The following is a 41397-nucleotide window of genomic DNA, read 5'->3' on the forward strand; positions in this document are numbered from 1 at the left end:
CGGACACGGGCATCCAACCACCCGACCCGAAACGCCACTAGCGTCACCGACCCGACCCCGCGACAGCTTGCTCGTTACCGACCCGCGCTCCTAGCCACGAGCGGTCGCCGTCGGTGCCGGCACGCACCCAGAGCCGGCTGTACTTCAAGTCGCCCCGGTGGCCGATCATCACCGGCAGGTCGCCCCAATCCTCGACTTTCACCTCGCAGCCGTCGGCTCGCAGCCACTGCCTTGACGCGGTGAGATAGGTCTGCGCCGGCTCCGTCGACGTCGCGTCCCCCTGCGTACAAACCCTTCACGCTGCGGCCTCTGCCGCTCGCTCAACAGCACCGCCGGATGCACCGCCACCCTCGCCAGGGCCACACGGGCGGGCCGAAGACGTACGCCGACGATCAGGCGAAGGCGGTCGGCATGGCTGCTCTCGCCGCGCGTTCACACCTCTGCCCCGGCCCGGGCCGTCACGGAGCCTCGTTATCAACTCGGAACACTACATGCTGTGATCATCAACGGGACGAGCGTGCTGGTCCGAGGATTGCGTTACCCGACCGCGTCTTGAATCCTCGACCGAAGGTGACGGCGACTCAATCCGTGACCCACAATGAGGTTTCCGGGCCCCACGCCCGATCACGCAGACGCTAAGCTTCGGCCCACGGTACATCGCGACTCGCAGGTTCATCTCTAAGTCGCCATCTACCAAATGCATTTTCAAGCTGTCACCGGACTGGCGTGACCGCTAAGCCACGGCCTTGGAGTCACAACTTGAGCATAAGAAAAGTCCATCGTTGGCGCCAGCGCCGCCAAAAAGTTGCTCGTCTAACGACGGTCGTCCTGATCGCCGCCGCTCTTCCTGTGCTGGATGGCAGACCGGCTCTGGCAGCGAACGACGTTGTAGTGTCAAGCATGTCTGTCCTTCCGGCGCGGCCAATTTACGGTGGGGTGCAATACGTCGGCGCGAACCCCAAACTTGCTGTCACGCTCAGCCGGCTGGGTGGCATCATAAAGCCGTACACGACCATCGAACTGTGGGAAGTCGGCACATCCGAGGCAGTAATCTGGCAGGCCGGAACGGGAGATCTAGCTCGATACGTGCCAGACGGGGTTCTGATTGACGGAAAGACTTACCGGTGGCGGGCCCGCGGACGCGACGCCCAATATTCCACCGTGCCTTACGGCCCATGGTCCGCATGGTCCACGATTACCGCCGACACGGTCGCCCCGACGCCACCGACGATCGCGTCCTTGGCGTACCCGCAGGATCAAACCGTCGCCAGCGGCGGAGTCGGCGAGTTTACGATCACCAGCACCGGCATCGAGAAGGAGGCTGCCGAACTCTGCTACAGTTTCGACGCGGGAACGGCTCAATGCTCTTCGGGTGGCCTCCTCGCCGACGGCCGACGGAGCACGACCGCCTCCATTACCCCTGCCGAAGGTTGGCACTCGTTGGCGGCCTGGACGGTCGACTACGCCGGTAACGTCGCCGAATCGGCCACGTACGAATTCGGTCTGACCACCACCAACGAGAAGACTCTCGGGCCGGATTACGAGACGATCCCGTCGCTGCCGATCCCTCCGTCGGTGCCTGATCCGACGCCGACCGGGGATCCGACCGCCCTGCCCACTGTCGGCGGCACCCTGAAACTCCCGAATGGCAACCCGGCTGTCGGCTTCGTGGTCAACATCTACCCGGTCGCCGAGGGCGAGTCCGCGCCGATCGCCGAAGCGACGACCGGCAACGACGGCTCCTGGTCGGTGACGCTGACGAACCTCTCACCAGCGCTCCAAGCTGAAGCCATCGCGAACGACGGTGTCCTCAACGTCGACGCCGTCGCGCTCGGTCAACAGAACGACGGGACGCGCGACTTCGCCGGTGTGATGAGCCTCCAAACCGGGGTCGCTGCCGCCGGCACCCTGACCGAAGCGGCAGTGCTAGCACGCCAGTCGCCGCGGTTCTCTGCACCTCTCGTGCCGATCCTGACTGAGCCCGAGCTCCAGCCGACACCAACTGCGGCGGAGTACGCCAACAGCTTCGCTGGGCAGGAAATCCGTAACCCCACGTCTGTCACCACGGAAGACACGGCGTTCGATTTCCACAAGTTTCTTCCCGCGACCAGCCCCTCACGGGATCCGCAGAACCCCAACATCATCGGCTCCACGAACTACGCGAACACCGTCGTCCAGCCATTTTCTGGCGGCTTTGGGGTACAGGCCGACGGCAGGATGGCCGCTGCGGCCAGTTGTTCGTCGATGACCACACGGACCGACACCATCTCCACGAATTACGCCTACACCACGGTCGGCGAGCACCATGCCTACTGGGACGTCACGGGCAAGGCGACCTACGGTGTGACAGCCAACAGCGACCTGACGGTGGGCCTCAGCTACAACTCTGGCAGTTCCTGGGGCGCATCCGGCACCGCACACGTCGGCAACAACTGGGGCTACACCGCCAACTCTGGCGCCCGAGGTCCGTACTATTCCAGGGAACTCGATGTGCCGATGCAGTACAAGCGCTACCGGATCTACTACTGCAACAGCAACACGCGCCAGTGGAAGTACGCCTACGACACTATCAAGCCGATCAAGGTTTATGTGCCCAACGGTTGGTACGCCTCAAGGGCTGGAGCCAACCTGATCTCGATGGACGGCTACTACAAGTGGGCTGCGGCACCGTACCGGTATAAAATCACTCGCAACATGGGATACAGCCAGACGTCGGGCAAGACGCGTGGGTTTGGCGCGGCGGCGAGCCTCTTCGGCTTCGGCGTCACCGCCACTACCAGTCGGTCGACGAGCCGGCAACAAGATTACGACGCCGGGAGTAAGACCGGCCCCGCGCACGATATCTTCATGCAACAGTGCATGACCTGCGGGCCAAAGGGTTTCTACAGCTATTAGGAGTATTGCTGTGAGCGGTCAGCTCAAGAAACGGCGTGCGCTGATCGCTTCGCTTATCGTGATGGTGGGGGCGGCCATCGCCGTCCCCATCATCCTGAAGGCAAGCGACAACGCTCGGTCCGGCAACCTGATCACACATTCAGACCTCACTAGCGCAACTTTGTACGCCCGCACCCCGCTCGTTGGCGACGCGGTGATGTTCGGCATCGACATGCTCGACATCGCGCCGGGAAAAACCATCACCATTCTGGGGGTTGAACTCCGTAGAGCTACGCCAGGAATAGAGCTCAGGGGCGCGCGGGTCTACGAAATAGAAGACTTCGACAAGACCGTTCTCCTGGGTTGGCAGACCCAGAATGGGGACGCCGAAGACCCCCACCGTCGACCCTCCACCGACCTGGTCGGGACCACCCTCACCGGTCCACGGAACAACGCAAGGTTCATCATGTTCGAATTCGCTGTCTGCGCCCCGGGTGAGCTGGCGATCGACGAGCTTGAGATTAGGTACAAGAACAAAGAGAACGTGTACCGTCAGCGAATGAAAGTTAGATTCGAGGTTAGAGGCGCTCAACGCGGAACCTCGTGCCCATAGCGGTATCGCCGAGGCCCAACGGCTAAGTGATCGAAGGACCCGCAGGACATAGAGGTGCAGGGGCGGGCGTGACCCTGCCGACAATTCTTCCTGTGTCCAGACGGGAGTGTCGAAGGGTCGCGCCCGAACGCCTCTCAGCGCCCGTCACCCGCTTCCGCGTTGCCCACGGGCACCGCGTCGGCACAGGGCAGGTCGACGGTCACCTCCAGGCCACCGCCGGGCTGCGCGATGACCCGTACCGTGCCGCCGTGGGCGTTGCAGACCGCCCGGACGATGGACAGCCCCAGGCCGGACCCGCGGGCACCGGTGCGTTCCCGTCCGCCGCGCCGGAACGGCTCGAACAGTCCCGGCACGTCGGCCTGGTCCACCTCGAACCCGGTGTTGCCGACCACCAGCCACGAGCGGTCGCCGTCGGTGCCGGTACGCACCCAGAGCCGACCGTGCAGGTGGTTGTAGCGGACCGCGTTCTCGATGAGGTTGCCGGCCAGCCGGTCGAGCAGTCCCGGGTCGCCGACCACCGGCGCGGACTCCAGCGATGTCTGCACCCGCAAGCCGATCCGGTCCACCTCACGACGCATCGCCGACAACGCGTTGGCGGTGCCGGCGGCCAGATCACATTCGGTACGCCGACCGAGTCGCCGCCCGGCCTGCGCCTCGCTGCGGGCCAGCACCAGCAGCGCGTCCACCAGCCCGTTCGCCCGCTCCGAGGCGTCGCGGACCACGGTGGCCATCCGGCGGTACTCGGCGGCGTCCGCATCGTCGTCGCTGAGCGTCACGTCGATCTCGGTGCGCATCACGGCGAGCGGAGTCCGCAGCTCGTGCGAGGCGTTGGCCACGAAGCGTTTCTGCGCCTCGAACGCGGACGCGATCCGGTCCAGCATCGCGTCGAACGTCTTGGCCAGCTCGGCCACCTCGTCGTCGGCGCCCGAGTAGCCGATCCGCTGGTCCAGGGTCGCCTCACCGAGCCGCTGCGCGGTCGCCGTGACCTGATGCAGGGGGCGCAGCGCCCGCCCGGCCACCGCGTACGCGCCAGCCACCCCGACCACGCTGATCGCGAGCAGCGCGACCAGGCCCTTGGCCAGCAGCTCCCCGGAGGCGGCATCGACGAGCTGCCGCTGCCACTGCGCGGCGTCCATCTGCCGGCCGTCGGAGAGCAGCACGATCGTGCCGGGCACCAGCTCGTCGGTGGGTCGCAGCGCGTCGCGGACCAGCAGCCAGGCCAGCAGCACCAGGATCGCTCCCGCGCCGATCAGCAGCACGCCGTTGAGCAGAGTCAGCCGCAGCCGCAGCGTCGGACGCAGGCGGCGGCTCACGCGCCGACCTCGGCCGTCCGGTAGCCGGCGCCGACCACCGTCTCGATCAGCGGCGGGTCACCGAGCTTCTTGCGCAGCGTCATGACGGTGACCCGGACGATGGTGGTGAACGGGTCGGTGTTCGCGTCCCAGACCCGTTCCAGCAACTCCTCGGAGGAGACCACCGCGCCGCGCGCCTTGAGCAGCTCGCTGAGCACCCCGAACTCCTTGTTGGTGAGGTCGACGGGCACTCCGGCGCGGGTGGCCACCCGGCGGGCCGGGTCGAGCACCAGGTCGGCCAGTTCGAGCACCGGCGGCGCCGCCGGAGTGGCCCGCCGGCCCAGCGCCTGCACCCGGGCCACCAACTCGTCGAAGGCGAACGGCTTGGGCAGGTAGTCGTCCGCGCCGAGCTGCAACCCCTCCACCCGGTCGGCGACCGTGCCGCTGGCGGTCAGCATCAACACCCGGGTCAGCGCGCCGGAGGCGGCCAGGTCGGCGCAGATCTGGTCGCCGTGCACACCCGGCAGGTCACGGTCGAGCACCACCACGTCGTACCGGGTGACGAACGCCGCCTCGTGGCCGGCGTCGCCGTCGTACGCCACGTCGACCGCCATCCCCCGCTTGCGCAACCCGCGCGCGATCGCGTCGGCGAGGTTGCGCTCGTCCTCCACCACCAGTACCCGCATCCCGGCCTCCTCGCTGCTGACCACCGACAACCTAGTGCCGGCCGGCAACCATCGTCCCTCGCCGTCCGCGCCGGTCGGCGTTGCGGACCAGCTCGGCGTACGCGATGCTGCCCGCACCGAGCGACGGACGGACCCGGCATGAGCAGCACGGCACCACCCACCCGGCGGGACATCGCCTACCGGGGCTTCCACCTCCCGGCGGACTCGACGGCCGGCACCGTCGACGAGCGGGGCGGGTGGACGTCGCCGCCGGTGCGGGTCGGCTTCGAGGTCGCCGAGGTGGTGCCGTCGTGGACCGCCGACACCCCGGACGGCTGCTGGATCGAGGTCGAGCTGCGCGGCTGGCACGGCGACACGCCCAGCACCGACTGGTACCTGCTGGCCCGCTGGTCGGCCGACGACCGCACGGTACGGCGCACCTCGGTGCCCGGCCAGCGCGGCGGTGACGCCCGGGTGGACACCGACACCCTGACCGTGACGGGAGCGACGGTCACCGGCTGGCAGGCACGGGTGACCCCGCGCCGGCCGGAGGGCAGCCCGACCGGCCCGGTGCTGCGCAGCATCGGCGCGGTCGCCACCGGGCGCACACCCGTCGGGCAGGGGTACGAGCCGGTGCCCGCCTCGACCGCCGCTCGGGGTCGGGTGCTGGACGTGCCCCGCTACTCACAGCGGCTGTACGCCGGACAGCACGCGCAGTGGGGTGGCGGCGGCGACTCCTGGTGCAGCCCCACCTGCACCTCGATGGTGCTCGCCTACTGGGGTGCCGCGCCGCCGCCCGAGCGGTACGCCTGGGTGCAGCCGCCCGGCCCGCGTCCGGTGGTGGTGCACGCCGCCCGGCACTGCTACGACCACGCCTACGCCGGGACCGGCAACTGGCCGTTCAACACCGCCTACGCGGGTCTGCACGGGGTGGACGCGTTCGTCACCCGGCTGCGGTCGCTGACCGAGGCGGAGGCGTTCGTCGCCGCCGGCATCCCCCTGATCGTCTCCGCGGCGTTCCGGGCCGACGACGTGCCGGGGCTCGCCTACGACACCCGAGGGCACCTCATGGTGCTGGTCGGCTTCACCGTCGACGGCGACCCGGTGCTCAACGACCCGTACGCGCCGGACGACGACTCGGTACGGCGGACGGTGCCCCGGCAGCGGTTCGCGGCGGTGTGGCAACGCGGCAGCGGTGGCCTGGCGTACGTGCTGCGGCCCACGTCGGTGCCACTGCCCCTGCCGCCCGAGCAGGCCAACTGGTGATCAGTCGGGGGTGCGCAGCAGCCGGTACGAGCCGTCGACGCGCTGGCAGAGCAGAACGCCCACGCTCGCCTGGCAGCTCCCGGCGACGCCGGGCAGCACGTCCAGCGGGCGCGCCTTCCCGGCGCTGACATCGAGCCGCGCGACGTACAGTCCCCCGTCCGGATGCCGGCGCACACCGACCAGCGGGTTGCCGAAGCCGGACTGGGCCAGCTCCCAGCCGCCCAGCTCGGCCACCTCCCGCCCGGTCGCCGGATCGAGCACGACGAGCTGCTCCAGTCGCGTGCCGGAGCTGTTCGCCACGCTGGCGACCAACCGGTCGCCGTACGAGAACACCCACGACCAGCGGTCGCTGTACCAGCGCGGTTCGCCGGTGGCGGGGTCCACCGCCCACAGCCCGACACCGCCGAGGTGCAGACACAGCACCGGGCCGCAGTCGAACGCGAACTCGGCCTGCCGGGCGGGGACGCTCCACCGCCTCTCCAGCCGGTCCAGTCCGTACGCGGTGATCGTGGCCGGGCTCCCCGTGATGGTCACCAGCAGGTCGTTCACCACCTGCGTGATCTGGGGCCCGCCGCCGGAGTCGCCCAGGTCGGCAGTGGCCAGTGCCGCACCGGTGGTGGCGTCGCGTACCTCGATCCGACCGCCCGCCCGCGTGAGCACCATGCGGTCCGCCCCTCGCCCCCGGTGCCGGAAGCTGACGGCGGCGTCCGCCGACACCTGCCAGCGCACGGTGCCGCAGCAGGGATCGACCGCGCGTAGGCCGATCGGGTCGTCTCCGCTGCTGGACTGCAGCAACAGATTGCCGTCCGCCAGCTCGACGGGGCTGCCCGGCTGCTGCCACCGGTACGCCCCGGTCTCCCGGTCGAACGCCAGGGACAGCGAGCCTTGACCGGGCATGTCGCTCTCGTAGACGGTGACCAGCAGCGCCCCGCCCACCGACGCGATTCCCCAGGACCGGCCCTCCACCGGCACCGGGGTCTGCCACACCCGCTCGCCGCCCGGCATCCGGTAGACGGTCAGGGTCCGCTGTGTCGGCCGGGCGGGGACCGGGTCGAGGACCACGAACACGCCGTCGGCGAGCAGCGTCTCGGCGGCGATCTGCGCCGGCAGCGTCACCACGTCCCGCCGGGGTGTCGGTGCCGCGGCGGCGAGGGTGGCCAGCACGAGCAGGAGGACCAGCGCGCACCGCAGCGGTCGGCCGTTCGCCCGGGGTGGGCGGGGCAGCGGGGCCGGCTCCGAGGTGTGCCGCAGCTCGCCCAGGTCGATGACCGGGCCGGTCATTCCGGCAACCGCCACAACGCGGTCGACCCGTCGAGGCGCTGGCAGAGCAGGATCGGCAGGGACGCCTGGCAGTTGCCCACGACATCCGGAAGCACGTCGATGATGCGCGACCGGCCGGCCACCAGGTCCAGTTCGGCGACGACCAGCCGCCCGTCGCGCACCGGACGCACGCCGACCAACGGGTCGTCCGGTCGGAGCGTCGGCACCAGGTTCCACTGGCCCAGCTCGGCCCGCGCCTGCCCGGTCGCCGCATCCCGCGCCGCGTACCGCTGGTTGGGCCCGGCCACCAGCATCCGGCCGCGCCGGACGTCGGTCAGCGTGTCCAGGCCCGGGTCCGACCAGCGCACCGCGCCGCTGGCCGGATCGAGAACCTGGAGGCCGCCGGTCTGCTGCAACGCGCAGAGCAGACCCGCGCAACCGATCACATAGGACACCAGCGGCACGTCGGCCGCCCAGCGTGGCGACAGGTCGGGCAGCCCGTAGCCGAGCAGCCGGGTCCCGCCGGGTGGGACGAGCAGCAGCAGGTCGTCGACGACCTGCACCCGTTGGAACGCCGACCGGTCGCCGGGCAGCGTGTCCACGCTGCGCAGCAGGTCGCCGCTGCCGGCGTCGTGCACCTGCACCTCGCCGGTGGGCTGCACGAGCACGAACCGGTCGACGCGGCCGTCGTGCACCTGGTAGGCGGCGTTGCTGGGCGGCGGGATCGGCACCGACCACAACACCCGTCCGGTGTCCGGCTCGACCCGGCTCAGCACGGCCGGCTCATCGGTCGTGTCGTCGATCAGCAGCGGCCCGCCGTCCGCCGTCGGCTGCGAACGGCCGTAGTGCTGCCAGCGCTGCCGACCCGTCTCGGCGGCGAAGGCGGTGGTCTGGAACACACCGTTGGCGGCGCTGATCCCCAGCACCAGCACCAGTCCTCGCTCGACCCGGACGCCGAGGTAGTCGCCGGTGCGGGGCAGGGGTGCCTGCCACCGCCGCCGCACGCCACCGTCCGCCGTCGGCGGGGCGTACGCGGTCAGGTAGCGGTCACCGGTGGCGGTCGGCGGATCGACGACGAAGACGCCGTCCTCGGCGAGGTACGCCGCGGCGGCCCGCGCGGCCGGCACCGGACTCACCATGCGCCCGGGCACCGGCGCGGCACCGGCCAACACGACAGCGGCCAGCAGCAGTACGGCCACGCTGCGCGCCGGGCGGCCGACGGCACGCGGCGGGCGGGGCGCCGGCGCCATCGAGGCGTCATCGCCGTGGACCTCGCCCAGCTCGATGATCGACACCGACCGTCCGTCCTTCCGTCACCCGTCGCGGCCGGCGAACGGGTCGCCCCGGCAAAACCGACCGCGGGCACACCGGCCCGGCAAATCCGACGCATCACCGCCTGTACGATGGCGCGTCGTGGCTGTGCCGGTGGTAGACCCCTCGCTGAATCCCGTAACCGACGCCGACCCGGTCGAGGTCGAGCCGACACGGCGACCTCGACGTCGACCCGGCCGCGCCGACCTCGTGGCCCTCGGAGCCTATGTGGTGCTGGGCGTGTTCGTCTGCCTCAACTACTGGGGTGACGTGACCGGCCGGGTCTCCTCGCACCTGCCCACCGACCACAGCTGGTTCGAGTGGTTGTTCGCGCACGGCGCGTACTCCGTTCGGCACCTGGAGAACCCGCTGTTCACAGCCCGGCAGAACGCCCCGGACGGGGTGAACATGATGGCGAACACCTCGCTTCTCGGGGTGACCCTGCCGTTGGCGCCGCTGACCATGCTGCTCGGCCCCCAGGTGATGTACGCGCTCTACCTGGGCGGGGCCCTCGCCGCGACCGCCGGCACCGCGTACTGGATGCTCTCCCGTCACCTGGTGCGCTCCCGGGCGGCGGCCTTCGTCGGCGGCGCGTTCCTCGGCTTCGCGCCGGGCATCATCCACCATGCCAACGGCCAACCCAACTTCGTGTCCAACTTCCTGCTGCCGCTGATCGTGGTGCGGGTGCTGCGCCTCGGCGAGCCGGGCCGGTGGCGGCGCAACGGGCTGGTGCTCGGGGCGCTGGTGGCGTACCAGATCTTCATCAATGAGGAGATGCTGCTGCTCACCGCGCTGGCCTGCCTCGTCGTGGTGCTGGCGTACGCCGTGCAGCGGCCGGCCGCCACGCGGGCCGCCGCCGGCACGTTCCTGGCCGGGCTCGGCGTCGCCGGTGGGCTGGCGCTGCTGCTCGCCGCGTATCCGATCTGGTTCCAGTTCAACGGCCCGCAGTCCTACCGCGGCCTACAGGGCGGCGTCTTCCACAACTGGGGTGAGGACCTCGTCGCGTTCGTCACCTTCGCCCGGGACACCTGGGCCGGCGACCCGGCGGTGGAGCAGACCATCGGGTTGACCGAGCAGAACACCTGGTTCGGTTGGCCGCTGGTGCTGCTCTCGGTGGTCGCGCTGGTGCTGCTCGTCCGCCGCTCGCTACCGGCCCGGATCGCCGCGGTGCTGATCGTGGTCTTCACGGTCGCCTCGATCGGGCCCCGGGTGCGGTTCGACGGCGTGGAGACCGGGGTGCGCGGCCCGTGGTCGTACGTGCCGGACGACCTGCCGCTGGTCGAGATGATGATGCCGACCCGCCTGACGCTGGTGGTCGCCGCGGCGGTCGGCGTACTGCTCGCGCTGACCTGGGACGCCGCGTCCCGTCAGGGCTCCCCGGCCGCCGACCGGCCGCCGGTGCCGGCCCAGCGCACCGGCGAACCGTCCGTCGCGTCCCGTCGGCGGTGGCTGCGCCCGGTGGGGTACGCGGCGGTCACCCTCGCCGTGCTGCCGCTCTTCCCCCGGCCACTGCCCGCCCAGCAGATCGAACCGCCGCCGCACTTCATCACCGCCGGCGGCTGGCGGCCGTACGTGCCGGCGGGCCGGACCCTGGTGCCGGTGCCGATCCCGAGCAACGTGCACGGCCTGCCCACGCTGCGCTGGAGCGCGCTGACCGGGCAGGAGTTCCCCGTCCCGGGCGGCTACTTCATCGGCCCGAACGAGTTGGGCGAGGGGGTCTTCGGCGCGCCGAACCGGCCGACCAGCAGCCTCATCTACTCCACCATGGACGCGGGCACCGTCCCGGCGCTCACCGACGAGAACCGCCGCCAGGCCGTGGAGGACCTGCGCTTCTGGCGGGCGTCGGTGGTGGTGCTCGGGGCGCACCCGCGCGAGGCGGTGCTGCGGGAGCTGGTCACCGCCCTGATCGGGCCGCCGCAGCGGGTCGACGACGTCTGGGTCTGGGACGTCCGCACCCTGGTGGGTTGATCAGCCCGCCAGGCTTCGGACGTCCCACATCCACCCGCCGTCGACCGGACGGCCCGGTCCGAGCAGGTCGTCGACGGTCCGGCGGACCGGGTCGCCGTTGGTCAGGTTGCCGAGCACCACGACGGCGGCCCGCCAGTGCCGGAGATCCTCCACGGCCTGGCGGCGGTCGACGTCGCTGAGCACCGGCACCACGCCGGTGTCGGCCACCCGGCGCAGCAGCACCGACGTGGGCCGGTCCGGTGCTCCCCAGCGGGCCGTCGGATCGTCCGGGCCACTCGGTCCGATGAAGTACCCACCCGGCGCCGGGAACGCGAGCCCGGTGCGGGCGGACCAGAGCATCACCGGGCTCCGCGCCGCGCCGGTGACCGGGGGTACGGCGACCACCGTCCGGCCGGGCGGCACCAGGGGACGCCACCCGCCGTCGGCGACGAACCCCGGTACCGGCGCGACCGGCACCACCCGGATCGGTGTCGGGACAAGCGGCAGCAGGGCGGCGGCCACCGCACCGGCCCACAGCAGCCGTACCGGCAGACCCGGCACGGCCGGCAGCCGGCGCGCCGCCCGGACCCGGTCCAGGGAGAGCGCCACCAGCATCCCCAGCACCGGCACGCACACCAGCGCGAACCGGGCCGGCACCGCGAGGTCGAGCAGCGGCAGCCCGGCGACCAGCCGGTACGGCCCCGGAACGCCGGTGGCGGTGCCGTCGACCCGCAGCTCGGTGCCGAGCGAGAGCACCGCGAACACCAGGCCGCAGCCGGCCAGCGCGCGCACCAGCGGCCGGCGCCACAGCCAGATCACGATCACCACGGCGAGCACCAGCAGCCCCGGGCCGAAGAACGAGTTCTCCTCGGTCGGGTTCGGCGAGAGCAGGCCCGGCAGCCAGTCGTCGCCGAGCACGGTCTGCCGGGCCGAGGCGGTGAACGACGCCGCGTCCAGTTGGAAGCCGTGCGCCGCGAAGGCCATCCCCGCGTAGTGCTGCGGGCCGCGGAACTGGAACCACAGCGGGTACGCCAGCAGCACCGCCGCCACCCCGGCCGCCACCGTGAGGCGGCCGAGCAGGGCCGGTGCGATCCGGCGGGCGGCCACCCGGTCGGCGAGCGCGAAGCCCAGCGCGAACACCCCGGCGGCGAGTGCCAGGAAGACCAGCGTCTCCTCACCGATGAAGACCTGCCAGACGACCAGGAGTCCGAGGCCGACGCCGGGCCGCCACGGGGACCGTTCGGCATCGGCGGGCCGGAACACCAGGGCGAGGATCGCCGGCACCAGGAACTGGGCGGCCATGTGCAGGTGCGCGCCCGCCTGAGCGATCATGCCGGGGGCGAAGCCGCAGATCAGGCCACCGATCGCCGCCGCGGACCGGGCGCCGACCAGCCGGCGGCGCAGCAGCGCGTACCAGGCCGACGCGGTGCCGGCGAGGCAGCTGACGACCGCCACGCAGAACGCCACCTGTGAACCGAACAGCAGCGTGACCGGGGTCAGCGGCACACCCAGGCCGAGCACCGAGGTGTTCGCCATCAGGTTGACCCCGTCCGGCGCGTTCAACGCCGTGCTGTGCAGCGGGTTCTCCCCCTCGACGACGGCGTGCGCCGCATGGGCCAGCATCCACTCGAAGAGGACCTGGTCGCCGGCCTGGTGGAACAGCCGCCACGGATGCCCCCACTGCGCGCTGGTCAGCAGGACGGCCAGGGCCAGATAGCCGGCCACCACCAGCGCGTCCGGCAGCCAGGTCGGCCGGGACCGCCGCACCGGCGCCGGCGCGACCGGTGCCGGGGACGCCGTCCCGGTGGTCATCAGACCGAGCGGTCGGTCAGCGTCCGGACGTCCCACACCCAGACGTCCAGTTCCTGGCGGCCGGGGCCGACCAGGTCCTCGACGGTACGCCGCAACGGCTCGGCGTTCTGCTGGCGGAGCGGCAGCACCAGGATCGCCGCCCGCCAGTGGCGCAGCTCGTCGGCGAACCGGCGGCGCTGCCGGTCGTCGAGTTCCGGGGTACGGCCGGTGGTGGCCACCTCCTCCAGCAGCTCACCGACACCGCTGGGCCGTCCGCCGAACCGACCCGGGTCACCGGTGTTGCCGTTGCGGGGTGCGAGGAAGTAACCGCCCGGGATCTTGAAGTCGAGGTTGGTGGTGGCAGCCCAGCGCATGCCGTGCGTGTTGCCCATGCTGGGCACCGGAATCGGCACCAGTGTCTGGTCCGGGCCCACGTACGCCCGCCACCGGTCGGCGGTGATGAAGTCCGGCACCGGCGGCCGGGAGACCATCCGCAGCGGCATCGGGGCGATCGGCAGCAGCGCGAACGCCAGACCGGCGGCGGTGAGCATCCGGACCGTGCGGCGGTCGGCGGGGCGCAGCGCCCACGCCCGTTCGACGGCGAACGCGAGCAGCAGACCGATCACCACGCTGGTGATCAGGCCGAACCGGGTCGGCACGACCGCGTCCAGCAGCGGCAGGTGGACCAGCAACTGCCACGGGCCGGCGATCAGCTCCCGGTCCCACCAGGAGACCCGCTCGCCCAGGGAGAGCACGGCGAAGAGCACGCCGGTGGCCGCGAGAGCCCGTACGACCAGCTCCCGGCGCAGCCACACCACGATGGCGATGGCGAGCAGCGACAGGCTCCAGCCGAAGAAGGCGTTCTCCTCCGAGTAGTTCGGCGCCAGGTTGATGTTGGCCCGCTGGTTGCCGCCGAGGGTGGGAGAGCCCGGCGCGAAGAAGGCGGCGATGTCGTTGCCGTAGTCCCGCACCGCGTCGCTGAGCCCGTGGTACGCCATCGGCCCGGCGAACTGCACGTACAGCGGGTACGCCAGCAGCGCCCCGGCCAGCAGCGTGCAGACCGCCAGGCCGGCGCCCAGCGGTCGCCACGCGGCCGACCAGCGGGCGGGCTCCTGGACGAGCACCGCGATCAGGAACACACCGCAGGCCAGGGCCGTGAAGAGCAGGATCTCCTCGTTGATGAACGCCTGCGCGGTGACCAGCAGAGCGAGCAGCGCGCCGTCACGCACCGGCCGAACCGACCGGGTCAGCACCAGCACCCGCCACACGATGAACGGCAACAGGAACTGGCTGATGATGTTCGGATGCCAACTGGCGTGCGACAGCATCGCCGGGGAGAACCCGCAGAACCAGCCGCCGACCGCCGCCGCGAGCGGGGTACGCACCAGGTGCCGGGAGAGCATGAGGTACCAGGCCATGGCGGTGCCGGCCAGACCGAGCGTCACCAGCACCACGAAGGACACCGCCGGCCCGAAGAGCAGCGTCACCGGCACCATCGGGATGCCCAGCGCCAGCACGGCCGTGTTGGCCATCAGGTTGACGCCGTCGGGGTAGTTGAACTGTTCGGTGTAGAACGGGTACTCGCCGTGCAGCACCACGCGTACCGAGTGGGCGAGGAAGAACTGCACCTGCGCCGGGTCGCCGGTGTAGAGCGAGGCCACCCGGCCGGCCGGGTCCAGCCAGATCCGGCTGGTCACCCAGAGCGCGGCGAGCAGGAACAGCCCGCCGACCGCGAGGTGCTGCCGCCGCCGGGTCCACCGACGCCACCGGTTCCTGCCCGGCACCTCGGCGTCGGCGTCGTCGCCGATGGCGGCGTCGGCCGGTGCGCCGTCGGTGTCCGGCGGGACATCGACCGGTGCCGTGGCCGGTGCGGCGAGTGCGGGCTCGGCGACGCCGACGGAGGCTTCGGCCGGCCCGGCGGAGGCCGGGGCGGTAGTGGCCGGTGCGGCGAGCGCAGGCTCGGCGAGCGCGAGCGCGAGCGCGGGCGCGGGCGCGGGGTCGGCGACGCCGACGGTGGCGTCGGCCGGCGCGGCGGACGTGGCGACGCGGCCGCCCGGTCGGCTGGCCGGCGTGCGGTAGTTCACTGTCTCGTCGAGGTCGTCGAGGCCGTCAGCCGCCTCCGGGTGCGGCGCGGACAGGGCGCGGGACTCGGCAGGCGTCACAGTCGGCGGAGTCTACCGGAGCGGCGAAAAGGCACGAAAACCCCGGTGGTGTCCACTGTGGTGGGTGTGGCGGCGACCACCTGAGGTGCCGCGCCGGACATCTCGTACTATGGCGCTTTCCGACAGCGACGGCGAGGCGATCGGGGGCGGGCCAGGTGACTCCAGGCCGTCGGCACGGCAGGGCGCTCACCGTCCTGCTGGGCGTACTGCTGGCCGCCACGGCGTGCGGCCCGGTCGCCGACCGTCAACCGCGGGACCTGCGGGTCGGGTACGACAGCCTGGACGGCTCACTGGCGGTGTGGCCGCCCCGCGGCGACCTGGCCCGCGACGCGGCGTCGACGACGGCGGTCACCGATGCGGTGCGCGACTGGCGTTCACCGGCCGACGACCGGGCACACCTGCCCTCGTCCGGCATCCTCTTCTCCGGCCGGGTCGACGGCACCCCGGTGGCCCTGGTCGCCGCGGACGTCCCCGGCGAGAGCGCCTCCTGGCTGCTGCAACTCACCCGCGACGGCGACCGGTACGCGATCACCCGCGCCGCCGAGTACACCGACCCCGGCTACCTGGTCTACTCCGACGTGCTGCCGGTGCAGACCGGCGGCGGTCGGCGCTACCTGGTCTCCGCCCGGGTGCAGACGCTGCTCGGGCCGCAGGGCCGGGCGCTGACCGTCGCCGACGGTCTCAGCGCTCCGGTCGACGTGCCGGCCTGCGCGGCGGCGCCGGTGACCGCGACCCTGCGGGCCACCGAGTCGCTGCCCCGGGGGCGGGCCGCCGACCGGCTCCTCGACCTCGGCACCGGCACCGTCGATCCGCGCTACCCGCTGGTCCGCGACGAGTCCGGCGCCGGTCGGCGCGCGCTGACCGGCCTGGACACCTGCGTACTGGCCGGCGACCGGGGACCGTTCGGCAGCATCCCCCGACGCATCGGCGACCGGGACGCGCCGCGTTCGGTGCCGACGTCGTGGCCGATGGCGAAGCTGACCGTCCGCTCGCTCGGCGAGGTCGCCCTCGGCGGCGGCGAGGCCGCCGAGTTGCAGCAGTTGAGCTGGGACACCGACGCCGGCACGATGACCGCCGTGATCTACCGGCCGGCGGACGGGAGCGCGCCGGTGGTCTCGCCGGCCGACCGGGCCACCCCGTTGCAGACGTACCAGCTGCCGGTGCCGGGCCAGCCGCTGGTGGTGCTCAGTTGGCGGGCCACCCGGGACAGCTCCCTCTCCGTGCCGCCGGGAACCCCGCTGCTGGTGGAACGCCCCGGCCTGGTGGTCGTCCCCGAACCCACCCGCACCCAGACCTACAGCCTCGCCAACACCGACAAAACCCACTACCGCTCCATAACCCCCCGCCCCCGCTAACCCCACCCCCGCCCCCGCCCCTTCTGCGTCGATCATGGACTTGTGGTGGGCGGTAGGTGGTGATTCACACCTTTCGCGGGGCACCACAACTTCATGATCGACGACGCAAAAGACGGGCATGGGACGACGACGGCGGGCGCCCTCGTAGGAGGCGCCCGCCGTTGGTGTGTCGTGGTCTAGTTCTGGGCTGCGGTTCTGGACGGGGTCAGGCGGTCCGGGGTGGCGTCCAGGCTGGAGATCCAGCCGGTGACGTCACGGGCCACGTCCTGCGCGGTCAGGCCCAGGTCCGCGAGGATCTGCGCGCGGGTGCCGTGCGGGTGCCAGTCGGCCGGTACGCCCAGGTCCTTCAACGGCACCCGGACGTCGGCGTCGCGCATCGCCTGGGCGAGCGCGTCGCCCACCCCGCCGACCCGTACGCCGTCCTCGACGCTCACCACGAGCCGGTGGCTGGCGGCCAGCTCGACCAGTTCCGCCGGAACCGGGCGCACCCAGCGAGGGTCGACGACCGTCACCCCGTAGCCCTGCTCGGCGACGCGGGCGGCCACCTCCATGCCCATCTGCCCGAAGGAGCCGACGGCGACCAGCAGCACGTCGGTACGCGCCGACTCGGCCAGTACGTCGACCGGGCCGACCCGGCGCAGCGCCGGCAGGTCCGCGGCGACCGCGCCGGTCGGGAAGCGCACCACGGTCGGGCCGTCGTCGACGGCAAGGGCCTCGCGCAGTTCCTCGCGCAGCGTGGCGGCGTCGCGGGGTGCGGCGATCCGCAGACCGGGCACCACCCCGAACACCGACATGTCCCAGATGCCGTAGTGGCTGGGGCCGTCCGGGCCGGTGATGCCCGCCCTGTCCAGCACGAAGGTCACCGGCAGCTTGTGCATCGCCACGTCCAGCAGGACCTGGTCGAAGGCGCGGTTGAGGAACGTGGCGTAGACCGCGACCACCGGGTGCAGGCCACCGAGTGCCAGCCCGGCCGCCGAGGTGGCGGCGTGCTGCTCGGCGATGCCGACGTCGTACACCCGCGCGGGGTACTTGCGGGCCAGCTTCGCGATGCCGGTCGGCTCGGCCATGGCGGCGGTGATGCCCACCACGTCCGGTCGTTCGTCGGCGACGGCCAGCAGCTCGTCGGCGAAGACGTGGGTCCACTTGACCGAGGGTGCGGCCAGCAGCGCGCCGGTCTCCACGTCGAAGGCGCTGCCGGGGCCGTGCAGGCAGTCCGCCTCGTCCTCCTCGGCCGGGCGGTAGCCGTAGCCCTTGCGGGTGACGGCGTGCACGATCACCGGGCCGCCGAAGTTCTTCGCGGCGCGCAGCGCCGACTCGACCGCGGCCACGTCGTGCCCGTCCACCGGGCCGACGTACTTGATGCCGAGGTCCTCGAACATCGCCTGCGGGGCGACGGCGTCCTTGATGCCCTTCTTGACCGCGTGCAGCACCTCGTACATCGGCTTGCCGACCAGCGGCGTCGAGCCGAGGGCGTCCTTGACGGTGTCGAGGACCTTCTCGTAGCCGGGGTTGAGCCGCAGCGACGAGAGGTGGTCGGCGAGGCCGCCGATGGTCGGCGAGTAGGACCGGCCGTTGTCGTTGACCACGATCACCAGGGAGTTGCCGGCGGTGGCGATGTTGTTCAGCGCCTCCCAGCACATGCCGCCGGTGAGCGCGCCATCACCGACCACGGCCACGACGCTGCGCGCCTCGCCCCGCAGCGCGTACGCCTTGGCCAGGCCGTCGGCGTAGGAGAGCGCGGTGGAGGCGTGCGAGTTCTCGATCAGGTCGTGCTCACTCTCCGCCTGGCTGGGGTAGCCGGAGAGGCCACCGCGCTGGCGGAGCTTGTCGAAGCCGGCCTGGCGTCCGGTGAGGATCTTGTGTACGTACGCCTGGTGGCCGGTGTCGAACAGGAGCCGGTCGCGGGGGGAGTCGAAGACGCGGTGCATGGCCAGCGTCAGCTCGACCACACCGAGGTTGGGCCCGACGTGCCCGCCGGTGCGGGAGACCTTCGCGATCAGGAAGTCCCGGATCTCCGCGGCGAGAACGTCCAATTCCTCGCCCGACATCCGCTTGACGTCCTGCGGACCGCGGACCGTCCCCAGCAACCGACCGTGGTTGGCCGTGTCCTCTTCAACGCTCATGACCGGAGAGTCTATCGGCCGCCCGGTACTCCGCAGCCCGACCCGAGCCTCCCGAGCCGTACCGGGCGGCTGAGCGCCTGCTCAGGCACGGATCCCTGGCCGGCTCTCGTCCGCCGGGACCAGCAGCCCGACCAGTTCGACGTGCTGCGTCATCGGGAACAGGTCGAAGCCGCGCAGCGCGGCCAGCCGCCAGCCGAGGTCGGCGAACGTGCGGACGTCCCGGGCGAAGGCGGCCGGGTCACAGGCCACGTACGCGACGGCGCGCGGGCCGGCGGCGACGATGTCGCGCACCACCGGGGCGCCCGCGCCGGAGCGCGGTGGGTCGAGCACCACCACGTCGACCGGGCCGGTGATCCGGCGGCGGGCCAGCGCGGTCTCCACCCGGGCGGCGACCACCTCGACGTGGGGCAGGTCGGCCAGGTTGGCCCGGGCCGCGTCCACCCCGTCCCGGCTGGACTCGACCAGGGTGACCCGGGCGTCGCCGACCCGGCCGGCGAGGGCCGCGGCGAACAGCCCGGCGCCGCCGTAGAGGTCCCAGGCCACCTCGCCCGGGCGCGGGTCGAGCAGCTCCAGCACGGCCGTCGTGAGGGTGTCCGCCGCGGCGGGGTGCACCTGCCAGAAGGCGGACGCGGGCAGCGTCCAGTCCCGGCCGGCGGCCACCTCGCGGACCTCGGACGGCCCGCTCACCGGGGTGGACACACCGTCCCGGACCTGCGCGACGGTCACGTCGCCGCCGCTGCTGGCGACGGTCTCCACCGCCTCGGCGGCGGGCCAGAGCGCCCCGGTCGGGGTGAGCACCGGAAGCTGCTGGATGGCCGGGTGGGCGATCCGGCAACGGTCGATCGGCACCACCTCGTGCGAGCGGTGCTTGAGCAGCCCGGCCCGGTCCGCGGCATCCACCGCGTAGCGGACCCGCGAGCGCCAGCCGAGCAGGCCACCGGGCAGCGCCTCGACGCGGACGCCGAGCCGGTCCAGGTCGGCGTCGGTCAGCCCGCCGAGGCGGACCAGCTGCTCGCGCACCACGGCGGCCTTCCACGCCAGCTGGGCGTCCGGAGCGACGTGTTGCAGGTCACAGCCACCGCAGGCGCCCGGCTTCGCGTACGGGCAGGGTGGCTCGACCCGGTCCGGCGAGGCGTCCAGCACGGTCACCGCGTCGGCCCGGACGAACCCCCGGTGCACCTCGGTGACCTCGACGAGGACCCGTTCGCCGGGCAGGGCGTGCCGGACGAAGACCACCTGCCCGTCGACCCGGGCCACGCAGTGCCCGCCGGGCGCGACGGCGTCGACGGTGAGTTCGACGCGTTCCGCCTCGGCCAGCCCACGCTCCGGTGCCGCCGACGTCGCGGCAGCACCCACGCCCGCCTCAGTCACGGTCGGCCCCGCCCTGGCCACGGTCGACCGCGCCGCCGCCACCGGCCGGCGCGGAGACCACCGGCGGGACGTCCGGCGGCACCGGGCCGCGCAGGCCGATCCGTGGGCCACGCGCCGGGGTCCGGGACAACGTGGCGTCCAGCCGGTCCAGGTTCTTGCTCGCCGTCGAGGCGAGCTGCCACGGCACGCTGACCACCATCACCCCCGGTTCGAAGAGCAGGCGGCCCTTGAGACGCAGCGCGCTCTGGTTGTGCAGCAGGTTCTCCCACCAGCGGCCGACCACGTACTCCGGGATGAAGACGGTGACCACGTCCCGGGGCGACTTGCGGCGGGTGGAGGCGACGAAGTCCAGGATCGGGCGGGTGATCTCCCGGTACGGCGAGTCGATCACGGTGAGCGGGATGGCCATCTCCCGACGTTCCCACTCGGCCTGCAGAGCCCGGGTGTCCTCCTCGTCCACGTTGACCGTCACGGCGGTCAACGTGTCCGGCCGGGTGGCCCGGGCGTACGCGATGGCCCGCAGGGTCGGCTGGTGCAGCTTGCTGACCAGCACGATCGCGTGGTTGCGGGCGGGCAGCACGGCACGGCCCTCGTCCGGCGGGGTCAGTTCGACGGCGATCCGGTCGTAGTGCCGGCGGATGGCCAGCATCAACACGTAGATCACCGCCATGGCGGCGATCGCGATCCACGCGCCGAGCAGGAACTTGGTGATCAGGACGATCACCAGCACCGTGCCGGTCAGGCCCGTACCGAACGTGTTGATGGCCCGGGACCGCTGCATCCGGCGGCGCGCCTCGGGATCCCGTTCGGTCCGCAGGCGCCGGTTCCAGTGCCGGATCATGCCGGCCTGGGAGACGGTGAACGAGACGAAGACCCCGACGATGTAGAGCTGGATGAGCCGGGTCACCTCGGCCTGGAAGCCGACGATCAGCACGATCGCGAAGAGGGCGAGGAAGACGATGCCGTTGGAGAACGCCAGCCGGTCGCCCCGGGTGTGGAACTGGCGGGGCAGGTAGCGGTCCTGCGCGAGGATCGAGCCGAGCACCGGGAAGCCGTTGAAGGCGGTGTTCGCGGCCAGGAACAGGATCAGGGCGGTCACGCCGGCCACCACGTAGAGCAGGATCGACCCGGAGCCGAAGACCGTCTCGCCGAGCTGGGTGGTGACGGTCTTCTGCACGTACCCCTCGGGGCCGGAGACGATCTGCAGGGCCGGATCCTCGACGAACTGCAGGTGGGTGAGCCGGGCCAGCCAGATGATCCCGACCAGCATGCTCACCGAGATGCCGCCGAGCAGCAGCAGGGTGGTGGCGGCGTTACGGCTCTTCGGGGCCTTGAACGCCGGCACCCCGTTGGAGATCGCCTCGACGCCGGTGAGCGCGGCGGCGCCCGAACTGAACGTCCGCAGCAGCAGGAAGATGAGCGCGAAACCGGTCACGCTGTGCTCGGCCTGGATGACCAGATCGGCGCTCGGCGCGCGGAGGTCGTCACCCAGCACGAACACCCGGACCAGCCCGGTGAGCAGCATCCCGGCCATCACGATCACGAAGCCGTACGTCGGGATGGCGAACGCCGTGCCCGACTCGCGCAGACCGCGCAGGTTCACCGCGCTCAGCAGCACCACCGCGAGCACCGCGATGAGGACCTTGTGGGTGGCCACGAACGGCACCACCGAGCCGAGGTTGGCCACCCCGGAGGAGACCGACACCGCCACCGTGAGCACGTAGTCGACCAGCAGGGCACTGGCCACCCCGACACCGAACCGCGGGCCCAGGTTGACCGTGGCGACCTCGTAGTCACCTCCCCCGGAAGGGTAGGCGTGCACGTTCTGCCGGTAGCTGGCGACCACCGTGAGCATCACCACAACCACGGCCAGGGCGATCCACGGCGAGAAGACGTACGCGGAGGCGCCGGCGATGGAGAGGGTCAGCAGGATCTCGTCGGGCGCGTACGCGACGCTGGACAGCGCGTCGGAGGCGAAAACGGGCAGCGCGATGCGCTTTGGCAGGAGGGTGTGCTGCAGCCGGTCGGACCGGAACGGTCGACCGAGGAGCAGGCGCTTCAGTTGCGAAGTGGGACTGGCCACGAACGCCAAGGGTACGACCACCACGGTGGGAGCGTGGGGGTGGGCGATCGTGGCCGATCCGCGCGGCAGGGTACGGTCGGTCCCCGCTGGGCATCCGGACGTGGCAGGCTCGCACTCGTCAGGCCACCGGCAGCGGAGCGGTACGCACCTTGGGAGGGACAGCGTGCACGTCGTGATCATGGGCTGTGGCCGGGTCGGGTCGACCCTCGCCCACAGCCTGGAGTCCCGGGGGCACTCGGTGGCGGTGATCGACCAGGACGCCGACGCCTTCCGCCGGCTCGGCCCCGACTTCGCCGGGATCACGGTGACCGGGGCGGGCTTCGACGGCGAGGTGCTGCGGCAGGCCGGCATCGAGCGGGCGGACGCCTTCGCGGCCGTCTCCAGCGGCGACAACTCCAACATCATCTCGGCCCGGTTGGCCCGCGAGACGTTCGGCGTGTCCCGGGTGGCGGCCCGGATCTACGACCAGCGCCGGGCGCAGGTCTACGAGCGGCTGGGCATCCCGACCGTGGCGACGGTCCGTTGGACGGCCGACCGGATGCTGCGGCACCTCGTGCCGGAGGGCAACGTGGAGATCTTCCGCGACCCGACGAGCACCGTGTCGATCGTCGAGGTGCCCGTGCACAAGGACTGGATCGGCCGGCCGGTGCGCGTGCTGGAGGAGGCGTCCGGGGCGCGGGTGGCGTACCTGATCCGCTTCGGTATCGGCACGCTGCCCACCGCGTCCACCGTCGTGCAGGAGGGTGACCAGGTGTTCATGCTGGTCAGCGACGACATCGTGGTGACGGTCACGTCGGTGGCGGCGACGCCGCCGGAAGGGGGGCACTGAGCCATGCGGATCGCCATCGCGGGCGCCGGCAACGTGGGCCGCTCGATCGCCCAGGAGCTGATCGAGAATGGCCACCAGGTGATGCTGATCGAGCGCCAGCCGAAGATGCTGCGCCCGGACCGGGTGCCGGCCGCCGAATGGGTACTCGCCGACGCGTGCGAGGTGGCCAGCCTGGAGGAGGCCAACGTCGCCGGCTGTGACGTGGTCGTCGCGGCCACCGGTGACGACAAGACCAACCTGGTGCTGTCGCTGCTGGCCAAGACCGAGTTCGCGGTGCCCCGCGTGGTCGCCCGGGTCAACCGGGCCGAGAACGAGTGGCTCTTCACCGAGCAGTGGGGCGTGGACGTCGCGGTGAGCAAGCCGCGGGTGATGGCCGCGCTGGTCGAGGAGGCGGTCACCGTCGGCGACCTGGTCCGGCTCATGACGTTCCGGCAGGGCGAGGCCAACCTCGTCGAGATCACCCTGCCGCCGACCGCGCCCTACGTGGGTCAGCCCATCCACGCCGTGCCGCTGCCCCGCGACTCCGCGCTGGTGGCGATCCTGCGCGGCAAGCGGGTCCTGGTGCCCAGCCCGGACGACCCGATCGAGGCCGGGGATGAGCTGGTCTTCGTCTGCACCGCCGAGGTGGAGGACGAGGTCCGCGCGGTGATCCTCGGCCCGGACAGCGTCGAACGGACCCGCGGGGCGCGGTGAGCCCGCCCCCCGGGGCCGGCGGTGCGGGCCGCGCCGACGCTCAGGCGCCGGGCAGCGGGGTCGGTTGCGGCTCCCGGGTGACCCGGCGCACCGTCCAGACGGTGATCAAAAGCAGCAGCGCGTACGGCGGGTAGCCCAGGGCCAGCCGGGCCACGCCCAGCGCGGTGTCCTGGTGGGCCAGGTAGAGGCCGGCCTGCACGCCCACCTTGGCCAGCCAGACCACACCCCAGAGCACCGTCAGCTGGGTGAAGGTCCGCACCAGCTTCGGGTCGGTCCGCCACTCCGAGCGGCCCTTGGCGACCAGCACCGACCAGATCCAGCCGACGAGGGGCTGCCGGATGGCCGCCGAGATGAGCAGGGCCACGCCGTAGCCGATGCCGTAGAGGATGCCGGGGAGGTAGAAATCCCGTTCGTCGCCGGTACGCCAGGCGATGGCCGCGCCGACGCCGACGCCGAACAGGCCGTTGACCGCGTGCCGGATCGGCCGGCGCTGGGCCAGCCGCAGCACGGCGATCAACAGCGCGACGGCCACCGAGGCGATCACCGCGGGCCGCAGCTCGCCGATGATGTTGGCGAGGACGAAGACCACCACCGGGATGCTGGACTCGACCAGCCCCCGCCACCCGCCGAGCTGGTCGGCCATCTGCTCGGCGATCGTCGGCAGTCGCTCGTCGTCCTCGGAGCCGGTGTCCGGTTGTGCCGCCCGGTCCTGTCCCGTCGTCATCGCCGGCCTTCCGTCCGCAGCGCCGTCACTTCGGCGAATCCAGCTCGTAGTGCGGGTTGTAGATGACCTTGCGGTCGTCGCGCATCGCCACCCGGCCCCGCGCGGTCAGGTGCCGCCCCGGCTCGATCCCGGCGATGTGCCGCCGGCCCAGCCAGACCAGGGTGACGACGTCACTGCCGTCGTACAGGTCGGCCTCGAGGGTGGGCAGGTTGGTGCGCGGCGTGTAGACCACGGTGCGCAGCCGACCGGCGACCGAGACCACCTGGCCCCGGGAGCACATCTGGGCCGGGATGCCGCCGCACTCGGCGCTCTCCCGGCGCAGCTCCTGCGCGTCGATCTCGGCTTCGCTGGCGGTGAACCGTTGCAGGAGGCGCCGCAGCGACCCCCCACCCTCGTCGGTCATCATGACCTCCGCGTCACCCTCTCCACGCTCACCGGCCTCGACCGGCACTGGCCCGACCCCGGCGACGCCGGAACCGTGCCGCCAGCGTACGCCGACGGGGCCGGTTCCGGCGGGCCGGTGCGTGCCGGTCAGACCTGGCGTGGTTCGGCGGCGGGGGCGGAGCCGTCCTCGGCGCCCGCCTGGTCGGCGATCTCCCGGGGCAGCCGCAGCGGCAGCGGCTCGCGTACCGGCTTCGCCTCCTGCCCGCGGTCGACCACCAGGCCGTCCAGGCACTCGGCGAGCGGGCCGGCGGTGGCCGGATCGGTCGCCACCGGGCCCTGGAACACGCCACGGACCATCCAGCGCGGCCCGTCGACGCCGACGAACCGCAGGTTGGTCGGGCCGTCCGGGGTGCGCACCTGGGCGTGCAGCTCCGGGCCGTACTCGCCCTCGACCTCCTGGGCGGCGGCGCCGTCGCGCAGCAGCGACTGGCGGATCTCCTCGCGCACCTCGTCCCAGATCCCCTCGGACCGGGGGGCGGCGAAGACGCCGAGCTGCAGCGCGTTGTCCCCGTGCACCAGCACCACCTGCTGGACCACGCCCTGCGGGTCGGCCTGCACCCGCACCTCCACCTCGGCGATCGCCGGGATGTGCAGGCTGCCCAGGTCGAGACGCTGCACGTCGTCGTCGACCTCGGAGATGTCGTACGGGCCGCGCACCAGCGCCGACGCCGACCCCTCGGCGCCCTGGTCGAGGACCTCGGTGGTCCGCTCGTCGCGGGTCTGCCGCCCGGCACCGGCCCGCTTTCGGGAGAAGATCACTGCGCCCACCCTCCGCTGTTCACACTCACCCTGCCATCTCTTCCGTGCGCCCACGTCCGGGCTCGCCCGACCGCTGTTCGACCCGATCCTGACCAGCCGGCGACGGCTCCAGCCCGGCGTGTCCGCCGGTGGAACCGTGCCCGCCGGTCCCGCGTCGGGACCCGGGCAGCTCGGCCACCGGCTCGAACCGTGCCCGCGCGACCCGCTGGACCACGAGCTGCGCGATCCGGTCGCCGCGGGAGATCTTCGCCGGCGTGTCCCGATCATGATTGATCAGGTTGACCAGGATCTCACCCCGGTAGCCGGCGTCGACCGTACCGGGCGCGTTGAGCACCGTCACGCCGAGCCTCGCCGCCAGCCCGGAGCGGGGGTGGACCAGGCCCACGTACCCCTCCGGCAGCGCGATGGCGACGCCGGTGGGCACCAGGGCGCGGCCGCCGGGCGGCAGCTCCACGTCCGCGGCCGCCACCAGGTCGGCACCGGCGTCGCCGGGATGGGCGTACGTGGGCAGCGGCAGCTCGGCGTCGAGCTGCCGTACGGGCACGGGTACGACGTCGGTCACGGGTCCCTCTTCCGTCGGGTTCACGGGGTGACCCTGCCATCCTGCCGGTTGGCCGGGCCGCCGTGCGCCGTACCCTCGCAGGAGTGAGCATGTCGCCCTCCCCGTCCGCCGGTCAGCCGCCCGTGGCGGCCCGCACGGCGTACGCCGAACGGCTGGACCTGCCCTGGTGGCTGTGGCTGGTGGGGCTGGTGGCGGCCGCGCTGCTGGCCGTCGAGATCTGGATGGGCGGCTCCGGCGTGCGCGCCTGGCTGCCGTTCGCGGTGCTGCTGCCGGCCACCGCGGCCGGGTTGTGGTGGTTGGGCCGGATCCGGGTCGCGGTCGCCGACGGCGAGCTGCGGGTGGACGACGCCTGGTTGCCGGTGCGTTTCGTGGCCGACGTGGTCCCGTTGGACGCGGCCGGCCGTCGTGAGGTGCTCGGGGTGGGCGCCGACCCGCTCGCCTTCGTGGTGCAGCGACCGTGGATCGGCGGCGCCGTGCAGGTGGTCCTCGACGATCCGGCCGATCCGACCCCGTTCTGGGTGGTGAGCACCCGGCACCCGGTCGAGTTCGCCGAGGCGGTGCTGGCCGCGCGGGACGCCCTGCCGCTCACCGACCGTACGGCCGGCGAGCCGGGCTGATCCCGCGCCGCCGCCCGCTCAGGTGCCGGTGGGCGGGCCGGGCAGGGCCGGCGGTGGCGCCGGTCGGGCGATGCCGCGGCGCCGGAGGTCCACCTGGAGCTGCTCGGCCATCTGCTGAGTGGCCCGACGGTTGAGGAAGCTGGCCACCGCCGCGCCGGTGAGGAACGGTCCGAGGGTGGTGAGGTTGCGCCCGAAGCGCCGCAGCAGCATGTCCCGCAGTTCCTTGCGGGCGGCGGTGCCGAGCACCGCGCCCACCCCGACACCGGGCACCATCGGGTTGACCCCGCGCTGGGTGGCCCAGGAGTGCACCAGGGCGACCGCCCGCTGGCTGCCACCACCCGGCAGCGCCACGCCGTGGATCTCGTGCAGTTCGCCGACCAGCTTCAGCTCCACCGCCACCACGGCGACGGTCTCGGCGGCGAGCAGCACCGGCGCGGAGAGCAGGGTCGGTGCCACGGCCCACTCGACGGCGGCGACTCCCCCGCCGGCCGCGCCGATCGCGGCGGTGGTCCGTGACGCGTTGCGGATCAACCGCTCGGCCAGGGCGGCGTCGTCCAGCCCCGGAAAGTGTGCCCGCAGGGTGTCCAGGTCACGGACCGGCACGTGCGGGGCGATCTCGGCGACGGTGTCGACCATCCAGCGCACGGCGGCGCTGGGCTTGAACAGGTCGGCGATGCCCCGGGCGCGGGCCTGCCCCACCATGCGGGTGAGCAGTTGGCGGCGTCGGGCCGGCTCGATGTCGTCCGCGGTCAACGCGGCGACGGTGGCGCCGAGGTCGTCGGCGCCACCGTCGGTGGTCTCGCCTCGATCGCTCATGGGTCGAACCTCCCGGTGCTGTGGGCTACCCGTTACGAGTCAAGCAGGTACCCACCTGTGTCGCACGGCTACACCGGCAGCGGCGGCCCCGATCAGGAGGCCGCCGCTGGTGTCATGCGAGTCAGACGCACTCGCGGCAGATCAGCTCGCCGTTACGCTCGACCGCCAGCTGGCTGCGGTGGTGCACCAGGAAGCAGCGGGCGCACCGGAACTCGTCCTGCTGCATCGGTAGCACCTTGACCGTGAGCTCCTCGTCGGCCAGGTCGGCGCCGGGCAGCTCGAAGCTCTCGGCCACCTCGGCCTCGTCAACGTCCACCGCGCCCGACTGTGAGTCGACGCGCCGGGCCTTGAGCTCTTCCAGGCTGTCCTCGCCGAGGTCGACCTCGTCGCGACGCGGGGCGTCGTAGTCGGTGGCCATCGGTTTCACTCTCCCATATCGATGTTGTCGCTTCCCGGTTGTAACGCCGGACGACGCTGTTTCGGTTCCGTTGGCCGGCCACCACTTGTGTCGGGCACCCGACCCGGGGACCGAACGGGTCGAGCCCGCTGGGGCGACTCCCCTGCGAGCGCGGAACCTTACCCCCCCTTGGGCGAGGCATGTATACCGCCCTTGCGGCCTAGATGTACGCCCCCGCACGCGAAGTTGTTCCCAATGTGACTCAGGCGACACGAAGATAGGGGTAGTAGTACCCGCTTCGCGGTCGCCGCGCCGGCATGTCGGACTGTTTCCACGCGACGGCCGGACAACCGTTAACCTCAGCGGCGTATTCGACGGCCGGCGGTCAGAGATCGTTGCCACCCACCTGACGTCCCGGGGAGTGCCCTGATGAGTTTTGCGCGAGTGCGAGCCCTCGTCGTCGTCGGCCTGTTGGCGGTCATCGCCCTGGTCTTCGTCGTCGTGGCCGTGGTCCGCGACAGCCAGGGCGGGGCGGGCACCGCCGCGGGCTGCCCCGAGGGCTGGCCGCTGGCGGACCTGACCCTGCGCGAGCGCAAGGACGTGAAAATCAACGTCTACAACGCCACGAACCAGCCCGGCCTCGCCCGCACGGTCGCCGACGAGTTCAGCAACCGGCAGTTCCAGGTCAAGAAGACCGCAAACGAGAAGAAGCAGGTCGACGGCATCGCGGTGCTGCGGTACGGCCCGAAGGGCGTCGGCTCGGCGCACCTGCTCCAGGCGTACTTCCTCAACAACGCCGACCCGGGCTACGACGAGAAGCGCACCGACGACACGGTGGACGTGGTGCTGGGCAACGGCTTCCAGCAGTTGGCCACCACCACCGAGGTCAACCAGTCGCTCGGCGACTCGGGCGCGCCGGAGGCGCCCAAGGGCACCTGCCCGATGCCGGCCAAGAAGTAGCCGCTCAGGGGCCACCCGCGGCGTCCAGGTCGTCCAGGCGGTCGTGCAGCGGGGCGAAGAGGGCCTCCGGGGCCGCGAGCACCAGGTCCGGGCCGGCCGGCCGGCCCCGCAGGCCGGCCACCCGCAGGCCCGCCTCGCTCGCCACCAGGCCGCCGGCGGCCTGGTCCCAGGCCGCCAGACCCTTTTCGAAGTACGCGTCGACGCGCCCCTCGGCGGCCAGGCAGAGATCCAGGGCGGCGGCGCCGAGTCGCCGGATGTCCCGCACGTGACCGATGAGCCCGGCGACCACCCGGGCCTGGTGCGACCGGCGGGCGGCGTCGTACCCGAAGCCGGTGGCGACCAGCGCCTGCCCCAGGTCGGTCTCGGTCGAGCAGCGCAACCGCTGCCCCGCCCGCCAGGCGCCGCCGCCGACGGTGGCCGTCCACTCCTCGCCGGTGAACACGTTGCGCACCACTCCGGCGACCACCACGCCGTCGACCTCGGCGGCCAGCGAGACCGCGCAGTGCGGCAACCCGTACAGGTAGTTGACCGTGCCGTCGATCGGGTCGACGATCCAGCGCACCCCGCCGCCGGTCGGGCCGGTGGCACCTCCACCGTTCTCCTCGCCGTACTCCTCACCCAGCACCGGGTCGTCGGGGCGGAGCGTGGCCAGCGCGTCGAGAACCTGCCGCTCGACCGCCCGGTCGGCGGCGGTGACCACGTCGGTGCGGGTGCTCTTGGTCGCGGCGACCACGACCCCCTCGCCCCGCATCCGGTACGCGGTGTCGGCCGCCTTCCGGGCCACGTCGATCGCGATCGTGAGCAGTTCCTGCGGCGTCGGCGTCGAGCCGGTCATGGTTGTCCCTTTCCACACGTCAGCGTCCGCGCGCCATATGGCCGGCATGTCCGGTTTGTGTTGGTAATGTGCGCTAGGTGCTCAGCTCTCCGACCCCGTCCACGGCGCACCGGCCCGTTCCACCGCGATCCACCTGCGACCATCGCGCTCCGCACCCGAACCGCCACCACCCCAGAACCGTCCGTGCTGGTCAACCGGCACCTCGGGCCCGGTCCGCCCGCGGCCGGCCACGACGACGGAGGCCCCACGCGCCGTACGCGAGTATCATCCTTACTAAGTCCACATCAGCGCCGAATCGGCGGTCTCACCGCCGTTACGCAGTGCGGCGCAGGATGATCGCCGCAGTCGGCGTTACAATTCACCCCTGCCCACGCGCCACGGACCGCCGACCACCGGCCGGCCCGGGACACGGGGGCCCCTCAACCACATCGCCCGGCCCGGTTGACCCATGCTGTGCCGGACGACCCGGCCGTGCCCGCTCTTCGCCTCCGGAAGGTCATTCGTGACAGAACCCCGCCAGACCGGCGCCGACGTTCGCTCGCTCACCGACACCCTGATCGCCCACGCGCAGAGCGCCGGTGGTCAGCTCACGTCGGCCCAGCTCGCGCGCACCGTCGAGTCCGCCGAGGTGACTCCGGCCCAGGCCAAGAAGATCCTGCGGGCGCTCTCCGAGGCGGGAGTGACCGTAGTGGTGGACGGCTCGGCGAGCACCCGCCGCCGGGTCGCCGCGGCCCGCTCCACGACGCCGGCGTCCCGGGCCACCACCGCCAAGACCACCAAGAAGGCCGCCGCGCCCGCGCCGAAGCAGGCGCCCGCCTCCGACGAGGCGCCGTCGGCGCCCGCCCCCCGCAAGGCGGCCCCCCGCAAGGTCGCCGGCAGCACCGCCGAGGTCGCCGCCGCCTCGCCGGCGAAGGCGACCAAGTCGACCCGGGCCACCAAGGCGACCGTCGCCGCGGCCGCCGGCGCCAAGCCGGCCAAGGTCGCCGGCAAGGCCAAGGGCGAGGGTGCCGACGGCGAGATCGACCCCGAGGAACTCGCCGCCACCATCGAGGACGTGGTCGTCGAGGAGCCGGCCGAGCTGGCCCAGGCCGCCGAGACCGACGCCGCCGCCTCCGCCACCGACAACGACTTCGAGTGGGACGACGAGGAGTCCGAGGCGCTCAAGCAGGCCCGGCGCGACGCCGAGCTGACCGCCTCCGCCGACTCGGTCCGCGCGTACCTGAAGCAGATCGGCAAGGTCCCGCTGCTCAACGCCGAGCAGGAGGTGGAGCTGGCCAAGCGCATCGAGGCCGGGCTCTACGCCGCCGAGCGGCTGCGCGCGGCCGACGAGGGCGAGGAGAAGCTCGTCCGGGAGATGGTCCGCGACCTGGGCTGGATCTCCCGCGACGGCGAACGCGCCAAGAACCACCTGCTGGAGGCCAACCTCCGCCTCGTCGTCTCCCTCGCGAAGCGGTACACGGGTCGCGGCATGGCCTTCCTCGACCTCATCCAGGAGGGCAACCTCGGCCTGATCCGGGCCGTGGAGAAGTTCGACTACACCAAGGGCTACAAGTTCTCCACGTACGCCACCTGGTGGATCCGGCAGGCCATCACCCGCGCCATGGCCGACCAGGCCCGCACCATCCGCATCCCGGTGCACATGGTGGAGGTCATCAACAAGCTCGGCCGCATACAGCGCGAGCTGCTCCAGGACCTGGGCCGCGAGCCCACGCCGGAGGAGCTGGCCAAGGAGATGGACATCACACCCGAGAAGGTGCTGGAGATCCAGCAGTACGCTCGGGAGCCCATCTCGCTGGACCAGACCATCGGCGACGAGGGCGACAGCCAGCTCGGTGACTTCATCGAGGATTCCGAGGCCGTGGTCGCGGTCGACGCCGTCTCGTTCTCACTCCTGCAGGACCAGCTCCAGCAGGTGTTGCAGACGCTCTCCGAGCGTGAGGCGGGTGTCGTACGCCTGCGTTTCGGCCTGACCGACGGTCAGCCGCGGACGCTCGACGAGATCGGCCAGGTCTACGGGGTGACCCGGGAGCGGATCCGGCAGATCGAGTCCAAGACGATGTCCAAGCTGCGTCACCCGTCCCGGTCGCAGGTTCTCCGGGATTACCTGGACTGAGCGGGTTTCGTCAACCGAACGTGTCGTTTTGACCACCTGGTGTGCAACACCAGATGGTGATCGTCCGGATGCACGAATGTGATCGTTGACGTGGCACCCTGGGTGCACGGCACACTGTCCCTGCCATGTGTGACCTCGGTCCCCCGCGGGCACACAGGGAAGGCAAGGCCCGGCACGGGTGTTGCACGATAGGTGAGCAACGACCGAAGAGATTGTTCATCGGTGACGACCAGAGGAGGAAGGCGATGACCCCGACCCTCACGCCGCCGCCCGAGACGGTGGCGCCCCCAGCCGCCGATGAACGGTGCGACCGCTGCAATGCTGCCGGGAAGCTCCGGATCACTCTGGCGGGTGGGAGCGAGCTGGTGTTCTGTGGGCACCACGCGAACAAGTACGCGGAGGATCTCGTGAAGATCACCGAGCGGTTCGCAACGGAGCCCGATTTCAGCTGGCGTGGTGCCGATCTGATGGCGAACTAAATCCGCAAACCGACATAGCCGACCGGAGGCACCCTCTGGGTGTCTCCGGTCGGCTTTTTCTGTCCGAACGTCGCACGCCCGCGCCCCAGCGCCCAGCAGACAGACCCCGTGATCCACTCGGTTTCGTGGAAGTCGCGGTATCCACGCCTGATGGATACCGCGACTTCCATGGAGTCGAGTGGATCAACGCCGGATGGGGACGGCGGGGTGGGCGGGTCTAGAGGGTCTGGACGGTGGCGATGCGTTCCTCAAGCTGCTCGATCGTGGCCTGGGCGCTGGGCGGGCCGCCGCAGAGCCGGCGCAACTCGGCGTGGATCTTGCCGTGGGGTTGGCCGGTGCGGTGGTGCCGGGCGGCCACGAGGGCGTTCAGTTGGCGCCGGAGCGCCACACGGCGCTGGGCGGCACTCAGAGGTGCCGGCGGCGCCACGGTGGGCGCAGCGGCCGGCTGAGCGGCCCGCTCGGCGGTACGGCGGCGCTGGGCGGCGAGTTGGGCGGCCTGCCGTTTGGTCAGCAGCAGCGAAACCTGGTCGGCGGTGAGCAGCCCGGGGAGGCCGAGGTACTCCTCCTCCTCGGGGGTGCCGGCCTGGGCGGCGGTGCCGAACGACGCGCCGTCGAAGATCACCTGATCCAGCTCGGCGGTGGCGGAGAGCGCGGCGAACCGCTTCTCCAACTCCCCGCTGGCCTGGTCGTCGCGCTGCGCCCGCTCCAGCAGGTCGTCGTCGAGGCCGTCGGAGTCCTTGGGTTTACCGAGCACGTGGTCCCGCTCGGTCTCCATCTCGCTGGCCAGGCCGAGCAGGTGCGGCACGCTGGGCAGGAACACCGACGCGGTCTCCCCGGGTCGGCGGGCCCGGACGAAGCGGCCAATCGCCTGCGCGAAGTAGAGCGGCGTGCTGGCGCTGGTGGCGTAGACGCCGACCGCGAGCCGGGGGATGTCCACCCCCTCGGACACCATCCGCACCGCGACGAGCCACCGCTGGTCGGACGCCGCGAACGTCGCGATCCGCGCGGACGCACCCTGGTCGTCGGAGAGGACAACGGCGGCGTTCTCGCCGGTCACCTGCGCGATCAGCTTGGCGTACGAGCGGGCGGTCTGCTGATCGGTGGCGATGATCAGGCCACCGGCGTCGGGCATACCCGCGTTGCGCAGCACGGTGAGTCGGGCGTCGGCGGCCCGCAGGACCTGCGGCATCCAGTCCCCGGCCGGGTCCAGGGCGGTACGCCACGCCTGCGCCACCAGGTCCTGGGTCATCGGCTCACCGAGCCGGGCCGCCAGCTCGTCCCCGGCGTTGGTCCGCCACCGGGTCTCCCCGGAGTACGCCAGGAACAGCACGGGCCGGACGACGCCGTCGCGCAGGGCGTCGGCGTAGCCGTACACCGAGTCGGCCCGGGAGCGGAGCAGCCCGTCACCGCCGCGCTCGTAGCTGACGAACGGGATCGGGTTGTCGTCGGAGCGGAACGGCGTCCCGGTGAGCATCAGCCGGCGTACGGCGGGTTCGAAGGCGGCCTTCACCCCGTCTCCCCAGGAGCGGGAGTCGCCGGCGTGGTGGATCTCGTCGAGGATGACCAGGGTGCGTCGGGTCATGGTGCGCCGCCGGTGCACCTGCGGGGCCATTCCCACCTGGGCGTACGTGATGACCGCGCCGTGGAAGTCGGCCGCGGAGTGCACGTCGGCGTTGCGGAACGCGGCGTCGAGCTGGATGCCCACCCGGGCGGCGGCTTGCGCCCACTGGCTCTTCAGGTGCTCGGTCGGTGCGACCACGGTGACCGCCTCGACGGTGCCGTCGGCGAGCAGTTCCGCGGCGATCCGCAGGGCGAAGGTGGTCTTGCCGGCGCCCGGTGTGGCGACGGCGGTGAAGTCCTCGGTGCGCCGGCGCAGGTACTCCACCAGGGCCTTGCGCTGCCAGGCGCGTAGTGCCGGGAACGTCTCGAGCACCGGCGTCCGGGCTGCCACGCGAAGCTCCTCTCCGACCGCACGATGGCGGACCCCGGGCGAGGGCCACGAGTACCGCCGCCCATGAAAACGCCTCCGCGCAGTAGCTGCCGCGAAGGCCGACTCAGCATAACCAGCGCGGGCCCCACAGCCCAGGCGACGCCACGCTGGTCACATCCGTCACCCCTGTAGTACCGGCCTCACCACTCCGGGTCACCGGTGCGTGGTGGTCGCAGCGTCGCCACCGGCGCGGACCAGCGACGGCGCAGCGCGACCAGACGCAGCCCGAAGACCAGCACGGCGGCCGCGGTGAGCGGCGCCGGCCCGGTCCGCCCGGCGACATACAGCAGCACCACCGCGACCGAACCGGTCAGCGCGGCCACCGCGTAGATCTCCCGGCGCAGCACCACCGGGATCTCGGCGGTGAGCAGGTCCCGGGCGAGCCCGCCGCCGATCGCGGTGAGCATGCCGATCAGGCAGGCGCCGACGGCCGGCACCCGGGCGTCGAGCGCCTTGAGCGTGCCGGTCACGGTGAACAGCGCGAGGCCCGCCGCGTCCAGCACCAGCACGGTGGTGCGCAGTCGGGCCAGCTGCGGGTGCAGCCAGAAGACGGCGAGTGCGGTGACCGCGGCGGTGCCCGCGTACCGCCAGTCGGCGAAGGCCAGCGGCGGCACCTCGTCGATGGCCAGGTCGCGGAAGATCCCACCGCCGAGGGCGGCCACGAAGCCGACGAAAGCGACGCCGAACAGGTCCAGTCGCTTGGCCACCGCCGCCGAGGCCCCGGAGGCGGCGAAGACCGCCACCCCGGTGAGGTCGGCGAGGAGCAGGGCGGTGGAGGTGGTCACCGCCGCAGGCTACGTCGCCGGCCGGGTCGCCGGCCGGGCTTCACTCGCGGTACGAGTCGTAGATCTCCTTGCACTTGGGGCAGACCGGCGAACCGGGCTTGGCGGCCTTGGTGACCGGGAAGGTCTCGCCGCAGAGAGCGACGACGAAGGTGCCCATGACGGCACTCTCGGCGATCTTCTCCTTGCGGACGTAGTGGAACATCTCGGGACCGGTGTCGGCGTCCTTCAGCTCCGGACGCTCGAGAACCTCTGTGCTCACGTCTGCACCTCCAACCGTCAAGTTTGGCAGGTCATCACGGCCGGGTCCACTTGAGGCCGGCGCGGGCTCGACCCCGTACCGTGCCCGGTGTGACTGACTTTCGCATCAGCTACGGGACCGAGGTGGGCGACGCCCTGCGCGACGGCCGTCCCGTGGTCGCCCTGGAGAGCACCATCGTCTCGCACGGCCTGCCCCGGCCGGAGAACCTGCGCGTGGCCAGGGAGATCGAGCAGACGGTCCGGGACGCGGGAGCCGTCCCGGCGACGATCGGCATGGTCGGTGGCGAGCTGGTGGTCGGTCTGGACGACGCCCAGCTGACCCAGCTGGCCACCGTCGACGGAGTGAGCAAACTCTCCGTCCGCGACCTGGCGGTGGCCGCCGCGACCGGCGCGGACGGCGCCACCACGGTTGCCGCGACCAGTGCCGTGGCCGCCGCCGCCGGGATCGGGGTGTTCGCCACCGGTGGACTCGGCGGGGTGCACCGGGAGGCGACGCACACCTTCGACGAGTCGGCGGACCTGATCACCCTGGCCCAGACGCCGATCGCGGTGGTCTGCGCCGGGGTCAAGTCGATCCTCGACGTGGGGGCGACGCTGGAGCGGTTGGAGACCCTCGGGGTCGCCGTGGTCGGCTACCGCACCCGCCGCTTCCCCGGCTTCTACCTGACCGACGGCGGCTTCGACCTGGACTGGTCGCTGGAGTCGCCGGAGCAGGTCGCCGACGTGCTCGCCGCCCGCGACGGACTGGCCGTGCACACCGGCGGCCTGATCGTCGCCAACCCGCTGCCGGTGGACGAGCAGCTCGACCCGGAGCTGCACGACCGGACCCTGACCGACGGTCTGGCCCGGCTGGAGCGCGACGGGGTCACCGGCAAGGCCGTCACCCCGTACCTGCTGGCGCACTTCCACTCGGCCACCGAGGGCGCGAGCCTCGCGGTGAACGTCCGGATCATCCTGCGCAACGCCGACCTGGCCGCGCGGATCGCGGTCGCCTCGGCCGCCCGCACCACCGCCGTTCCGGCATGACCCGAGCGGCCCGGGTGGTCGTCGTCGGGGACCTGCTCACCGACGTGGTCGCGGTGCTGGCCGGGCCGCTCGCGGCGGGTTCGGACACCTCCGCCGAGATCAGCTTCGGTGGTGGCGGGCAGGCGGCCAACACCGCCGCCTGGATCGCCGCGCAGGGGGTGCCGGTCACGCTCGTCGGCGCGGTCGGCGACGACGAGGCGGGGCGGGAGCGGGTGGCCGAACTCGACCGGGCGGGCGTCGACTGCGCGGTGCAGCGCGTCGAGGACGCCCCCACCGGCACGGTGATCGTGCTGGCCGGCGACGCTGAGCGCACCATGGTCACCCAGCGGGGCGCGAACCTGCGGTTGAGCGCCGAGCACGTCGAGGCGGCCCTCGCGGCGGCGCCCGACGCCGGGCATCTGCACCTGTCCGCGTACACCCTGTTGGACGCCGGGTCGCGCGGCGCGGGCCTGCGGGCGTTGGCCGCCGCCCGCGAGCGCGGGCTCACCACCAGCGTCGACGCGGCGTCCGCGGCGCCGCTGCGGCGGGTCGGCCCGGCGGCGTTCCTGGCCTGGGTACGCGACGTCGACCTGCTGCTGGTCAACGTGGACGAGGCCACGGTGCTGGCCGGTGGGCTGGACCCGGCGGCGCAGGGGCGGGCGCTGTCGGCGACGGCCCGGCGGGTCGTGGTGAAGCGCGGCGCGGCGGGCGCGGTCTGGGTGGACCGGGGCGCGGTGGTCAGCGTGGCCGCGGTCCGGCGGGTGGCGGTGGTGGACGTCACCGGGGCGGGCGACGCCTTCGCGGCCGGTCTGCTCACCGCCTGGCTCGCCGGCGCCACCCCGACGGCGGCGATGGGCCGCGCCACCGACCTGGGCGCGCTGGCCGTCTCCACCGCTGGCGCACGGCCACAGCCGTGAGTGTGCGAACCCTGGCCCGCGCGGCGCGGGTCAGGGTTCGACGTCGATGACCTTGTGCGGGCGCTCCTCGGCGGTGAGGCTCATCGGCGGGGTGTCGTCCCGCTGGCGCCGGTGGAACCGGTTGGCCAGCCGGTGCTCCTCCTTGGGCGGCCGGTCGTTGGCCAGCAGCACCGCCAACCACGGGATGAGCACCATGCCGAGGGCGCACAGGGGCAGCCAGAGCCACAGCAGTGGGGCGTTCGCGCCGACCAGGATCGCGCCGGCGACGATGCAGGCCACCCGGATGCCCATCATCAGGACATAGCGGCGCTGACGGCTGGTGAGCTGATCGTGCTGGCTGCGCGAGGCGTCGGTGATCAGAATCGGCTGGTATGCCTGCCGCTTCACCATGGACCTCCTCGAGGGGGATACACCTCATCCTGTCACCGTGCGGCCGTGATCAGCGAACTTCGACTCATCCCGGCGCGTGTTACGCGCGTGGTACGCTGCGCGATGTGGGCAGCAGGTTCAGCTTCACCGACGAGGCGTTGGCCAACCTGAGGGTCTACGACGTCACACCCGGGGAAGTCTGGGAGGCGCTGCACAGCGCCCGACGGGTGATCCGCCACCTGGGCGACGACGTGATGGTGGTCTACGCCGCCGCCCGCCGGGGCCGCCGACTGGCGGTGCTGCTCGCCGAGGCCGATGGCACCGACAACGACTGGGACATCCTCTCCGCCCGTGAGCTGAGCGACGTCGAGTCCAAGCGCTACGACGAGGCCGTGCGGAGACATCGCCGATGAGGAGGCCGTGACGATGCACCGTAACGACGCGACCAAGCAGTTCCACAACGGCGACGACCGCATCGCCGACCTGATCGACGACAGCCCGGCGGTGGACCTGCCCACCCCCGACACCGACGTGCCGATGGTGAGCCGATCGGTGCGGCTGCCACTGGACACCTACGAGCGGGTACGCGCCGCCGCCGACGCCCGGGGCATCGGCGTCACCACGCTGATGCGGCAGTGGATCGAGGCCGGCCTGGCCGACCTGGACGACTCCGCCACCGTGTCGCTCGCCGACGTCCGGCGCGCGCTGGCCTCGCTGGCCCACCCGACCGCCGCCTGAGCGACCGGGTCAGCCCTTCGCGGCCTTCGCCGCCGCCTTGGCCTGCTGCTTGAACTCCCGCACCCGGCGCAGCGACTCGGCGTCGGTGACGTCGGCCACCGACCGGTACGCGCCCGGGTCGCCGTACCCGCCGGCCGCCTCCCGCCAGTCCTGCGGGGTCACCCCGAACCGCTTGCCGAGCAGCGCCACGAAGATCTGCGCCTTCTGCTTACCGAAGCCGGGCAGCTCGGAGACCCGGCGCAGCAGCTGCGGCCCGTCGGCGACCTCCGACCAGAGCAGCGCCGCGTCGCCGTCGTAGCGGTCCACCAGAACCTGACACACCTCCTGCACCCGGGCGGCCATCGCCTTCGGGAACCGATGCAGCGCGGGAGGCTCGGCGAACAGCGCGACGAGCGCCTCCGGGTCGTACCCGGCCAACTCCGCCGCGTCCAGGTCGTGGCCGAGTCGCCGGGTGAGCACGTACGGCGACGAGAACGCCTTCTCCATCGGCACCTGCTGGTCGAGAACCATGCCGAGGAGCAGAGCCAGCGGGCTGCGCTCCAGCAGCCGGTTGGCCTCCGGGTCGATGGGCAGCACAAGCGTCATGGGCACCATCCTGCCCGTTCGCTCGGTCGGGGGTGAGAAACAGCCCTGACGTCGGCAGGTTTCGTCGGCCGCGTAGCTGGGACTGGAGACATGTTGCCGATACTGTCGGTGAGTCCTTGGAGGGAGGTAACCGTGCCTAGCCTGGAGAGGCCCCGCGTCGAGTACCGCACGCCAGAGGATCTGGTGCGTGACGTCACCGCCGGACTGGTGCGGATCCCGCCATTCCAGCGATCCTTCAAATGGGAAGCGGCGGACATCGTCCGACTTTTCGACAGTCTGTTACGCGGCTTCCCGATCGGAAACCTGCTGCTGTGGCGGCGTCCGGCGCCGGCGCAACGCCTCCAGGTCGGCCCGCTGGAAGTTGTGGCACCCGAGACGGCCGCAGCTCTTTGGGTCGTCGACGGCCAGCAGCGCATCGTCTCTCTCGTTGGTGCTCTGACCCGGGCGGACCGCTCGGTCGACCCGCGGTTCCGGGTCCATCTCGACCTAGACGCGGGCGAGTTTCACACTATCGGCAACCGTCAACGGCCGCCGCGTTCCTGGGTACCGGTCAGCTCCCTGCTGGACACTGCGGTCCTGCTGCGGTGGATGCGGGACAACTCCGAGTGGCTTTCCGAGGATCAACTCGCCCTCGCTGATCAGGCAGCAAAGGCGATACGCGAGTACCAGATTCCGACATACATCGTTCACTCGGCGGATGAGGAGGCCCTCCTCGAAATCTTCACCCGGATGAACACCACAGGGAAGCGGCTCACCAAGTCCGAAGTCTTTCAGGCGTTGCACACCGGTGCCGTCGGTGACGAGTTGAGCAGCTTGCATGGCCTCGGCCAGGTTCCGGCCACGCTCGGGTTCGGAACGCTCGACGACCGGCTGGCCTTGCGCTGCGTCCTTGCGTATCGGGGTGGCGACATCTTCCGAGAGGATTTCCGGCAGGAGTTCGGCCCTCAGGACGACCCGGCGGAGACGCTGCGGGAGGTGGCCGCACGGCTGCGGGAGGCTGTCGAATTTCTGCGCGGCGATTGCGGCATCCCGCACATTAGACTCTTGCCCTACTCACATGTACTGCCGATCCTGGTCCGGTTCGTTCGATTGCACGGAGCACCGGCCGGCCGACCAGCGACCTTGCTGCGACGCTGGGTCTGGCGCAGTGCCGTCGCGGGCACACGAGCCCGTGGGATTAGCGTTGCCGACGTCCGCAATCAGGTGGAATCGGTTGATGCACCCGACGCGCTGACGGCTGCGTCCAACGTGTTGCGGCAGGTGCAATCCTTCCCCGACTTCTCGGCGGAGTTGGACAAGGTCCACTTCAATCATGCGATGACCAAACTCAACACTCTTGGACTGCTCTCGGCCGAGCCACGCGATCTCGACAGCGGCGAGATCATCGACATCTCCCGGCTATTGGAACAGGGCAGTCCGTTACGGCCGCTGCTGCCCGACAGCAGCGGCTCCGCCCTGGGTACGATCGCCAACCGTTTCGTGCTTCCCCCCGGGGAACGCGTCACCCGCTCAGCCCTCGTGGACGCCTCCGCGGCCGTCGCGGCCAGCCACCTGATCACCGATGACGCCCGGCGTCTGGCACTGCGCGACGACTGGGCCGGTTTCCTGGAGATGCGGGCTCAGGAGTGCTCCCGGACCATCACCGGCCACGTCAATCGGATGGCCGAGTGGGGGGCGCGAGACGGACGATCACTCACGGACATACTGCGAACGGCCGCGTGACATGACCGGAACAACAGCCGAGGTGCGGCTACACGGACGGCGGGTCGGCGAACTTCAGTTTCACCAGGGTGGGTCCGAATTCATCTACGACGATGACCTCTCCTCGCCCAATCACCGGGTTCTCGGCCAGATCTTCGAGGACGATCCCCGGTCGATCCGACGCGCCCGGGTCGGTCTGACCCCCTGGTTCGCCAACCTGCTGCCCGAGGGCGCTCTGCGTCGCCAGATCGTTCGTGAACTCGGAGGCGGCAGAGTAGGAGACTTCACCCTGCTCCTCAGAGTGGGCAGCAACCTGCCGGGTGCCGTCACCGTGCACGCCGACAGCGAGCCAGAGGACGACTTTCCTCCGGAGACGGGTCAGCTCGACCATCCGCTGCGCCACTCGTTGGCCGGTGTGCAGCTCAAATATTCGATCTCGACCGACCGACTCGCCGTACCGGTGAGCGGACAGGGCGGTTGGTGGATCGTGAAGCTGCCCGACCAGAGTCTGCGTGACTTGCCCGCCAACGAATACCTGACGATGAGCTGGTTGGCTGCAGCCGGATTCCCGGTGCCGGCGGTGCATCTCCTGCGGGCGGATGAGGTCAAGGGTCAATGCCACGTAGCTTAAGTTGATCATGTTGTGTGGGGTCGAAGACGGTAGATGTGAACGGTGGCTGGGTCTGGGTGGCGGATGCTGGCCGGCTC

General features: G+C 71.7%; 38 protein-coding genes. 17 read left to right on the forward strand and 21 right to left on the reverse strand.

Translation table 11 applies throughout. The annotated features are described in order from the left end of the window. Positions 1-900 precede the first annotated feature (900 nt). Together AB0H52_RS26150 and AB0H52_RS26155 are read left to right on the forward strand one after the other, a co-directional pair. A complete protein-coding gene (locus tag AB0H52_RS26150) occupies positions 901-2895 on the forward strand; it encodes a hypothetical protein (RefSeq protein ID WP_151492965.1) in 1995 nt (664 codons plus the stop codon). A 10-nt stretch (positions 2896-2905) separates the two neighbouring features. Continuing rightward, positions 2906-3487 (forward strand): hypothetical protein, encoded by a 582-nt coding sequence (locus AB0H52_RS26155; protein ID WP_151492964.1) that lies wholly within the window; start codon positions 2906-2908, stop codon positions 3485-3487. 134 nt (positions 3488-3621) lie between these two features. On the opposite strand, the gene AB0H52_RS26160 is transcribed toward AB0H52_RS26155, so the two are convergent. Both AB0H52_RS26160 and AB0H52_RS26165 read right to left on the reverse strand, forming a co-directional pair. Next, entirely contained in the window at positions 3622-4800 is a 1179-nt protein-coding gene (locus tag AB0H52_RS26160) for a HAMP domain-containing sensor histidine kinase (protein ID WP_151492963.1), read from the reverse strand. Beyond that, positions 4797-5465 (reverse strand): response regulator transcription factor, encoded by a 669-nt coding sequence (locus AB0H52_RS26165; protein WP_088951539.1) that lies wholly within the window; start codon positions 5463-5465, stop codon positions 4797-4799. The genes AB0H52_RS26160 and AB0H52_RS26165 overlap by 4 nt, the downstream gene beginning before the upstream one ends. 138 nt (positions 5466-5603) lie before the next feature. Between AB0H52_RS26165 and AB0H52_RS26170 the strand changes: the two genes are divergently transcribed. Continuing rightward, on the forward strand, positions 5604-6710 hold the full coding sequence (locus AB0H52_RS26170) for a peptidase C39 family protein (RefSeq protein ID WP_357950692.1): 1107 nt from the start codon (positions 5604-5606) through the stop codon (positions 6708-6710). Here AB0H52_RS26170 and AB0H52_RS26175 read toward each other — a convergent pair whose 3' ends face one another. Further along, the gene (locus AB0H52_RS26175) at positions 6711-7991 is read right to left on the reverse strand and encodes a PQQ-binding-like beta-propeller repeat protein (RefSeq protein WP_357950694.1); all 1281 of its coding nucleotides are present in this window, start codon (positions 7989-7991) and stop codon (positions 6711-6713) included. Beyond that, positions 7988-9265: a PQQ-binding-like beta-propeller repeat protein gene (locus tag AB0H52_RS26180; protein WP_151492839.1), complete on the reverse strand. Its 1278-nt coding sequence runs from the start codon at positions 9263-9265 to the stop codon at positions 7988-7990. The genes AB0H52_RS26175 and AB0H52_RS26180 overlap by 4 nt, the downstream gene beginning before the upstream one ends. A gap of 124 nt (positions 9266-9389) precedes the next feature. On the opposite strand from AB0H52_RS26180, the gene AB0H52_RS26185 reads away from it, so the two are divergent. Then, the gene (locus tag AB0H52_RS26185) at positions 9390-11249 is read left to right on the forward strand and encodes a hypothetical protein (protein WP_192580495.1); all 1860 of its coding nucleotides are present in this window, start codon (positions 9390-9392) and stop codon (positions 11247-11249) included. Here AB0H52_RS26185 and AB0H52_RS26190 read toward each other — a convergent pair whose 3' ends face one another. Both AB0H52_RS26190 and AB0H52_RS26195 read right to left on the reverse strand, forming a co-directional pair. Then, a complete protein-coding gene (locus AB0H52_RS26190; RefSeq protein ID WP_357950697.1) occupies positions 11250-13040 on the reverse strand; it encodes a hypothetical protein in 1791 nt (596 codons plus the stop codon). Then, entirely contained in the window at positions 13040-14827 is a 1788-nt protein-coding gene (locus AB0H52_RS26195; RefSeq protein WP_225854817.1) for a hypothetical protein, read from the reverse strand. The genes AB0H52_RS26190 and AB0H52_RS26195 overlap by 1 nt, the downstream gene beginning before the upstream one ends. 548 nt (positions 14828-15375) lie before the next feature. Between AB0H52_RS26195 and AB0H52_RS26200 the strand changes: the two genes are divergently transcribed. After that, positions 15376-16536 carry a hypothetical protein gene (locus tag AB0H52_RS26200; RefSeq protein WP_357950712.1) on the forward strand — a complete coding sequence of 387 codons (1161 nt, stop codon included), beginning with the start codon at positions 15376-15378 and terminating at the stop codon, positions 16534-16536. Between the two features lie 176 nt (positions 16537-16712). Here AB0H52_RS26200 and dxs read toward each other — a convergent pair whose 3' ends face one another. The 3 genes from dxs to AB0H52_RS26215 form a co-directional block, all read right to left on the reverse strand. Beyond that, on the reverse strand, positions 16713-18659 hold the full coding sequence (dxs, locus tag AB0H52_RS26205; protein ID WP_151490742.1) for a 1-deoxy-D-xylulose-5-phosphate synthase: 1947 nt from the start codon (positions 18657-18659) through the stop codon (positions 16713-16715). Between the two features lie 81 nt (positions 18660-18740). Next, on the reverse strand, positions 18741-20030 hold the full coding sequence (locus AB0H52_RS26210; protein ID WP_225854586.1) for a TRAM domain-containing protein: 1290 nt from the start codon (positions 20028-20030) through the stop codon (positions 18741-18743). Continuing rightward, complete coding sequence (locus AB0H52_RS26215) at positions 20023-22113, reverse strand: APC family permease (protein WP_151490743.1); 2091 nt, start codon at positions 22111-22113, stop codon at positions 20023-20025. Before AB0H52_RS26215 ends, AB0H52_RS26210 begins: the two co-directional genes overlap by 8 nt. Before the next feature lie 163 nt (positions 22114-22276). On the opposite strand from AB0H52_RS26215, the gene AB0H52_RS26220 reads away from it, so the two are divergent. Together AB0H52_RS26220 and AB0H52_RS26225 are read left to right on the forward strand one after the other, a co-directional pair. Further along, positions 22277-22942 (forward strand): TrkA family potassium uptake protein, encoded by a 666-nt coding sequence (locus tag AB0H52_RS26220; RefSeq protein ID WP_151490744.1) that lies wholly within the window; start codon positions 22277-22279, stop codon positions 22940-22942. 3 nt (positions 22943-22945) lie between these two features. After that, on the forward strand, positions 22946-23635 hold the full coding sequence (locus tag AB0H52_RS26225) for a TrkA family potassium uptake protein (protein ID WP_151490745.1): 690 nt from the start codon (positions 22946-22948) through the stop codon (positions 23633-23635). 40 nt (positions 23636-23675) lie between these two features. On the opposite strand, the gene AB0H52_RS26230 is transcribed toward AB0H52_RS26225, so the two are convergent. The 4 genes from AB0H52_RS26230 to dut form a co-directional block, all read right to left on the reverse strand. Next, positions 23676-24359, reverse strand: a complete 684-nt coding sequence (locus tag AB0H52_RS26230; protein ID WP_151490746.1) for a DUF3159 domain-containing protein — start codon at positions 24357-24359, stop codon at positions 23676-23678. A gap of 25 nt (positions 24360-24384) precedes the next feature. Continuing rightward, positions 24385-24765 (reverse strand): OB-fold nucleic acid binding domain-containing protein, encoded by a 381-nt coding sequence (locus tag AB0H52_RS26235; protein WP_151490763.1) that lies wholly within the window; start codon positions 24763-24765, stop codon positions 24385-24387. 125 nt (positions 24766-24890) lie between these two features. Next, positions 24891-25562 carry a DUF3710 domain-containing protein gene (locus AB0H52_RS26240; RefSeq protein WP_151490747.1) on the reverse strand — a complete coding sequence of 224 codons (672 nt, stop codon included), beginning with the start codon at positions 25560-25562 and terminating at the stop codon, positions 24891-24893. Positions 25563-25587: 25 nt separating this feature from the next. Continuing rightward, complete coding sequence (gene dut, locus AB0H52_RS26245) at positions 25588-26124, reverse strand: dUTP diphosphatase (RefSeq protein ID WP_151490748.1); 537 nt, start codon at positions 26122-26124, stop codon at positions 25588-25590. A gap of 89 nt (positions 26125-26213) precedes the next feature. Between dut and AB0H52_RS26250 the strand changes: the two genes are divergently transcribed. Continuing rightward, positions 26214-26741: a DUF3093 domain-containing protein gene (locus tag AB0H52_RS26250; protein ID WP_151490764.1), complete on the forward strand. Its 528-nt coding sequence runs from the start codon at positions 26214-26216 to the stop codon at positions 26739-26741. An 18-nt stretch (positions 26742-26759) separates the two neighbouring features. On the opposite strand, the gene AB0H52_RS26255 is transcribed toward AB0H52_RS26250, so the two are convergent. After that, positions 26760-27557, reverse strand: coding sequence for a hypothetical protein (locus AB0H52_RS26255; protein WP_357950703.1), 798 nt, complete (start codon positions 27555-27557; stop codon positions 26760-26762). Between the two features lie 121 nt (positions 27558-27678). Then, positions 27679-27975, reverse strand: a complete 297-nt coding sequence (locus AB0H52_RS26260; RefSeq protein ID WP_007075406.1) for a DUF4193 domain-containing protein — start codon at positions 27973-27975, stop codon at positions 27679-27681. Between the two features lie 423 nt (positions 27976-28398). Here AB0H52_RS26260 and AB0H52_RS26265 point away from each other — a divergent pair, with 423 nt between their 5' ends. Continuing rightward, a complete protein-coding gene (locus AB0H52_RS26265) occupies positions 28399-28914 on the forward strand; it encodes a LytR C-terminal domain-containing protein (protein WP_192580328.1) in 516 nt (171 codons plus the stop codon). Positions 28915-28918: 4 nt separating this feature from the next. Here the strand turns inward: AB0H52_RS26265 and AB0H52_RS26270 are convergent, their stop codons facing one another. Continuing rightward, positions 28919-29749 (reverse strand): inositol monophosphatase family protein, encoded by an 831-nt coding sequence (locus AB0H52_RS26270; protein ID WP_151490751.1) that lies wholly within the window; start codon positions 29747-29749, stop codon positions 28919-28921. 502 nt (positions 29750-30251) lie between these two features. On the opposite strand from AB0H52_RS26270, the gene AB0H52_RS26275 reads away from it, so the two are divergent. After that, positions 30252-31862 carry an RNA polymerase sigma factor gene (locus tag AB0H52_RS26275; protein ID WP_151490752.1) on the forward strand — a complete coding sequence of 537 codons (1611 nt, stop codon included), beginning with the start codon at positions 30252-30254 and terminating at the stop codon, positions 31860-31862. A 245-nt stretch (positions 31863-32107) separates the two neighbouring features. After that, positions 32108-32341 carry a hypothetical protein gene (locus tag AB0H52_RS26280; RefSeq protein ID WP_030337431.1) on the forward strand — a complete coding sequence of 78 codons (234 nt, stop codon included), beginning with the start codon at positions 32108-32110 and terminating at the stop codon, positions 32339-32341. A gap of 217 nt (positions 32342-32558) precedes the next feature. On the opposite strand, the gene AB0H52_RS26285 is transcribed toward AB0H52_RS26280, so the two are convergent. The 3 genes from AB0H52_RS26285 to AB0H52_RS26295 all read right to left on the reverse strand — a co-directional run bounded on the left by AB0H52_RS26285 (position 32559) and on the right by AB0H52_RS26295 (position 35375). Next, a complete protein-coding gene (locus AB0H52_RS26285; RefSeq protein WP_151490753.1) occupies positions 32559-34292 on the reverse strand; it encodes a DEAD/DEAH box helicase in 1734 nt (577 codons plus the stop codon). 179 nt (positions 34293-34471) lie between these two features. Further along, positions 34472-35116 carry a trimeric intracellular cation channel family protein gene (locus tag AB0H52_RS26290; RefSeq protein ID WP_151490754.1) on the reverse strand — a complete coding sequence of 215 codons (645 nt, stop codon included), beginning with the start codon at positions 35114-35116 and terminating at the stop codon, positions 34472-34474. A gap of 40 nt (positions 35117-35156) precedes the next feature. Further along, positions 35157-35375, reverse strand: a complete 219-nt coding sequence (locus AB0H52_RS26295) for a DUF3039 domain-containing protein (RefSeq protein ID WP_007456912.1) — start codon at positions 35373-35375, stop codon at positions 35157-35159. Between the two features lie 89 nt (positions 35376-35464). Here AB0H52_RS26295 and AB0H52_RS26300 point away from each other — a divergent pair, with 89 nt between their 5' ends. Next, complete coding sequence (locus tag AB0H52_RS26300; protein ID WP_151490755.1) at positions 35465-36400, forward strand: pseudouridine-5'-phosphate glycosidase; 936 nt, start codon at positions 35465-35467, stop codon at positions 36398-36400. Continuing rightward, a complete protein-coding gene (locus AB0H52_RS26305) occupies positions 36397-37296 on the forward strand; it encodes a carbohydrate kinase family protein (protein ID WP_151490756.1) in 900 nt (299 codons plus the stop codon). The genes AB0H52_RS26300 and AB0H52_RS26305 overlap by 4 nt, the downstream gene beginning before the upstream one ends. Before the next feature lie 30 nt (positions 37297-37326). On the opposite strand, the gene AB0H52_RS26310 is transcribed toward AB0H52_RS26305, so the two are convergent. Then, positions 37327-37686, reverse strand: coding sequence for a DUF3099 domain-containing protein (locus AB0H52_RS26310; protein ID WP_192580325.1), 360 nt, complete (start codon positions 37684-37686; stop codon positions 37327-37329). A 104-nt stretch (positions 37687-37790) separates the two neighbouring features. Here AB0H52_RS26310 and AB0H52_RS26315 point away from each other — a divergent pair, with 104 nt between their 5' ends. Next, positions 37791-38078: a hypothetical protein gene (locus AB0H52_RS26315; protein WP_151490758.1), complete on the forward strand. Its 288-nt coding sequence runs from the start codon at positions 37791-37793 to the stop codon at positions 38076-38078. 13 nt (positions 38079-38091) lie between these two features. After that, entirely contained in the window at positions 38092-38403 is a 312-nt protein-coding gene (locus tag AB0H52_RS26320; RefSeq protein ID WP_151490765.1) for a hypothetical protein, read from the forward strand. 9 nt (positions 38404-38412) lie between these two features. Here the strand turns inward: AB0H52_RS26320 and AB0H52_RS26325 are convergent, their stop codons facing one another. Beyond that, complete coding sequence (locus tag AB0H52_RS26325; protein WP_151490759.1) at positions 38413-38997, reverse strand: HhH-GPD-type base excision DNA repair protein; 585 nt, start codon at positions 38995-38997, stop codon at positions 38413-38415. 123 nt (positions 38998-39120) lie between these two features. Here AB0H52_RS26325 and AB0H52_RS26330 point away from each other — a divergent pair, with 123 nt between their 5' ends. Further along, on the forward strand, positions 39121-40710 hold the full coding sequence (locus AB0H52_RS26330; RefSeq protein WP_192580326.1) for a DUF262 domain-containing protein: 1590 nt from the start codon (positions 39121-39123) through the stop codon (positions 40708-40710). 1 nt (position 40711) lies between these two features. Then, positions 40712-41320 (forward strand): HipA N-terminal domain-containing protein, encoded by a 609-nt coding sequence (locus tag AB0H52_RS26335; RefSeq protein ID WP_192580327.1) that lies wholly within the window; start codon positions 40712-40714, stop codon positions 41318-41320. Positions 41321-41397: the final 77 nt, after the last annotated feature.

The organism is Micromonospora sp. NPDC050695 (genome assembly GCF_040654415.1).
Taxonomy (GTDB): Bacteria; Actinomycetota; Actinomycetes; order Mycobacteriales; family Micromonosporaceae; genus Micromonospora.

Excerpts from the sequence above, each read along its gene's own strand:
- AB0H52_RS26280 (WP_030337431.1), top strand. The coding sequence starts at position 32,108 with ATGACCCCGACCCTCACGCCGCCGCCCGAGACGGTGGCGCCCCCAGCC.
- AB0H52_RS26225 (WP_151490745.1), top strand. The coding sequence starts at position 22,946 with ATGCGGATCGCCATCGCGGGCGCCGGCAACGTGGGCCGCTCGATCGCC.
- AB0H52_RS26230 (WP_151490746.1), bottom strand. The coding sequence starts at position 24,359 with ATGACGACGGGACAGGACCGGGCGGCACAACCGGACACCGGCTCCGAG.
- AB0H52_RS26165 (WP_088951539.1), bottom strand. The coding sequence starts at position 5,465 with ATGCGGGTACTGGTGGTGGAGGACGAGCGCAACCTCGCCGACGCGATC.
- AB0H52_RS26310 (WP_192580325.1), bottom strand. The coding sequence starts at position 37,686 with ATGGTGAAGCGGCAGGCATACCAGCCGATTCTGATCACCGACGCCTCG.
- AB0H52_RS26325 (WP_151490759.1), bottom strand. The coding sequence starts at position 38,997 with ATGGTGCCCATGACGCTTGTGCTGCCCATCGACCCGGAGGCCAACCGG.
- AB0H52_RS26175 (WP_357950694.1), bottom strand. The coding sequence starts at position 7,991 with ATGACCGGCCCGGTCATCGACCTGGGCGAGCTGCGGCACACCTCGGAG.
- AB0H52_RS26170 (WP_357950692.1), top strand. The coding sequence starts at position 5,604 with ATGAGCAGCACGGCACCACCCACCCGGCGGGACATCGCCTACCGGGGC.
- AB0H52_RS26235 (WP_151490763.1), bottom strand. The coding sequence starts at position 24,765 with ATGATGACCGACGAGGGTGGGGGGTCGCTGCGGCGCCTCCTGCAACGG.
- AB0H52_RS26260 (WP_007075406.1), bottom strand. The coding sequence starts at position 27,975 with ATGGCCACCGACTACGACGCCCCGCGTCGCGACGAGGTCGACCTCGGC.
- AB0H52_RS26305 (WP_151490756.1), top strand. The coding sequence starts at position 36,397 with ATGACCCGAGCGGCCCGGGTGGTCGTCGTCGGGGACCTGCTCACCGAC.
- dxs (WP_151490742.1), bottom strand. The coding sequence starts at position 18,659 with ATGAGCGTTGAAGAGGACACGGCCAACCACGGTCGGTTGCTGGGGACG.
- AB0H52_RS26250 (WP_151490764.1), top strand. The coding sequence starts at position 26,214 with ATGTCGCCCTCCCCGTCCGCCGGTCAGCCGCCCGTGGCGGCCCGCACG.
- AB0H52_RS26190 (WP_357950697.1), bottom strand. The coding sequence starts at position 13,040 with ATGACCACCGGGACGGCGTCCCCGGCACCGGTCGCGCCGGCGCCGGTG.
- AB0H52_RS26320 (WP_151490765.1), top strand. The coding sequence starts at position 38,092 with ATGCACCGTAACGACGCGACCAAGCAGTTCCACAACGGCGACGACCGC.
- AB0H52_RS26335 (WP_192580327.1), top strand. The coding sequence starts at position 40,712 with ATGACCGGAACAACAGCCGAGGTGCGGCTACACGGACGGCGGGTCGGC.
- AB0H52_RS26150 (WP_151492965.1), top strand. The coding sequence starts at position 901 with ATGTCTGTCCTTCCGGCGCGGCCAATTTACGGTGGGGTGCAATACGTC.
- AB0H52_RS26270 (WP_151490751.1), bottom strand. The coding sequence starts at position 29,749 with ATGACCGGCTCGACGCCGACGCCGCAGGAACTGCTCACGATCGCGATC.
- AB0H52_RS26255 (WP_357950703.1), bottom strand. The coding sequence starts at position 27,557 with ATGAGCGATCGAGGCGAGACCACCGACGGTGGCGCCGACGACCTCGGC.